This is a genomic window from Streptomyces zhaozhouensis (assembly GCF_900230195.1).
GTDB classification, from domain to species: domain Bacteria; phylum Actinomycetota; class Actinomycetes; order Streptomycetales; family Streptomycetaceae; genus Streptomyces; species Streptomyces zhaozhouensis.
In genome coordinates this window covers 168314-210063 of record NZ_OCNE01000013.1, presented here as the reverse complement: position 1 = coordinate 210063, position 41750 = coordinate 168314, and the positions used below count along the sequence as shown (strand labels likewise).

General features: G+C 74.2%; 43 protein-coding genes (1 of these 43 cut by a window edge). 19 read left to right on the top strand and 24 right to left on the bottom strand.

Going from position 1 to position 41750, the window contains the following annotated elements; all coding sequences use genetic code 11:
* Window positions 1-749 (top strand): rhamnogalacturonan lyase family protein (locus CRP51_RS19055; protein ID WP_500691301.1); only part of this gene is annotated, 749 nt, incomplete at its 5' end.
* Window positions 750-758: 9 nt separating this feature from the next.
* On the opposite strand, the gene CRP51_RS19050 is transcribed toward CRP51_RS19055, so the two are convergent.
* The 4 genes from CRP51_RS19050 to CRP51_RS19035 form a co-directional block, all read right to left on the bottom strand.
* On the bottom strand, window positions 759-1028 hold the full coding sequence (locus tag CRP51_RS19050) for a hypothetical protein (protein ID WP_097232451.1): 270 nt from the start codon (window positions 1026-1028) through the stop codon (window positions 759-761).
* Window positions 1029-1178: 150 nt separating this feature from the next.
* Entirely contained in the window at window positions 1179-1394 is a 216-nt protein-coding gene (locus tag CRP51_RS19045) for a DUF397 domain-containing protein (protein ID WP_097232450.1), read from the bottom strand.
* 311 nt (window positions 1395-1705) lie between these two features.
* A complete protein-coding gene (locus CRP51_RS19040) occupies window positions 1706-3622 on the bottom strand; it encodes an AMP-dependent synthetase/ligase (RefSeq protein ID WP_097232449.1) in 1917 nt (638 codons plus the stop codon).
* A gap of 94 nt (window positions 3623-3716) precedes the next feature.
* Complete coding sequence (locus CRP51_RS19035; protein WP_097232448.1) at window positions 3717-5024, bottom strand: acetyl-CoA C-acetyltransferase; 1308 nt, start codon at window positions 5022-5024, stop codon at window positions 3717-3719.
* Window positions 5025-5177: 153 nt separating this feature from the next.
* Here CRP51_RS19035 and CRP51_RS19030 point away from each other — a divergent pair, with 153 nt between their 5' ends.
* Together CRP51_RS19030 and CRP51_RS19025 are read left to right on the top strand one after the other, a co-directional pair.
* The gene (locus CRP51_RS19030; protein WP_097232447.1) at window positions 5178-6512 is read left to right on the top strand and encodes a 3-oxoacyl-ACP reductase; all 1335 of its coding nucleotides are present in this window, start codon (window positions 5178-5180) and stop codon (window positions 6510-6512) included.
* Window positions 6513-6522: 10 nt separating this feature from the next.
* A complete protein-coding gene (locus CRP51_RS19025) occupies window positions 6523-7401 on the top strand; it encodes a MaoC family dehydratase (protein ID WP_097232446.1) in 879 nt (292 codons plus the stop codon).
* A gap of 18 nt (window positions 7402-7419) precedes the next feature.
* On the opposite strand, the gene CRP51_RS19020 is transcribed toward CRP51_RS19025, so the two are convergent.
* Window positions 7420-8067 (bottom strand): TetR/AcrR family transcriptional regulator, encoded by a 648-nt coding sequence (locus CRP51_RS19020; protein WP_097232445.1) that lies wholly within the window; start codon window positions 8065-8067, stop codon window positions 7420-7422.
* Window positions 8068-8198: 131 nt separating this feature from the next.
* Here CRP51_RS19020 and CRP51_RS19015 point away from each other — a divergent pair, with 131 nt between their 5' ends.
* The 4 genes from CRP51_RS19015 to CRP51_RS19000 all read left to right on the top strand — a co-directional run bounded on the left by CRP51_RS19015 (window position 8199) and on the right by CRP51_RS19000 (window position 11100).
* Entirely contained in the window at window positions 8199-8657 is a 459-nt protein-coding gene (locus CRP51_RS19015) for an SCP2 sterol-binding domain-containing protein (RefSeq protein ID WP_097232444.1), read from the top strand.
* A 6-nt stretch (window positions 8658-8663) separates the two neighbouring features.
* Window positions 8664-9878 carry an acyl-CoA dehydrogenase family protein gene (locus CRP51_RS19010; RefSeq protein ID WP_097232443.1) on the top strand — a complete coding sequence of 405 codons (1215 nt, stop codon included), beginning with the start codon at window positions 8664-8666 and terminating at the stop codon, window positions 9876-9878.
* A 222-nt stretch (window positions 9879-10100) separates the two neighbouring features.
* Entirely contained in the window at window positions 10101-10370 is a 270-nt protein-coding gene (locus CRP51_RS19005; protein ID WP_245880673.1) for a hypothetical protein, read from the top strand.
* A complete protein-coding gene (locus CRP51_RS19000) occupies window positions 10363-11100 on the top strand; it encodes a hypothetical protein (RefSeq protein WP_097232442.1) in 738 nt (245 codons plus the stop codon). The genes CRP51_RS19005 and CRP51_RS19000 overlap by 8 nt, the downstream gene beginning before the upstream one ends.
* Before the next feature lie 7 nt (window positions 11101-11107).
* Here the strand turns inward: CRP51_RS19000 and CRP51_RS18995 are convergent, their stop codons facing one another.
* Together CRP51_RS18995 and CRP51_RS18990 are read right to left on the bottom strand one after the other, a co-directional pair.
* Window positions 11108-11971 carry a glutathione S-transferase C-terminal domain-containing protein gene (locus CRP51_RS18995; protein ID WP_097232441.1) on the bottom strand — a complete coding sequence of 288 codons (864 nt, stop codon included), beginning with the start codon at window positions 11969-11971 and terminating at the stop codon, window positions 11108-11110.
* Window positions 11972-12318: 347 nt separating this feature from the next.
* On the bottom strand, window positions 12319-13467 hold the full coding sequence (locus CRP51_RS18990; RefSeq protein WP_097232440.1) for an LLM class flavin-dependent oxidoreductase: 1149 nt from the start codon (window positions 13465-13467) through the stop codon (window positions 12319-12321).
* A gap of 384 nt (window positions 13468-13851) precedes the next feature.
* Between CRP51_RS18990 and CRP51_RS18985 the strand changes: the two genes are divergently transcribed.
* The 7 genes from CRP51_RS18985 to CRP51_RS18955 all read left to right on the top strand — a co-directional run bounded on the left by CRP51_RS18985 (window position 13852) and on the right by CRP51_RS18955 (window position 20853).
* Window positions 13852-14565: a GntR family transcriptional regulator gene (locus CRP51_RS18985; RefSeq protein WP_097232439.1), complete on the top strand. Its 714-nt coding sequence runs from the start codon at window positions 13852-13854 to the stop codon at window positions 14563-14565.
* Between the two features lie 83 nt (window positions 14566-14648).
* Complete coding sequence (gene fdhD / locus CRP51_RS18980; RefSeq protein WP_097232476.1) at window positions 14649-15521, top strand: formate dehydrogenase accessory sulfurtransferase FdhD; 873 nt, start codon at window positions 14649-14651, stop codon at window positions 15519-15521.
* 142 nt (window positions 15522-15663) lie between these two features.
* Window positions 15664-16455 carry an aldo/keto reductase gene (locus CRP51_RS18975; protein ID WP_097232438.1) on the top strand — a complete coding sequence of 264 codons (792 nt, stop codon included), beginning with the start codon at window positions 15664-15666 and terminating at the stop codon, window positions 16453-16455.
* A 323-nt stretch (window positions 16456-16778) separates the two neighbouring features.
* Window positions 16779-17363, top strand: coding sequence for a sigma-70 family RNA polymerase sigma factor (locus CRP51_RS18970; RefSeq protein ID WP_097232437.1), 585 nt, complete (start codon window positions 16779-16781; stop codon window positions 17361-17363).
* Window positions 17360-18097: an anti-sigma factor gene (locus CRP51_RS18965; RefSeq protein ID WP_097232436.1), complete on the top strand. Its 738-nt coding sequence runs from the start codon at window positions 17360-17362 to the stop codon at window positions 18095-18097. Before CRP51_RS18970 ends, CRP51_RS18965 begins: the two co-directional genes overlap by 4 nt.
* A gap of 289 nt (window positions 18098-18386) precedes the next feature.
* A complete protein-coding gene (locus CRP51_RS18960) occupies window positions 18387-20048 on the top strand; it encodes a molybdopterin-dependent oxidoreductase (RefSeq protein ID WP_097232435.1) in 1662 nt (553 codons plus the stop codon).
* Between the two features lie 106 nt (window positions 20049-20154).
* Window positions 20155-20853 carry a fasciclin domain-containing protein gene (locus CRP51_RS18955; protein ID WP_097232434.1) on the top strand — a complete coding sequence of 233 codons (699 nt, stop codon included), beginning with the start codon at window positions 20155-20157 and terminating at the stop codon, window positions 20851-20853.
* Between the two features lie 108 nt (window positions 20854-20961).
* Here CRP51_RS18955 and CRP51_RS18950 read toward each other — a convergent pair whose 3' ends face one another.
* Both CRP51_RS18950 and CRP51_RS18945 read right to left on the bottom strand, forming a co-directional pair.
* Entirely contained in the window at window positions 20962-21267 is a 306-nt protein-coding gene (locus tag CRP51_RS18950; RefSeq protein ID WP_097232433.1) for a 4a-hydroxytetrahydrobiopterin dehydratase, read from the bottom strand.
* A 51-nt stretch (window positions 21268-21318) separates the two neighbouring features.
* On the bottom strand, window positions 21319-23436 hold the full coding sequence (locus CRP51_RS18945) for a phage holin family protein (RefSeq protein ID WP_245880671.1): 2118 nt from the start codon (window positions 23434-23436) through the stop codon (window positions 21319-21321).
* 172 nt (window positions 23437-23608) lie between these two features.
* Here CRP51_RS18945 and CRP51_RS18940 point away from each other — a divergent pair, with 172 nt between their 5' ends.
* Together CRP51_RS18940 and CRP51_RS18935 are read left to right on the top strand one after the other, a co-directional pair.
* Window positions 23609-24385: an MBL fold metallo-hydrolase gene (locus CRP51_RS18940; protein WP_097232475.1), complete on the top strand. Its 777-nt coding sequence runs from the start codon at window positions 23609-23611 to the stop codon at window positions 24383-24385.
* Entirely contained in the window at window positions 24382-24999 is a 618-nt protein-coding gene (locus CRP51_RS18935; RefSeq protein ID WP_439333192.1) for a DedA family protein, read from the top strand. Before CRP51_RS18940 ends, CRP51_RS18935 begins: the two co-directional genes overlap by 4 nt.
* Window positions 25000-25036: 37 nt before the next feature.
* Here the strand turns inward: CRP51_RS18935 and CRP51_RS18930 are convergent, their stop codons facing one another.
* Window positions 25037-26041, bottom strand: a complete 1005-nt coding sequence (locus CRP51_RS18930) for an MBL fold metallo-hydrolase (protein ID WP_097232431.1) — start codon at window positions 26039-26041, stop codon at window positions 25037-25039.
* Between the two features lie 218 nt (window positions 26042-26259).
* Here CRP51_RS18930 and CRP51_RS18925 point away from each other — a divergent pair, with 218 nt between their 5' ends.
* Window positions 26260-27099: a class I SAM-dependent methyltransferase gene (locus CRP51_RS18925; RefSeq protein WP_097232430.1), complete on the top strand. Its 840-nt coding sequence runs from the start codon at window positions 26260-26262 to the stop codon at window positions 27097-27099.
* Window positions 27100-27141: 42 nt separating this feature from the next.
* On the opposite strand, the gene CRP51_RS18920 is transcribed toward CRP51_RS18925, so the two are convergent.
* From CRP51_RS18920 to CRP51_RS18865, 12 genes are all read right to left on the bottom strand, one after another.
* A complete protein-coding gene (locus CRP51_RS18920) occupies window positions 27142-27633 on the bottom strand; it encodes an anthrone oxygenase family protein (protein ID WP_097232429.1) in 492 nt (163 codons plus the stop codon).
* Window positions 27634-27726: 93 nt separating this feature from the next.
* Window positions 27727-28716 carry a zinc-dependent alcohol dehydrogenase family protein gene (locus CRP51_RS18915; RefSeq protein ID WP_097232428.1) on the bottom strand — a complete coding sequence of 330 codons (990 nt, stop codon included), beginning with the start codon at window positions 28714-28716 and terminating at the stop codon, window positions 27727-27729.
* Entirely contained in the window at window positions 28713-29591 is an 879-nt protein-coding gene (locus tag CRP51_RS18910) for a carbohydrate ABC transporter permease (protein WP_097232427.1), read from the bottom strand. Before CRP51_RS18910 ends, CRP51_RS18915 begins: the two co-directional genes overlap by 4 nt.
* On the bottom strand, window positions 29588-30547 hold the full coding sequence (locus tag CRP51_RS18905; RefSeq protein WP_097232426.1) for a carbohydrate ABC transporter permease: 960 nt from the start codon (window positions 30545-30547) through the stop codon (window positions 29588-29590). Before CRP51_RS18905 ends, CRP51_RS18910 begins: the two co-directional genes overlap by 4 nt.
* A complete protein-coding gene (locus tag CRP51_RS18900) occupies window positions 30544-31902 on the bottom strand; it encodes an ABC transporter substrate-binding protein (protein WP_097232425.1) in 1359 nt (452 codons plus the stop codon). Before CRP51_RS18900 ends, CRP51_RS18905 begins: the two co-directional genes overlap by 4 nt.
* Before the next feature lie 82 nt (window positions 31903-31984).
* On the bottom strand, window positions 31985-32746 hold the full coding sequence (locus CRP51_RS18895; protein ID WP_097232424.1) for a DeoR/GlpR family DNA-binding transcription regulator: 762 nt from the start codon (window positions 32744-32746) through the stop codon (window positions 31985-31987).
* Window positions 32747-33067: 321 nt separating this feature from the next.
* On the bottom strand, window positions 33068-33295 hold the full coding sequence (locus tag CRP51_RS18890; protein ID WP_097232423.1) for a DUF1049 domain-containing protein: 228 nt from the start codon (window positions 33293-33295) through the stop codon (window positions 33068-33070).
* Between the two features lie 114 nt (window positions 33296-33409).
* Window positions 33410-33826, bottom strand: coding sequence for a CBS domain-containing protein (locus tag CRP51_RS18885; protein WP_097232422.1), 417 nt, complete (start codon window positions 33824-33826; stop codon window positions 33410-33412).
* Between the two features lie 169 nt (window positions 33827-33995).
* Complete coding sequence (locus CRP51_RS18880; RefSeq protein WP_097232421.1) at window positions 33996-35981, bottom strand: S9 family peptidase; 1986 nt, start codon at window positions 35979-35981, stop codon at window positions 33996-33998.
* A 63-nt stretch (window positions 35982-36044) separates the two neighbouring features.
* On the bottom strand, window positions 36045-37457 hold the full coding sequence (locus CRP51_RS18875) for a M20/M25/M40 family metallo-hydrolase (RefSeq protein WP_097232420.1): 1413 nt from the start codon (window positions 37455-37457) through the stop codon (window positions 36045-36047).
* Complete coding sequence (locus CRP51_RS18870) at window positions 37450-38286, bottom strand: M55 family metallopeptidase (RefSeq protein ID WP_097232419.1); 837 nt, start codon at window positions 38284-38286, stop codon at window positions 37450-37452. The genes CRP51_RS18875 and CRP51_RS18870 overlap by 8 nt, the downstream gene beginning before the upstream one ends.
* A gap of 11 nt (window positions 38287-38297) precedes the next feature.
* Window positions 38298-39215: a helix-turn-helix domain-containing protein gene (locus CRP51_RS18865; RefSeq protein ID WP_097232418.1), complete on the bottom strand. Its 918-nt coding sequence runs from the start codon at window positions 39213-39215 to the stop codon at window positions 38298-38300.
* Between the two features lie 121 nt (window positions 39216-39336).
* Here CRP51_RS18865 and CRP51_RS18860 point away from each other — a divergent pair, with 121 nt between their 5' ends.
* Window positions 39337-40137, top strand: a complete 801-nt coding sequence (locus CRP51_RS18860; protein WP_097232473.1) for an NAD(P)H-dependent oxidoreductase — start codon at window positions 39337-39339, stop codon at window positions 40135-40137.
* Between the two features lie 88 nt (window positions 40138-40225).
* Here the strand turns inward: CRP51_RS18860 and CRP51_RS18855 are convergent, their stop codons facing one another.
* The gene (locus tag CRP51_RS18855) at window positions 40226-40687 is read right to left on the bottom strand and encodes an SRPBCC family protein (RefSeq protein WP_097232472.1); all 462 of its coding nucleotides are present in this window, start codon (window positions 40685-40687) and stop codon (window positions 40226-40228) included.
* A 207-nt stretch (window positions 40688-40894) separates the two neighbouring features.
* On the opposite strand from CRP51_RS18855, the gene CRP51_RS18850 reads away from it, so the two are divergent.
* The gene (locus CRP51_RS18850) at window positions 40895-41647 is read left to right on the top strand and encodes a Clp protease N-terminal domain-containing protein (RefSeq protein WP_097232417.1); all 753 of its coding nucleotides are present in this window, start codon (window positions 40895-40897) and stop codon (window positions 41645-41647) included.
* Between the two features lie 9 nt (window positions 41648-41656).
* On the opposite strand, the gene CRP51_RS18845 is transcribed toward CRP51_RS18850, so the two are convergent.
* Window positions 41657-41750, bottom strand: partial view of an Rv2578c family radical SAM protein gene (locus CRP51_RS18845; protein ID WP_097232471.1) — the 3' end only. Its footprint extends 950 nt past the window's final position; the window shows 94 of its 1044 coding nt (coding positions 951-1044); its start codon lies beyond the right edge, outside the window; the stop codon is at window positions 41657-41659.

Sequence of the window (41750 nt, the reverse complement as noted above, 5' to 3'; positions counted from 1 at the left end):
GCGACACCCCCGACACCACCGCCCGCCTCGGCCACGGCGACGCCATGCACGTCACCGACATCGACCCCCACAACCCCGGCCTCGAAATCTTCACCTCGCACGAAGGGGGAACCAGCGCGCCCTACGGGTACGCCATGCGGGACGCGGAGACCGGCGAGGTGCTCTTCGGCGGCTACACGGGGGTCGACACCACGCGGGCGATGGTCGGGGACATCGACCCGGAGCTGCCGGGACTTGAGGTGTGGTCCAACTCGGCCGAGGACGCCACGGCCGACCCCGTCGGGCTGTGGACCGCGCGGGGCGAAAGGATCGACGCGCCGAACCCGGGCGCCAACCAGAGCGTGCGCTGGGCGGCCGACCTCACCACGCAGCAGATGCACGGGGCGCTGACCGAGGAGTATGTGACGCCGACCATCGAGGACTGGCGGCGCGGCACCCTGCTGACCGCCGAGGGGACGACCACCAACAACTGGTGGAAGGGCAACCCGTCGCTGGTCGCCGACGTCTGGGGCGACTGGCGCGAGGAGGTGCTGCTGCCGACGACCGACAGCTCGGCGATCCGGATCTACACCAGCACCGAGGTCACCGACCACAAGCTGTACACCCTGATGCACGACCCCCAGTACCGCGTCGAGGTCGCCCGCCAGCAGACCACCTACAACCAGCCCTCCCACCCGGGCTTCTACCTCGCTGCCGACATGGACTGGTCCGACGTGCCGCTGCCGGTCGGGGCCGGCGGCCGGCGGTAGCGGACCCGTTCAGTAGCAGATGAACAGCCGCGCCGGGGTGTCGCGCAGCAGCGGCCACGGATAGCCGTGGGGGCAGCGACGCCCGTGGTGCGGATGCCAGAACCTGCCCTCGGGCGTGCCGCAGAACGGGCAGGCCCAGACCGGCGGCCGGCCGGGCACGGTGACGTCGGGCCACAGCGCCCGACCGCACCGGCCACAGGCCGGCTGCCGGAGGGTCAGCGGGGGAACGGCCCGGTGGCGGGGGAAGAACGGGAAGGCGTTGAGCACGTCGTCTGGCACGACCGTATCCTTCTGGTCGCCGCCCTCCCGACTGCCCCGCTACGCCGCCCGTTCCACCGAACGAATGACAAACGCCGCCCTCTCACGGCATATTGTTGCCCCCCTTGACCACGCTCGCCGTCGGCGAGGGGTGGTCGACCGCCCCCGTGGTCAGCCGTGGTCGCACGGGCCGTCGTGGTCGACCGCGCCGACGAAGGCCCGCCAGGCCGTTATCGACACCGCGACGACCGGTCCGCCCGCCCGCTTGCTGTCCCGAAGCGGGACCAGCCCCCCTCGGACCCGGGCGACCTCCAGGCAGTCGCCGCCGGAGGCACCGCTGTAACTGCTCTTGCGCCAGGCCAGAGTGTCCGTGCCGTGCTCAGCCATGCCCAGTCCTTCGCACGCAATAGATCACCGTCAGGGGCACCTCCGGGACAGTGCGTGAGCCCCGGCCGAATGTTAGGCCATCACAGCGGGCGAGTCAGGGCGTCAACTGGACTGTTCATCAACCCACTTCAGACTCGACCAGGACTCGGCGCAAACGGAACGGGTGCCCCCGCGGTGGAGGCGAGGCGAAAGACCCTTGCCGAGTGGGGCGCGCTTCCGCACACAACGCGCACAGAGCGGCGCGCCTCCCGCGCGCCGCGCGCCGGCGCGCGGGGTCGTCCGGGTCGTCCGGGTCGTCCAGGTCGTCCAGGTCAGGAGTAGAGCGCCTCGATCTCCTCGGCGTAGGCGGCTGCCACCGCCCGCCTGCGGATCTTCAGCGACGGCGTCAGCATCCCGTTCTCCTCGGTGAACTCGCCGTCGACCACGACGAACCTGCGGATCGACTCGGCGCGGGAGACCGCCTCGTTGGCGTAGTCGACGGAACGTTGCAGGTCCGCCAACAGCTCGGGGTCCTCGCGGAGTTCGGCGACGGGGGTGTCGAGCGGGCGTTTGCGGACCGCGAGCCAGTGCTCCCTGGCCTCCGGTTCGAGGGTGATCAGCGCGGCGATGTAGGAGCGGCCGTCGCCGACCGCCATGCACTGGCCGACCAGGGGGCGGCCGCGCAGCCGGTCCTCCAGCACGCTGGGCGAGACGTTCTTGCCGCCGCTGGTGATCAGCAGGTCCTTCTTGCGGCCGGTGATGGTGAGATAGCCGTCCCGGTCCAGCCGGCCGAGGTCGCCGGTGTGGAACCAGCCGTCGCTCAGCGCCTCGTCGGTCGCCTCCTCGTTGCCCCAGTAGGAGCCGAAGACGATGCCGCCGGAGATCCTGACCTCGCCGTCGTCGTCGATGCGGACGGCGGTGCCGGGCACGGGTTGGCCGACGGTGCCGAAGCGGGGCGTCAGCGGCGGGTTGAGGGTGGCGGCCGAGGTGGTCTCGGTGAGGCCGTAGCCCTCGTAGATCAGCACGCCGCAGCCGAAGAAGAAGAGGCTCATCCGCTCGTCGAGCGGCGAGCCGCCGCTGATCGCGTACCGCAGCCGGCCGCCGAGCGCGGTCCTGACACGGCGGTAGACCAGCACGTCGTAGAGGGCCTTGGCGGCGCGCAGCCCGAGCCCGGGTCCGGGACCGCGGCCGTAGTAGGCGTCCAGCTCGGCCCGCGCCCAGGCCACCGCGACGCGGTCGGCGCGTTCGAACGAGGCGCCCCGGCCCATCCGTTCGGCGGTGGCCCGGCCCGTCTCGTGGATCTTCTCGAAGAGATACGGCACGCCCACGACGAACGTCGGCCGGAACGAGGCGAGTTCGGGGCGCAGCTCGTCCGGTTTCACGCTGGGGCAGTGGCCGATGACCACCCGGCCCCGGACGCAGGCGATCTGGATGGTGCGGCCGAGGATGTGCGCCAGCGGCAGGAAGATCAGGGTGGTCGGCTGCTCGCCCGTGACCTCTTCGAAGACGGGGATCAGCAGCTCGGTGAGGTTGGCGGTCTCGGCGTCCAGGTTGGCGTGGGTGAGCACGCAGCCTTTGGGGCGACCGGTGGTCCCGGAGGTGTAGGTGAGGGTGGCCGGGGTGTCGGGAGTGAGCGCGGCGCGGCGTGCGGTGATCTCCGACTCGGGCGTGGCGCGGCCGAGTTCGGTCAGCTCCTCCAGCGCCCCCTCGTCCAGCCGCCAGAGGCGCGGGCGCGCGGACAGCTCGGCGACGGCGCGTTCGGCGATCCCGGCGTGCTCTGCGGTCTCCACCACCAGCTGGGTGGCGCCCGAGTCGGCGAGCTGCCAGGCGAGTTGGTCGGGTGAGGCGGTCGGGTAGACCGGGACGCTCTGGCCGCCGGCCGCCCAGACGGCGAAGTCGAGGACGGCCCACTCGTAGCGGGTGCGGGACATCAGCGCGACGCGGCCGCCGACCGGCAGGCCGGCCGCCACCAGCCCCCTGGCCACGGCGCCGACCTCGGCGGCGAACGCGGCGGCGGTGACCGGCACCCACCGCCCGTCGACCTTGCGGCGCATCACCTCCGCGTCGGGGTCCTGGGCCGCGTTGGTGAACGGTATGTCCGCTATCGAGCCCTCGGTCGGCGGCTCCACCAGCGGTGGGGTCCTGGCCGTGCGCACCTCGCCCTCGCTGTCGGTGACCAGCTCCGGCACCGCGCGCTCGGCCCAACGGCCGCGCGCCCGCGCGCGTTTCATATCCCGCCTGACGCTCATGTGTGCTCCCGCTTCCCACTTCGCCTCGTCACTGCCCGGTACCGCCCGGCTCCCGCTCCGGTCTCTTCTCGCTCGGCCGCGCCCGGCCGGTCGTTCAGCTCTCCAGCAACGCGGTCACCCCCAGGCCGCCGGCCGCGCAGACGGAGACCAGCCCGCGCACGGGCTCGCCGCCCTCGGGGCGTTCGGCCGCCGCGCGGTGCAGGATCTTGGCCAGGGTGGGCACGATCCTCGCGCCGGTGGCGGCGAACGGATGGCCGGTGGCGAGCGAGGAGCCGTGGACGTTCAGTCGTGCCCGGTCCACCGTGCCCAGCGGGCCCCCGCGGTCCAGCCGGCGCTTGCCGAACTCGGCGTCCTCCCAGGCGGCGAGCGTCGCCAGCACCTGGGAGGCGAACGCCTCGTGCATCTCGACGAAGTCGACGTCCGCGAGGTCCAGCGCGGCGGCCTCCAGCAGCCGGGGCACCACCCGCGCGGGCGCGGAGAGCAGCCCGTCGGGCCCGTCGACGAAGTCGACCGCGCCGGTGCGGGCGTGCGTGAGGTAGGCCAGCACGGGGAGGTCGCGCTCCCTGGCCCACTCCTCGCTGGCCAGCAGCACGGTGGCCGCGCCGTCGGTGAGCGGGGTGGAGTTGCCCGCGGTCATGGTGGGCTCGGGCCCGTCGAGGCCGAAGACCGGGCGGAGCCTGGCGAGCCGCTCGGGCGTGCTGTCCGGGCGCAGGTTCTGGTCGCGGGCCAGCCCCTGGAACGGGGTCACCAGGTCGCCGAAGAACCCGTCGTCCCAGGCGGCGGCGAGCCGCTGGTGGCTGGTGGCGGCGAGCAGGTCCTGCGCCTCGCGGGTGATGTTCCACTCCGCGGCGGTGCGGGCCGCGTGCTCGCCCATGGACAGCCCGGTGCGCGGCTCGGCGTTGCGCGGGATCTCCGGCACCAACTGCCCGGGGCGCAGCCCGGCGAGCGCGCGGGCCCTGCCCCCCACACCCTTGGCCCTGCGGGTGCGCAGCAGCACGCGCCGCAGCCGGTCGTTGAGCGCCAGCGGCACGTCGCTCGCGGTGTCCACGCCGCCGGCGACGCCGACGTCGATCTGGCCCAGGGCGATCTTGTTGGCGACGAGGATGACCGCCTCCAGGCCGGTGCCGCACGCCTGTTGCACGTCGAAGGCGGGGGTGCGCCGGTCCAGCGCGCTGCCGAGCACCGTCTCCCTGGCGAGGTTGAAGTCCCTGCTGTGCTTGACCACCGCGCCCGCGACGAACTCGCCAAGCAGCGCGCCCCGCAGCCCGAACCGCTCGACGAGGCCGGCGAGCGCGGCGGAGAGCATCTCCTGGTTGGAGGCGGCGGCGTAGGGGCCGTCGGAACGGGCGAACGGGATGCGGTTTCCGCCGAGAACGGCCACCCTGCGCCCTGTCGGGGTCATGCTGGTAGCTCCTTAACGATGCTGTCCGGTGCCGGTCGACCGCGCGGGAAGGCACGGTCACGCGACGATGATGCCCTCGGCGCCTCCCTTGTGGTGGGCACGTCCGGCCGTTTAACGTGCCAGTAGACTTACCCGGGAGTAGGGAGGAAATCAATGGCCGATCGCTATCTCGCCTTCGCCACCGGTCGGGTGGGCGCCCGGGTGGTCCGCCGCCTGGGACTGCCGCGCCCCGTCGCACTGCCCCGTCACCGGCCCGGCGCCCCCGTGGCCGCGGGGCCCGTGGTGCTGGGCCGGGCCGAGGGCGGCCACGCGGAGAAGGCGCTGCGCGCCGTGCTGGAGTCCTGCGACGCCCGGGTGGAGGAGGATTCGGACCGGCCGGCCGCACTGGTCTACGACGCCACCGGTATCGCCTCGGCCGCCCAACTCGACCAACTGCGCGCCTTCTTCCAGCCCCGCGTCCGCGCGCTGGCCACCGGCGGCCGCGTCGTGGTCGTCGGCGCGGCGCCCGAGGACGCGGCCACGGTCGGGGAGGCGGCGGCGCGGCGCGCGTTGGACGGCTTCGTGCGCTCCCTCGGCAAGGAGCTGCGGGGCGGGGCCACCGCGCAACTGGTGCTGCTGGCGCCGGGCGCCGAGCGCGCCGAGTCGCTGGAGTCCACGCTGCGCTTCCTGCTCTCGGCCAGGTCCGCCTATGTCTCCGGGCAGACGGTCCGGCTGGCCGCGCACGACCCCGGCGCGCACCCGGCCGACTGGGAACGCCCGTTGGCCGGCCGCACCGCGCTGGTCACCGGCGCGGCCCGGGGTATCGGGGCCGCCATCGCCGAGACCCTGGCCAGGGACGGCGCCCGCGTCCTGGCGCTGGACACCCCGGGGCAGCTCGAACCGCTGCGCGCGCTGGCGGCCCGACTGGGGGGCGCGGCCGTCCCGTTGGACATCACCGCCTCCGACGCCGGCGCACGGCTGCGCGAGCGGTGCGCGGAGCAGACCGGCGGCGCCCCCGACATCGTGGTGCACAACGCGGGCATCACCAGGGACCGCACCCTGGGCCGGATGGACGCCGACCGCTGGCGGAGCGTCCTGGACGTCAACCTGATCGCCGTCGAGCGGCTGACCGACGCCCTGCTGCCGGACCTCGGCGCGGGCGCCCGGATCGTCTGCACCTCCTCCATCAGCGGGCTGGCGGGGAACGTGGGGCAGACCAACTACGCGGCCAGCAAGGCGGGCCTGGTCGGCCTGGTCGGCGCGCTGGCGCCCCGGGTCGCCGAGCGCGGCATCACCGTCAACGCGGTGGCCCCCGGCTTCATCGAGACCCGGATGACGGCGGCGGTGCCGGCCTTCGTGCGGCAGGCCGGCCGCCGGATGAACAGCCTGTCCCAGGGCGGGCTGCCGGTCGACGTCGCCGAGGCCGTCTCCTATCTGTCGGCGCCGGCCAGCGGCGCGGTCAACGGCCAGGTGCTGCGGGTCTGCGGCCAGGCCCTGCTGGGGGCGTGAGCGCGCCGCGATGCCGACCACCGACCTCACCCACCTCCACCCGCCCGGCCTGCTCCCCTCGTATGCCAGGGCGCTGCTCCCCCGCCGACGGAACCCGGAACGGCCGCTTCCGGCGCGGACGTTGCGGCTGACCCCGGTGCCGCGCGAGCCGGGGCGGCTGCGCGAGTACGCGCGGGTCTGCGGCTTCCCGGCCCCCGCCACGGCGGGGCGACTGCCCGCCACCTACCCGCATCTGTCGGCGTTCCCGCTGGCCATGCGGCTGCTGACGGCGAGCGACTTCCCGCATCCGCCGCTCGGGCTGGTCCATCTGGCCAACGAGATCACCCAGCTCCGCCCGCTCACCGCCGAGGAGCGGCTGAGCGTGGCGGTGCGCGCCGCGCCGGGCGCGCCGCACCCGAGGGGCACGGCGTTCGCCGTCACCGCAACCGTCAGCGACGAGGACGGCGCCGAGGTCTGGCGCTCTGCCAGCACCTACCTGCACCGGCACGGCGGCGCCGGCGGGCCCGGGCGCGGCGCCCGTCCGGGGCCGGCCGAGCGGGAGTTGAACGCGCCGACGCGCGAGGAGAGTTGGCCGCTGGCGGCGGACCTGGGCCGGCGCTACGCGCGGGTCTCGGGCGACCGGAACCCGATCCACCTGTACCCGTTGACGGCCCGCCCGTTCGGCTTCCGCCGGCCCATCGCGCACGGGATGTGGTCCACGGCCCGCGCGCTGGCCGCGCTGGACGAGGCGCTGCCCGAGGCGTTCACCGCGCGGGTCCGCTTCCGCGCCCCGGCACCGCTCCCGTCGCGGCCGACGTTCCGGGCCGCCGAGCTCCCCGAGGGGCAGGCGTTCCACCTGGTCGGGGAGGGCGGAAGGCTGCTGCTGGCCGGCGAGGTCACGCCGCCGTAGCGTGGCCTCGCCGTCGGCTCACTCCGGCGGGGACCACATCTCGCCGCCGAGCACGTCCCGCATCCCGATCCAGATCATGTTCATCAGCCGCAGCGCGACCCGGTCGGGGGCCTCCCGCGGGTGCTGCTCCATCCAGTCGGTGAGCGAGTCGGCGGCGCCGACCAGCGCCTGGGCGACGAAGTCCACGTCCACCTCGCCCAGTCGGTCGTCGGCGCCGCCCTCGTCGATGCCGCGCCGCACCAGGTCGGCGACCTCCCGCATCACCGACTCGCGCGCCTGCGCCAGCTCGGCGGTGATCGCCTCGCTCTGCTCGGGCGCCTGGCGGTGCAGCATCACCCAGCTGTCCCGGTCCTCGGCGACGAAGGCGAAGAACGCGGAAAGACCGCGCCAGAGCCGGAGTTCGGGCGCGTCGCCGCTGTCGGCCGCCTCCCGGAAGGCCCGCACCAGCGCCTGGGACGAGCGCCTTACACAGGCCACGAAGAGGTTCTCCTTGGACCCCAGGTAGAGATAGACCATCGGCTTGGAGATCCCCGCGAGATCCGCGATCTCGTCCACCACGGCCGCGTGGTAGCCGCGTTGCGCGAACACCCGCAGCGCGGCGTCGACGATCTCACGCTCGCGCACGCTTCTCGGGAGTCTTCGTCGCCCGGTCTTCTCAGTGGTCACTCTTGTCAGCCTACCCACGCCGATATTAATCTTACTTCCGAGTAAGTCTACTTCAGAGTAGATACAGGGTTGTCACAGCAAGTGAGGTCGCGCCAGCGGCGCCTGGCGACTTCGGTAAGGACGGACGAACCATGGCCGACAGCGGTTCCGAACTCGGCGAGCTCGACTTCGAGCAGGTCACTCCCGAAAAGTTTGCGCAGCTGGTGAAGCGGACGCCGGCCAAGGAGATCACCGCGCTGATGCGCGGGGAGCTGCGCGCACGGGTGCTGAGCGAGGTGTTCAGCAGGATGGAACGGCAGTTCCGCCCGGAGAACGCGGGCTCGCTCAACGCCGTGATCCGCTGGGAGGTCACCGGCGAGTCGACGGCCACCTGGGAGACCAGCATCGCCGACGGCACCTGCACGGCGCGCGAGGGCGCCCACGCCGCCAACCCCCGGGTCACCCTGACGATGGGCGACGCCGACTTCCTCAAACTGGTCTCCGGCAACGGCAGTCCGGTCACGATGTTCATGACCCGCAAGGTGCGGATCGCCGGTGACATCGGCGTCGCCTCCGGGCTCACCCGCCTCTTCGACATCCCGAAGGGCTGAGCGCGCGTGACCGGGTTCTCCCTCGATCTGACCGAGGAACAGCGCGACCTGAAGGAATGGGTCCACGGTTTCGCCTCCGGCGTGGTCCGCCCGGCCGCCGCCGAGTGGGACGAACGCGAGGACACCCCCTGGCCGGTGATCCAGGAGGCCGCCAAGATCGGCCTGTACGGGTTCGAGTCCCTGGCCGAGATGTTCGGGGACCCCTCGGGGCTCTCCCTCCAGATCGCCAACGAGGAGCTGTTCTGGGGCGACGCCGGCATCGGCATGGCCCTCTTCGGCACCTCCCTCGCGGTCGCCGGCATCTTCGCGGCCGGCACCTCGGAACAGTTGGTGGAGTGGGTGCCGCAGTGCTTCGGCGACGCCGACGACCCGAAGGTGGCGGCCTTCTGCGTCTCCGAGCCCGAGGCGGGCTCCGACGTGGCGTCCATGCGCACCAGGGCCCGCTACGACGAGGCGAAGGACGAGTGGGTGATCAGCGGCCAGAAGGCGTGGATCACCAACGGCGGCATCGCCAACGTCCACGTCGTGGTGGCCTCCGTCGACCCCGCGCTCGGCTCCAGGGGACAGGCGGCGTTCGTCGTCCCGCCGGGCACCGGGGGGCTGGAGGGCAACCGCAAGATCAAGAAGCTGGGCCTGCGCGCCTCGCACACCGCGGACGTCTTCCTGGACGACGTGCGGGTGCCGGGCTCCTGCCTGCTGGGCGGGAAGGAACGGCTGGACCGTCGGCTGGCCAAGGCCCGCGAGGGCGGCCGGGGCAAGGGCCAGGCGGCGATGGCCACCTTCGAGGTCTCGCGCCCGACCGTGGGCGCCCAGGCCCTGGGCATCGCGCGGGCCGCCTACGAGTACGCCCTCGACTACGCGGGCGAACGCGTCGCGTTCGGCCGCCCGATCGTGGAGAACCAGTCCATCGCCTTCGCGCTGGCCGACCTGCGCACGGAGATCGACGCGGTGCGCCTGCTGATCTGGCGCGCGGCCTGGATGGGCCGCAACGAGAAGCCGTTCACGGCGGGCGAGGGCTCGATGTCCAAGCTCCGCGCCGGCGAACTGGCCGTCTCCGCCACCGAGAAGGCCGTCCAGATCCTCGGCGGCGCCGGCTACAGCCGCGAACACCCGGTGGAGCGGATGTACCGCGACGCGAAGATCTACACCATCTTCGAGGGCACGAGCGAGATCCAGCGCCTGGTGATCGCCCGCGCGATCACGGGGCGGCACATCCCCTGAGGTCGGCGGGAACGCCGGCCCCCGCCGGGCTCGTCTCCCCCGGCGGGGGCCGCGCGTTGGCGGGGGCCTCCCGGAGCCCAGTGGGAGATTCTTGGAAGACGAACTTCCGGGCGCCCGCCAGCGAGCGGATCGTCAACACAGCGCCTCGAATGTCGCCCTTCTTACGGGTGACGGGGCCTCGGCGCCGGTACCTGCCCGCAGCCCGGGGTAGAGGGAACGCGGATGACCCTTTCGAGTGACGGTACGGACGGCGGCGCCGGGCGCTGTCAGCGCGCCCTGCTTCACTGGGAGAAACAAAGGGGGTTGGCGATGCCCACGGTGATCCACATGACCCGGACCGAGGCGCTGCGACAGCGCGAGGAACTGCTCGAACGAGCCGGCCTCTCGTACGAGCAGCTTCGCGAGCGCGCGGATGCCTACGCGTTGACCATGGAGCAACTGCTGATTTGGCACACAATCGAAGGACTCGACTACCTTTTGTCGGATGAGTGAGGTTTCCACCCTCGACAAGCTGGCGCGCGAGTTCGCCGACCGATTGTCCGCCCTGACGCGGGGTGTCCTCGGCGAGGACACCCCGCTCTTTCACGCCGTCACCCTGGAGCCCGGACGGAAGATCCGGCTCCAGCCACTGGGGGACGACAGGCTTCTACGCTCCATTCCCGTGCGCATCGGAGCGGAGGTGCGGATCAATCTGCTGGTGATGTACGACTGCTGCTGGGATGGGACGAGCACCTTCCTGGCAGCGGACCGGTCCGAGATCAAGGTGCTCTACGACGGTGTGCCGGATCCGCTCTTCCGGTTCGAGTACGAACGGGCGGGCGACGATCCACCCGGCGCGCACATCCACGTCCACGCCCACCGCGACGAGGTGGCCTACCTGCTTCGCCTCGCCGACAGCGGACGTCCCCGGAAGGCCCTGCGGAAGAACCGGATGCCTCGCTCGGCCGAACTTCACCTCCCGGTGGGCGGACACCGGCTTCGCCCCTCGCTTGAGGATGTTCTGCTTTTCCTGAAGCGCGAGTTCGAGATCGCCACCACGCCACACTGGCGAACCGTCCTGGACGACCACCTCCGGGACTGGCGCCTGACGCAGCTGAAGTCCGCCGTGCGCGATGCCCCGGAAGCGGCGGCGGAGGCCCTGCGCACCCTCCAGTACCAGGTGCTCGCACCCGCGCTCCCCGCGCAACGCGCGGATTCCCGCGTCCGGCTCTTCCGCCCGTGAGCCGCGTTCAGCGGGTCAGCGCGTCGCGGGCGGCCGTCCAGTCGATGATGGGGACGGCGGCGCCTGCGGCTTCGAGGCCGCGGCAGTGGTGGGCGTGGTGGCGGGTCAGGTCCGTGAGGCGGAGCTTGCCGCCGAAGGCCGGGTGCGTGAGGAGGCGGCGGGCGTAGGCCCACAGGGCCGGATGGTCGGCGATCCGGTGGACCGCGTCGGCGCCCAGGTGACAGCGGTGGACGGTGTCCAACCGCACTAGGGCGACCCAGAGTTCGACGTCGGCGGCGGTCAGCTCGTCGCCCAGGACGAACGGCGCGCCGGCCACCCGCCGGTCGAAGGCGGTGAGCGTCGCCAGCAACGTCTCCAGGGCCCGTTCCCCCGCCTCTCCCGCGCCCGCCTCGCCCGCGAGTTGGGCGGCCTCGCCGATGCCGCGTTCGCAACGCAGCGTCAACGCGTCGATGCCACCGGCCAGCGCGGAGGGGCGCAGCGCGGGACGGTCGGGGGCGCGGAAGCGGAGGCTGAGGTCGGCGAGGATGTCCGGCACGTGGTTGCTGACCAGTCGCCCGGTCCAACTGTCGGTCAGCGCCGGGCTGGCGCCGGGCCCGGTGTGGCCGTGGAGGGTGGCCGCGTAGGCGGCGTCGAGCGCGGTCCGACCGTTGCCCGCCTCGTGCGGAGCGGGCAGCAGGGTCACCGGGAGCACGTCGTCCAGACCGAGCAGCGCGTGGGTGATCGCCACGCGCAGGCCGTCGGGGCTGGCGAGCGTGAGGTGCAGCCGGTAGCGGTGGGGCGCGGGGTAGTGGCCGCTCTTGGCGTCGGTGCCGATGCGTTCGCGGACCCGACAGGGGGTGTTCGTCGGCGAGTTCGGCAGCGGTGCGGGCATGGCTCTCCCTAGGACGTTTCTGCACGGGGGACGCGAGGGCAGGCGGGCAGGAGAGTGGGCGGTCGCGGGGCGCGTGCCCCGCGACCGCTCCGTGCGGCGGTGTTCAGACCGCGCTGGAGACGCGCAGCAGATCGATGTGGCGCCGGCAGGTCAGCAGCCTGGGCGCGGGAAGCGCGGAGCACGCGGGGTCCGCGGCGGGTCGGGAACGGTGCGGAGGAGCGGAGGGCGCGTCAGGCGCGCACCGCGCCCGCGTCGTCCCGTCCGCCATCGAGCGCTCCGTCCGTTCGGCGAGGGCCGCCCCCGGGGCGGTCCTTCCGTCGGATTGTCCGGCTCGGGAACGAGGAGCGTCAAGGGGTGGCCGCCGGTGCCCCCGGTGGGAAGGCGCCGTCCGCGTGCCCCTCGGGCGCCGTCCGGGCGGCGTCCCTGCGCGCCACCTCGGCGCGGACGAGCGGGATCACGTGCCGGCCGAAGTCGATGGCGTCGCCCAGCAGGTCGTAGCCGCGCGCGGAGATGATGTCGACGCCCAGGTCGTGGTAGTCGAGCAGCGCCTCGGCGACGGTCTCGGGGGTGCCGACGAGGGCGTTGGAGTTGCCGGCGCCTCCGGTGGCGGCGGCCGGCGCGGTCCACAGGGCGCGGTCGTAGCGTTCGCCCTGTTCTGCGATGGCGATCAGCCGTTGGGAGCCGGTGTTCTCCGGACGGCTGTCGGGGCCGGGGCGCCGGCGTCCCGCCGGGCCGCCGGCCTGGATGGCGGCGAGCGTGCGGCGGGCCTTCTCCCAGGCGAGTTCCTCGGTGGGCGCGATGATCGGCCGGAAGGCGACCTGGATGCGCGGCGGGGTGGCGCGGCCGGCCGCCGCGGCGGCGGCGCGGACGGCGGCGATCTGCTCGGCGGTGCGCTCCAGCGGCTCGCCCCACAGGCAGTAGATGTCCGCCTCGGCCGCGCCCGCCGCCAGCGCGGCCTGCGAGGAGCCGCCGAACGACACGTCGGGGCGGGGCAGTCGGGCGGGGAAGACGTCGCTGACGTAGTCGTGGAAGCGGTAGTGCGCGCCCTCGTGGTCGAAGGGTTCCGTGCGGGTCCACACCTTCTTGACGATCTCGATGTACTCGCGGGTGCGGGCGTAGCGCTCGTCCTTCGGCAGGGTGTCGCCCTCGCGCCGCTGCTCGTGGTCGCTGCCGCCGGTGATGAAGTGGACGGTCAGCCGGCCGCCGCTGATCCGGTCGAGGGTGGCGAAGACCCGGGCGGCGTAGGTCGGGTGGGAGAGGTTGGGCCGGTGGGCCAGCAGGATCTGGAGGCGGTCGAGGCGGGAGGCGAGCAGGGCCGCCGCCGTGGCGGGGTCGGGGGTGCCGGAACCGTATGCGAAGAGGACCCGGTCCCAGCCGTGGTCCTCGTGGGCGCGGGCGAGCCGCAGGGTGTAGTCGGGGTCGAAGGCGGGCCCGGAGCGGGGTGCGGTCTCCGAGCCGTCGTGGGTGGCGGCGATGCCGAGGAACTCGACGGGCATGGGGGATCACGCCTTTCGGCCGCGGCGCGGGGGCGACGCGCGGCGAGAGCTGGGGCGGGGCGGGCGCGGCGGCGCGCGCGGAATGCGGGGGGCCGGGGCGTTTCAACGCCCCGGCGTGGCCTGCTCGTTGACCGGAGTGGTCAGGCGGCGACGCGGCGACACGCCGCGGACCACACCCGACCGAAGTCGATGTGGTCGCGGGTGACCAGTGGCCGCGTGGGCTTCACGCGTTCCAGTGCAGCAGCGCCGGGACCCGCCGTCAACGGGTGTCCGTGGGCCGGGCCCCCGCGCCGGCCCACGCGCGGTGACGCGTGGGGCGCGCTTAACGTGCCGGTGATCCGCGCTCAAAGCGCGGGTAACACACGCTTCCTAGGGTCGCCCCCCATGGACGGCTCCCCTTCGGCTTCGCCGGGGCCCCCGGCCGCGGTCTCCGGGGCCAGGGCCGGCCGGGACCGCCGGGCCGAGACCTATCTCCACCTGCGTGACCTGCTGTGGTCGGGCACGCTCGCGCCGGACGACCGGCTGGTCGAGGTGCGGCTCGCGGCGCGGCTCGGGGTCTCCCGCACGCCGGTGCGGGAGGCGCTGGTGCGGCTGGCGGCCGACGGACTGGTCGAGCGGCGCGGCGAGGGGTACTACCCGGCCCGGCTGAGCGGGGACGAGCTGGCGGATCTGGTGGAGCTGCGGGCCACCGTCGAACTGCGCGGTGTGGCGCGCGCCTCCGGCCCGCGCGCCGGGGCGCACGATCGGGCGGCCCTGCTCGCGCTGCGGGACCGGTGGCGGGCGCTGCGCGCCGCACCGCCCGGACCCGGGCCCGCGTTCGTGCGGTACGACGAGGACTTCCACCGGACGCTGCTGGCCGCTTCCGGCAACCCCCGGCTGACCGAGACGCTGGAGTCCACGCTGGTCCGGCTGCGCCCGGCGCGGGCGCGGGACCCCCTGACGGCGGAACGGGTGGCACGTGCCGCCGCCGAGCATCTGGCGATCGTGGAGGCGCTGCTGGCGGGCGAACCGGACGCGGCGCTGGTCGCGTTGGGCCACCATCTGAACGCCGGGCGGACGGTGCCGCACGGGAACGACGCGACGCCCGGCGGGGGCTGAGCCGGCACCCGGGCCGGCGTGTCCCGCCGGCGCGGCGCCGGGGCGCTGCCGCCGGGGCGGGTGGCGGTGCCATCATGGCGGGCATGGGACGGGTCACCGAACGTCGCCGGGTCATCCGCGTCAGGGACGGCGCGGTCTCCGCGCGCGCCGACACCCTGGTCGGCGAGGAACCGCTGGAGATCAGGGTCAACGGGCGCCGGCTGGCGGTGACGATGCGCACCCCGGGGGACGACTTCGCGTTGGCCTCCGGCTTCCTGGTCAGCGAGGGGGTGCTGGCCGACCCGGCCGAGCTGGCGCGGATCGCCTACTGCGCCGGGGCCGAGGGCCCGGACGGCGCCAACACCTACAACGTGGTCGACGTGCGGCTGGCCGACGGGGTTCCGGGGCCGGATGTGTCACTGGACCGCCGGGTGTTCACCAACTCGTCCTGCGGGCTGTGCGGCCGGGTCTCGCTGGACACGGTGCGCACCACCGCGCGCTGGCCTCTGCCGCTGCCGCGGGGCCCGCGCCTGGACCCGGCGGTCCTGGCCGAGCTGCCCGACCGGCTGCGTGCCGCGCAGCGCGTCTTCGCCCGCACCGGCGGACTGCACGCGGCGGCGCTGTGCACGGCGGACGGCTCGTTGCTGGACGTGCGGGAGGACGTGGGCCGCCACAACGCGGTGGACAAGATCGTCGGCCACGCCCTCACCTCGGGGGCGCTCCCGCTGAGCGGCACCGTGCTGCTGGTCTCCGGCCGGGCCTCGTTCGAGCTGGTCCAGAAGGCGGTGCTGGCCGGGATCCCGACGCTGGCGGCGGTCTCCGCGCCCTCGGCGCTCGCGGTCGACCTGGCGGCGGAGACGGGGATGACCCTGGTGGGCTTTCTGCGCGGCGCGTCGATGAACGTGTACAGCGGCGCCGAACGTCTGGGCCTCGTGGACGACGAGTCGCCCGACACGGCCTCCGAGGGAACAAGGTAGCTCCTGTCCTGGTTCGGGTAGGCAGGGTCGTGATAGCCAGGAGAGGCACCCCAAACGATCGCTCTTGATCAGAGAAGGACAAAAACGCAACGTGAGTAGCAGCGTCCCCGTCCCCGAAGTCACTCTCAACAACGGCGTCCGGATGCCCCAGCTGGGCTTCGGCGTCTGGCAGGTCCCCGACGACCAGGCCGAGGTCGCGGTGAGCCAGGCGCTGGCCGCCGGGTACCGCAGCATCGACACCGCCGCCGTCTACGGCAACGAGGAGGGCACCGGCCGCGCGCTGGCCACCTCGGGGCTGCCGCGCGAGGAGCTGTTCGTCACCACCAAGCTGTGGAACACCGACCAGGGCTACGACACGGCGCTGGCCGCGTTCGACACCTCGCTCGCCAAGCTGGGCCTGGAGTATGTCGACCTCTATCTGATCCACTGGCCGGCGCCCGCGCACGACCTGTACGTCGAGAGCTGGAAGGCCCTGGAGAAGATCCTGGCCGACGGCCGGGCGCGCGCGATCGGCGTCTCCAACTTCAAGCCGCCGCACCTGCGCCGGCTGCTGGACGAGACGGAGATCGTTCCCGCGCTCAACCAGATCGAGCTGCACCCGAACTTCCAGCAGGACGAGTCCCGCGCGCTCCACCGCGAGCTGGGCATCCTCACCGAGGCGTACTCCCCGCTGGGCTCGGGCAAGGGCCTGCTCGACGACCCCGAGCTGCGGCGGATCGCCGACAAGCACGGCCGCACCCCGGCGCAGGTGGTGCTGCGCTGGCACCTCCAGCTGGACAACGTGGTGATCCCGAAGTCGGTGACGCCCTCCAGGATCACGGAGAACTTCGACGTCTTCGGCTTCTCGCTGGACGACGAGGACCTCGCGGCCGTCGCGGCCCTCGACACCCCGCACCGGGTCGGCACCGACCCGGACGAGGCCAACTGGCGCTGAGCCCCTCCGGGGCGGGCCGAGGACGACAACCCGCCTTGCCGGTGCGGCACCGTAGTCGTCTGCCACCCGCCACGGACGCACCGCGCGGTTCCCCGCGCCCCCAAGCCGCCCACCGGCAGCACAGGGGCGCGGGGAACCGCGCGAGCGACCACACACCGGGGCGCACCCGACAACCCACGTGGGCGGACCGACCCATCCGGGAGGGCCCCGGCGACGAATGAGGGGAGCGAACGCCTGCCGCCCGACCCCGGAGGACCCATGACGTCCGAGCCACCCAACCCGCCCCGCCCTGCCCGGCGCGTGCGCCGCGGAGGTGCGGCGCGGTGAGACGACCGGCCAGGATCGGGCAGGAGCAGCCCCGGACGCCCGAGCTCGCCACGCTGCTCGGCGAGGTCGCCAAGGGCGACCATGAGGCGTTCGCCGCCGTCTACGACGCCGTCGCCGGCCCCGTGCTGGGGCTGGTGCGCGGCGTGCTGCGCGACCCCGCGCAGTCGGAGGAGGTCGCCCAGGACGTGCTGGTCGAGGTCTGGCGGCAGGCGCCGCGCTACCGCCGGGAGCGCGGCTCGGCGATGGCGTGGGTGATGACCATCGCGCACCGCAGGGCGGTGGACCGGGTGCGTTCCGCGCAGGCCGCCACCGACCGCGAGCACAGGGCCGCGCTGCTGGATCGGACCCCGCCGTTCGACGAGGTGACGGAGCAGGTCGAGACGCGGCTGGAACGGGAACAGGTGCGGCGCTGCGTCGACGGACTCACGCCGCGCCAGCGGGAGTCGGTGACCCTGGCCTACTACCGGGGGCTGACCTACCGCGAGGTCGCCGAGCTGCTGTCGTTGCCGCTCGGCACGGTCAAGACACGGCTGCGCGACGGACTGATCCGGCTGCGGGACTGCCTGGGGGTGACGGCGTGAACACCGCGCACGATGTCGAACCGCACACGCTCAGCGGCGCCTACGCCGTGAACGCCGTGCCCGAGGACGAGCGGCGCGGCTTCGAGCGGCATCTGGAACGGTGCGCGTCCTGCGCCCGCGAGGTCGCCGAACTCACCGAGACGGCCGCCCGGTTGGGCGCCGCGATGAGCACCGCGCCGCCGCCGGCGATGCGGCGTGCGGTGCTGGAGCGAATCGGCACGGTCCGCCAGGAGCCGCCGCGCGGCGCGGTGCGGCGCGCCGTCCGCGGGCTGCCGCCGCTGGCGCTGGCCGCGAGCCTCGCGGCGCTGCTGCTGGGCGGCACCACGGCGTGGCAGTGGCACAGCGCCGAGCAGGCGCGCGAACGGGAGGCCAGGGCCGAACGCCTGGCGGAGGAGCTGACGGCCGTGCTCTCCGCGCCGGACGCGCGGATGACGACGGGCGCGGTGCCGGGCGGAGGCTCGGCGACGGTGGTGGTCTCCCCAGGCCACGACCGGGTGGCGTTCCTCGCCTCTGGGCTGCCCGCGCCGCCGGAGGGGCGGGTCTACCAGCTGTGGTTCGACGACCACGGCGCGATGCGGCCGGCCGGCCTGCTGGAGGCGGGCGCCGACGAGCAGGCGATGCTGATGGACGGTCGGCTCGACGAGGCCACCGGCATGGGCATCACCGTCGAACCGGCCGGCGGCTCCCCGCAGCCGACGTCCGAGCCGCTGGCGGTGATGGAGTTCGCCGGCTGAACAGGGCGTCGCCGGCTGAACAGGGCGTCGCCGGCCGATAGGTGTGGTGCGCCGTGGCGACCACGCCGGCGAGAACGGCGTCGGCGCGGTGGCACCGGCAGACGGTCAGCGGGGTGAGGACGGGGCCGGGGACCCGGGCGCGGGCGAGCTCCCGCGCCCGCCCCCGGGGACGGGTCCGCCGCGTTCGGCGAGGAGGGCGACCGGGCCGCGCCGGATCTCGGCCGGCAGGCACCGGCGCGGGCCGTCGCCCCGCCACGCCCCCTCCCGCCCACGGCGGGGCGCTCCCCGGATGTTCGGTGCCGGAGGCGCGGCGGATGGGTCCGCGAGGAGAGTTCTTTTTCTTTCCCTCCGACCCCATCCGCACCGCCCCCGCCCACGAAGCAGGGGTGTGAGAGACCGAGGGAGACAGGGCGCGCTCGCCGCGCTGACCGGGCTGCTGGCCGTGGTCGCCGCGCTGGCCGCCGCCGAGGCGCTGGCCGTGCTGGCGGTGCGGCGGGAGGCCGGTCCGGTCACCGCGGTGGGCGGCGCGGCGATCGACCGCACGCCGGCGCCCGTGAAGGACTGGGCGATCCGCGCCTTCGGCGACCAGGACAAACTGGTGCTGCGGCTCGGCATCCTGACGGTGCTGGCGCTGCTGGCCGCCGTGGCCGGGGTGCTGGCGCTGCGCTGGCGGCGGCTGGTCGCGGTGGGCGCGCTGGCGATGGGCGGGGTCGGCGCGCTGGCCGCCGCCGAGCGGCCGGACGCGGGCGGCGGGGACTTCCTGCCGGCGCTGCTGGCCGGCGCGGTGGCGGGCGCGGTGCTCTTCGTGCTCGTCGGTTGGCTGGAACGGCCTGGCGGCTCCGGGGTGTTCACCCCGGGGGGCGGCCGACGGCGGTTCCTGGCCACGGCCGGCGCGCTGGTGGCCGGTTCGCTGACGGCGGGGCTGGTCGCCCGGTGGCGGAACGCGGCGGACGCCGCCGAGGTCGCCGCCGAGCGGGCGGCGTTGCGCCTTCCCGAGCCGGTCTCGCCCGCGCCGCCGCTGCCGGACGGCGCCGCGCTCGACGTGCCGGGCGTGGCACCGTTCCAGACTCCCAACGGCGACTTCTACCGGGTCGACACCGCGTTGCGGGTACCCCGCGTGGACGTGTCGTCCTGGCGGCTGCGGCTGCACGGCCTCGGCGTGGCGCGTCCGCTGGAGCTGGACTTCGAGCAGTTGCTGGCGCGCGGCCTGGTGGAGCGGCGGATCACGCTGACCTGCGTCTCCAACGAGGTCGGCGGCCCGTACGTGGGCAACGCGACCTGGCTGGGCGTCCCGTTGGCCGAGCTGCTCGCGGAGGCCGGTGTGCGCTCTCCGGAACAGGGCGGCGAGGCCGACCAGTTGGTGGCCCGCTCGGTGGACGGCATGACGCTGGGCACCCCGTTGGCCGCCGTGCTCGACGGCAGGGACGCGCTGCTGGCGGTCGGCATGAACGGCGAGCCGCTGCCGCTCGACCGCGGCTACCCGGTGCGGATGGTGGTGCCGGGGCTCTACGGCTACGTCTCGGCCTGCAAGTGGCTGGAGGAGCTGGAGCTGACCACCTTCGAGGCGTTCGACCCGTACTGGGTCAGGCGCGACTGGGCGAGGGAGGCGCCGATCAAGACCCAGTCCCGGATCGACACCCCGCGCGCCGTCGACCGCCCGCGCGCCGGCGAGCCGGTAGCCGTGGCCGGTGTCGCGTGGGCACAGCACACCGGGATCGACCGGGTCGAGGTGCGGGTCGACGACGGGCCGTGGGAGGAGGCCGAGTTGGCCGAGGAGGACTCGGTCGACACCTGGCGCCAGTGGCACTGGCGCTGGACGCCGGCGCCCGGCACCCACCGGGTCGAGGTGCGCGCCACCGACCGGGGCGGCGAGACCCAGACCGCCGACCGCGTCGGCACGGTGCCCGACGGCGCCACGGGACGGCACTCGGTGGTGGTCCGGGTGGACTGACCGCTCCGCGCGGCGACAACCGCCGACAACCGCTGACAGCAATCGATAACTCGACAACAACCCGAGACAACTACCGACAGCTTTGTCGACAAGGGAGTTAACCCCCATGCGTATCACCCGAGTGAACCGCGTCCGCCGCACCGCCGTCGCCCTGGTGGCCGTCGCCGCGCTGCCGATGGGGCTCGCCGCCTGTTCCTCCGACGACGACTCGGACCAGAACGAGAGCAGCGAGGAGAGCGCGCCCGAGGAGGAGTCCGAAGGCGGCGCCGAGGACGGCGTGGACGACGGCACGGACGAGGACGGCGGAATGGAGGACGGCTCCGGCGACATGGCCGCCGAGCCGTTCGGTCCCGCCTGCTCCGCCGTGCCGGAGGACGGCGCCGGCAGCTTCGACGGGATGGCCCAGGACCCGGTCGCCACCGCCGCCGGCAACAACCCCGAACTGTCCACGCTGGTCAGCGCCGTCGAGGCGGCCGGCCTCGGTGACACGCTCAACACCACGGAGGACCTGACGGTGTTCGCACCGGTCAACGACGCGTTCGCCGGCATCGCCCAGGAGGACCTGGACGCGCTGCTGGCCGACGAGGCGGCGCTGACCGACGTGCTCACCTACCACGTGGTGCCCCAGCGGCTGGCGCCCGAGGACCTGACTGAGGGCGACGTCGAGACGCTCCAGGGCGGGACCGTGGCCGTCAGCGACGAGGGTGAGTCCTGGCAGGTCAACGACGCCTCGGTGGTCTGCGGCAACGTCCAGACCGCCAACGCCACCGTCTACCTGATCGACGGCGTGCTGATGCCCCAGTGAACCGTCCCGCACGGTGAACGGCTGAACGGCTGGACGACTGAGCGGCCGGGCAGAACGCGCGGCGGGCCGCCCCTCTCACACCGGGGGCGGCCCGCCGCGTCCCCGCGTTCAGCGCGCGCCGTGCCCGGCGGCGATCTCCTCGATGCGGGTGGCCAGTTGGGTGTCCAGCTCGGTGACCTTGCCGCCGACGCTGTGCGTGTTGACCGAGACGCCGAGGCTGTCGTACGTCACGGTGAGGTCGGCGTGGTGGTCCAGCCGCTCCTGGAGGGTGGCGATGTGCACCAGCAGCGCCACCGCCTCCAGGTGCCCGTCCAGCCGGTACTGGCGCACCAGCCGGTCCTCGCCGAACGACCAGCCCGGCAACCCGCCGAGCACCTCACCGATCTGTGTCTCGTTCAACGGCCGTGGCGCCATGGGCGGGCCCTCCTCTGACTGCGCTGACTCCCGGGGTGGTGCGCCCCCAGGTTAGAGCCGGTCGGCCCGACGCGCCTCGTGGGCGGCCGGCTCGGGGTGCGCGGCCGCCTCCGCCAGCCAGCGGCGCAGCACCCGGTGGACCGCCTCGGCGCCGACCAGCTCGCCCTCTGCCGTCGGCGGCGAGAGCGCCGGGGGCGCGAGCAGGAACGCCAGGCTCTGTTCGCCGCCCAGCCCGCCGTGGCACCCCAGCTGCTCCTCGAAGGCGTGCACCGTCCCTGTCGCCGGGTCGCAGGCCGAATTGATCACCAGGTCGGGGCAGTTGGCGAAGCCGGCGGTGCGTCGCACCGCGTCCGCCGCGCCGGGACCGAACGGCAGCAGCGGGTCGGCCCCCAGCACCTTGCCGCTCGCCAGATGGTGCTCGGCGCCGCCGGCGCCCAGCACGACCGGGCCGTGCCGCTCGTCGTCGACCAGCACGAACCCGATGCCCGGGTGCTCGGCCAGGGTCTCCAGCAGCGCCGGGTAGCGGCGCTCGACGGCCTCCCGACCCGCGCGGCCGGGGATGTCGGGGAAGGCGACCACGCCGAGGTTGCCGGAGGCCAGCACGACGGGGGCGGTCGCGCCGCCCGGCTCGGCGCGGCGCTCCGTCGGCGGCTCGGCCGGCTCCTCGGGCCGGTGCAGCGCGGCCCTGGCCACCCCCCTGGCCTCGGCGCCGCTCTCCTCCCGACGCGGCGTCCCGACGACGGGGCGACCGCAGCCGATCCGCACCAGCTCCTCCAGCGAGCGGCCGAACGCGGCGGCGAACGTGGGGCCCTGGCTCTGCCCGTGGTCGGAGAGCAGCACCAGGTGGTAGGGGCGGGGGGCGTGCGCGACGGCCTGGAGGATCAACGCCACGCAGCGGTCGAGGCGCGCCAGCACCTGCCGGGTGTCCCGGCCGCGCGGCCCCGAGTGGTGGGCCACCTCGTCGTAGGCGACCAGGTCGGCGTAGACGGCGCCGCGTCCGTTGAGGATGTCGCCCACCACGGCGGCCGTCACCACGTCCCGCTGCACCACGGTGGCGAACGCCCTGATCAGCGGGTACAGCCCGGCCCTGCGCACCCGTGGGCGCACCCCCGCCAGGCGCGCGCGGGTGGACTGGCAGACCTCGCGCACCAGTTCCGCCAGGAACGCGCCGGCGGTGCGCGCCGCGTGCGCCGGGTCGGAGAAGTAAGCGAAGTACCCGGCGCGCGAGCGCTGGCCCGCACGCCGGCGGGCGGCTACCGAGAGCACCAGCGCGGCCTGCCCCGCTCCCCCGGTGAAGAGGTTGCCCCGGCTCGCGCCGTCCTCCGCCAGCAGGCCGGGCGAGCCGGTGCGCGACTGCGCCCGGCGTTGCAGGGTCGCGGCGCTGGACGGCCGGTTGCTGACCAGCACCTCGCCGGTCTCCTTCTCGTACCAGCGGAACGCGGGCACGTCGGCGTTGCTGCCGTGCAGGATGCCGAGCTGTGAGGATCCGGTCTGGCTGGACCAGTCGGTGCGCCACGGGGCCAGCCGGTGGCCGCGCGCGAGGAGCCCGGCCACGGTCGGCATCAACGGGCGCTCCCCCGCCGTCGCCTCGCGCAGCACGTGGTAGCCGATGCCGTCGAGTTGGAGGAAGACCAACCCGGCGGTGCGGCGCGCGGGCGCGGGCGCCGGCCGGCCGAACCGCAGCCCCGCCATCCGCCGCAGCCGCCGCCGCGTCGCGCCCTGGTCCCGCAGCGCCAGGAACGCACCCGTCGCCGACGAGGCGACCGAGGTCGCGGCGGCCACCACCACGGCGGTCCCGGCCCCCGCCTGCCCCCGGCCTGGCACGGCGCTGAGCGCCAGCAGCATCAGCCCGCCGTTGAGCAGGAACACCAACGAGCCCAGCGCCAGCGCCGGAACGAGCAGCAGCGCGCGGACCAGCCAGGGCCACACGAGGGCGTTCAGCAGTCCGAAGAAGCCGGCGCAGAGCGCGGCGGTGAGCCCGACGCGGGTGAGGCTGTCGCCGTCGGCGGACTGGAGCCGGAAGGCGGGCAGCACGAGTGAGAGCACGACCAGCGTGGCGGTGGCCACCGCCCACACCGCCGACACCCGCAGCAACGCGGCCCCCGCGCTCCGCCACCGGCCCATCCGCCGCACCACCGTCCGTCGTTCCGTCGCCGCTCTCCGCTCCATCCTCACCGATGCGCCGACCGCGCGGCCCGCGCCGGCCACCCACCTGGCCGGTCCGGCACCGCTGTCGGCACACGCCCCGCCCTCCCCACGCACCACGCGCCCGGACCGCGCGCGTGGGTGGTCGCCCGCGATGGCACCCTTGAGCGCAGAGGCGTCGGCGAAGGAGAGTTCCGTGTCCGTGGAGATCACCTGGTGGGGCCATGCCACGGCCACCGTGCGGGACTCGGGCACCACGCTGCTGACCGACCCGCTGCTGACCCGGCGCTGCGCCCATCTGTGGCGCCGCCGTGGCGCGCTGCCGCCCAGGGCGGCCCTGGTCGCGGACGCGGTGCTGGTCTCGCATCTGCACAGCGACCACCTCCATCTGCGTTCGCTGGCCCGGCTGCCGGCCGGCACCCCGCTGCTGCTGCCCACGGGCGCGCTCGGGGCCGTCCCGTTGCTGCGGCGCCTCGCCGCACGGCTCGACCCGCGCGAGCTGTCGCCGGGCGACAGCCTCGCCGTGGGCCGGGTCGCGGTGCGCGCCGTGCCGGCGGCGCACGACGGGCGCCGGCTGCCGTTCGCCCGGCGGCGGGTCGCGCCTCTGGGGTTCGTCGTGGAGGGCGAGAGCCGCACCTACTTCGCCGGCGACACCGACCTGTTCCGCGGGATGGCCGGCGAGGTCGGCCCGGTCGACACGGCGCTGCTGCCGGTCGGCGGCTGGGGCCCGGGGCTCGGGCACGGGCATCTCAACGCGGAGCGCGCCGCCGAGGCGCTGGCCCGGCTGCGTCCGCGCAGCGCCGTCCCGGTGCACTACGGCACGTACTGGCCGTGGGGGATGGCGGCGGTGCGACCGCACGAGTTCCACGCGCCGGGCGACGAGTTCGTCCGGCACGCGGCGCGACTGGCGCCCGGGGTGGCGGTGCACCGGCTGCGGCACGGCGAGAGCGTGCGGCTGGCGGCCGCCGGGTGAGCGCGACGCCCGCGGTCCTGGCGGGCCTGACGTGGGCGGCCGAGGAGACCGTGGACACCGAGGCGGCGCAGCAGGCCATCGGCTATCCGTCGCTGTTCGCGCTGGTGCTGCTCGGCTCGCTGGTGCCGGTGGTGCCGACGGGCGCGCTGGTCAGCTCCGCCGCCGTGGTCGCCGTCCACCACAGCGATCCGGTGCCGACCTCGCTGCTGGTCTGGGCGGTGGCGGCGTGCGCGGCCTTCCTCGGCGACGCGGCGCTCTACGGTCTCGGCGCGCGCGGCACGCGCTGGCTGGAGCGGATCAGGGGGCAGGTGGCGCCGGCCACGCTGGCCGGCGCGCAGCGGCGGCTGGAGCGCGGCGGGGCGACGGTGCTGCTGGTCTCCCGGCTGGTGCCGGCCGGCCGGCTGCCGGTGATGCTGGCCTGCCTGCTGTCGGGGATGCCGGCACGCCGCTATCTGCGCGGCAACCTGCCGGCCACGGTGGCATGGGCGGGCGTCTACGGCCTGCTGGGGGTGGTCGGCGGGGCGCTCTTCCCGCACCCGTGGCAGGGGGTGCTGGCCGCCGTCGCCCTGACGCTGCTGATCGCCGCCCTGCCCCGGTTGCGCCGCGCGCGCTGAGCGGCACCGCGCCGGGCCGGTCCGCTCCCCCGCCCCGTCACTCCAGCACCCGCGCGCCGCCCACCGGCAGGTCCCACAGGTCCTCGGGCAGCCGCCCGGCGGCGCGCCAGGCGGCGCGGACGCGGGCCAGCGGCTCCAGCGGCGGCTCGGCGGAGAGCGAGAACGTGCCCCAGTGCATCGGGGCCATCCGCTCCGCGCCCAGGTCGTCGCAGGCGCGAACCGCCTCCTCCGGGTCCGTGTGGACCGCGCGCAGCAGCCAGGGCGGGGAGTAGGCGCCGATCGGCAGCAGCGCGAGGTCGATGCCGGGGTAGCGGTCGCCGATCTCGCCGAACCAGTGTCCGTAGCCGGTGTCCCCGGCGAAGTAGACGCGCTGCCCCCGCCCGTCGGAGAGCACCCAGCCGCCCCACAGGGTGCGGCAGGTGTCGCGCAGTCCGCGCCGCGACCAGTGGTGGGCGGGAACGAGGTCGAAGCTGACCGGGCCGCCGGGCGCGGGGAGTTCGGCGGACTCCCACCAGTCCAGCTCGGTGACGTGGTGGAAGCCGCGACGGCGGAACCAGTCGCCGAGCGCGGCCGGGACGAAGACGGGGGTGAGGCGGGGCAGCCGCTTGACGGTGGGGGCGTCGAGGTGGTCGTAGTGGTTGTGGGAGATCACCACGGCGTCGACGGGCGGCAGCTGGGACCACTCCACGCCGACCGGGGTGAGCCGGGGCGGGGTCCCGAGGATCTTCTTCGACCAGACGGGGTCGGTGAGCACCGTCAGCCCGCCGATCCGCAGCACCCAGCTGGCGTGGCCGACCCAGCTGACGGCGACCGTTCCCGGCTCCGTCCGCGGCACCGGCTCCGGCGCGAAGGGCAGGCCGGCCGCCGCGTACCGCGCCGAGGCGCCGGGGCGCAGCGCCCCCTGGCGCGCGGCGCGCAGCATCGCGCCGAGGCCGGGCAGCGGCTCCGTGAGCCGGTCGGTGAAGTCACGCGGCCACGGGCGTCGCCGGTAGAGCGGGCGGGGGTCGTCCCGGTGGGTGGGCTCCTCGGTCCGGTCGGTCATCTGGCCTCCGCTTTCCAGGTCTCCGCGCTGTCCGGGGCTCCGGGCCTCAGGCCGCGCCCGCTCCCCGCCTCGTCCGGGTTGCCGCCTCCTCCCCAGGGCACCACCGCCCCCGGCGCGGGCCCATCCGGGCGGCCCGGACGTTGGGCCGATCCAGCGATGGCGCCCGCTATTCGAAACGCTGTTGCTCACGATGCGAGACATCCGGCAGGCTGGGCGCCATGCCCCGACACCCGCTTCCCTCCCCCGGCGAGGAGCCGCCCGAGGCCCGCTATGTGCACGGCCACCACGACTCCGTGCTCCGTTCCCACCGCTGGCGCACGGCGGAGAACTCGGCCGCCTACCTGCTCCCCCGGCTGCGCCCCGGCCTCGACCTGCTGGACGTCGGCTGCGGTCCTGGGACGCTCACCGCCGACCTCGCGGAACGGGTGGCGCCCGGCCGGGTCGTCGCCGTGGACCGTGCGGAGGGCGTGCTGGCCGAGGCGCGGGCGGAGGCGGGCAGGCGCGGCCTGGACGGGGTGCGGTTCCGGACGGCCGACGCCCTGGCGTTGGACTTCGCCGACGACTCCTTCGACGTGGTCCACGCCCACCAGGTGCTCCAGCACCTGGCCGACCCGGTCGGCGCGCTCCGCGAGATGCGCCGGGTCTGCCGGCCGGACGGGGTGGTCGCGGTCCGCGACGCCGACTACGGCGCGATGAGCTGGTTCCCCGAGGTGCCGGGCCTCGCCGCCTGGCGGGAGCGCTACCGGCGGGTGGCCTCGGCCAGCGGCGGCGAGCCGGACGCCGGGCGCCGACTGCTCTCCTGGGCGCGGAAGGCCGGTTTCTCCGAGGTCACGCCCTCCGCCTCGGCCTGGTGCTTCGCCACCGAGGGCGACCGTTCGTGGTGGAGCGGGCTGTGGGCGGAGCGCACGGTCGCCTCGACGTTCGCGGAACGGGCGCGGGCGCTGGGGCTCGCGCGGGAGCGGGAGCTGCGCGAGTCTGCCACGGCGTGGCACGCCTGGGGCGCCGACCCGGACGGCTGGTTCCTGGTCCCCCACGGGGAGTTGCTCTGCCGGCCGTGACGCCGGCCTGAGGCGAGAGGTCGTCCGCACGACCGGCGGGGGTCACCGGCGCCACCACAGCAGTCCCGCACCGACGAGCAGCGCGACCGCCGTCGAGGCCGCCGCGCGCAGCGCGTTGAAGCGGGCCCAGCGGGGCGCGAACGCGGCCCACAGCGCGGCCGCGCGCTCGGCCGTGTCGGCCGGCCCGGCCGCCAGCGCCTCGTTCAGCGGGACGTTGACCGCCGCCGTCGGGGCGATGACGCCCAGGACATGGACCAGCGCGGCGGCGGCGAACGCCGGCGCCGCCGCGCGGTGCCCGGACGTCCACAGCGCGACGGCGGTGAGCGCCGCCGCCAGGGGCAGGGCCACGAAGGGGACGAGGAAGAGCGGGTTGAGGATCTTCTCGTTCATGCCCCGCATCGCCGCCACCGCCCGCGCGGGCCCCAGGGTGCCAAGGCCCGGCAGGACGGCGACGGAGAAGGCGAGGAACGTGCCCGCGAGCACGGCCGCCATGGTCAGGGTCGCGAGGGCGGCGCCCGCGGCGAGAACGGTCATGCCGACCAGTCAAGCCACCTCGCCGCCCCGACGACCATCGCCGACGCGCTCACCCACGTGTGCGAGCGTCCACGGCGCGCGGTCGGCCGAGCGTTACGGCCGGACCACGATCTTGCGCCCCTTGCCCGCCGCGAAGCGGTCCAGGGCGGCCGGGTAGTCGTCCAGCGGGAGCCGGTCGCTGATGAACACCGCAGGGTCGAGCACCCCGGCGGCGAACAGGTCGGCGGCCCGCTCGTAGCTGTGCAGCACGGCCATCGAGCCGGTGATGGTGATCTCCTGGTTGTAGATCTTGTACGGCTCGATCACGGCGGTCGTCGCGTAGTCGGCGACGCCGAACTGGAGGAACGTGCCCGCCTTGGCGACGCGCCCGATGCCGTCCTGGATGGCGGCGGCGTTGCCGGTGGCGTCCACCACGATGTCCCAGCCGTCGGGCCGGTCCAGCTCGTCGGCGTTGCCGGCCGTCTCCGAGCAGCCCAACGCGGCGGCGGTCGCCAGCCGGTCGGGGTTGATGTCGACGACGTCGACGCCGCTGGCACCGGTCCGCTTGGCCAGCTCCAGCATCATCAGACCCATGGTGCCCGAGCCGTAGATCAGCACCCGGGCGCCCAGCGCGGAGCGCAGCACGTCGTAGCCGCGCACCGCGCAGGACAGCGGCTCGATCAGCGCGGCGTCCTCGGTGGCGACGTGGTCGGGCAGCGGCACGCAGTTGGCCACCGGCGCCACCGCGAACTCCGCCGCGCCGCCGGGCACGGTCACGCCGATCGCGGCCCAGCGGTCACACAGGTTGTTGTGGCCGGTGCGGCAGTAACGGCACTCGTGGCAGTAGAGCGAGGGGTCGACCGCCACCCGCTCGCCCACCGCGCGCTCGGTGACCTCGGTCCCGACGGCCACCACCTCGCCGGCGAACTCGTGGCCCGGGACCACCGGCAGCGTGGGCGCGAACTCGCCCTGGCGGATGTGCAGATCGGTGCCGCACAGGCCGCAGGCAGCGACCTTCACCACGACCTGGCGCGGCCCCGGGGTGGGGTCGGGCACGGTGGTGACGTTGACCTTGCCTACGGATTCGATGAGTGCGGCTTTCACTTGACTGCTCCTAGCGACAGGCCCTGGACCAGCTTGTCCTGGGCGGCGAAGCCGGCGGCGAGCACCGGCAGGGAGATGGCGACGGCCGCGGCCGAGAGCTGCGCCAGGAAGAGTCCCTGGCTGGTGATGAACCGGGTGAGGAAGACCGGCGCGGTCTCCGCCACCACCCCGGTCAGCACCCGGGCGAAGAGCAGCTCGTTCCAGCTGAAGATGAAGCAGATCAGCGCGGTGGCCGCGATGCCGGGCAGCACGATGGGGGCGATGACCCGCCCGAGCACCACCGGCAGCCGGGCGCCGTCGAGTTGGGCCGCCTCGATGACCGAGACGGGGACCTCGGCCAGGAAGGACTGGAGCATCCACACCGCGATGGGCAGGTTCATCGACGTGTAGAGGAGTACCAGCAGCCAGACGTTGTCCAGCATTCCGACGTTCCTGGCGAAGAGATAGATGGGCAGCAGGCCGGCGACGATCGGCAGCATCTTGGTGGACAGGAAGAAGAACAGCGCGTCGCGCCACGCCTTCACCGGCCGGATCGCCAGCGCGTAGGCGGCCGGCAGCGCCAGCAGCAGCACCAGCAGTGTGGAGGCCAGCGAGGCGGTCATCGAGTTGATCAGCGGCGGCCAGGGCTCGCTGTCGAAGAACTCGCGGTAGCCGTCCAGCGTCAGCGGCGCGGTGATCGCCGGCGGGTTGCTGGCGGCGTCCGGCTCACTGTGGAACGAGGTCAGCACCATCCAGGCGACCGGCAGGAAGAGCACCAGGCCCCCCAGCCAGGCCACCAGGGCCAGCGCGGCGTTCTTCAGCGACCTGGGCTTCGCGGCCTTCGCGAGCGCCGGACGGGACGTCGACTTAGCGGTAGGAGCGGTGAGTTGAGTCATCCCCTGCTCCCCTCCTCCCGGAAGAGCGAGGACACCACGCGCAGGGCGAAGACGGCGATCAGCAGGGAGCCGAGGACGACCAGCACCCCGGCCGCGGAGGCGACGCCGTAGTCCTGCGCCTTGTAGAACTCGCGGTAGATGACGAACGGCAGGTTGGCGGTGTCCAGGGCACCACCGGTGAGCGTGTACACGGCCTCGAAGTTCTGCACGACGTAGATCGAGCCGAGCAGCGCGCCGAGTTCGAGGTAGCGCCGCAGGTGGGGCAGGGTCAGATAGCGGAAGACCTGCCAGTTGCCGGCGCCGTCGATCTTGGCGGCCTCGGAGAGTTCCGGCGAGCGGCTCTGGAGGCCGGCCAGCAGGATCAGCATCATGAACGGGGTCCACTGCCAGATCAGCGAGATCTCGACGGCCAGCAGCGGCATGTCGGATATCCAGTCGGGCTGCGGCGCCTCGAAGCCGAAGAGGTCACCGAACTTCCCCAGCATCCCGTTGAGCAGCCCGTACTCGGGGTTGAACAGCAGGTGCTTCCACATCAGCGCGGCGGCGATGGGAACCACCAGGAACGGGGTGATCGCCATGGTGCGCACCAGGCCCCGGCCCTTGAACTTGCGGTCGAGCAGCAGCGCGAGGCCGAGGCCAAGCAGCAGGCTGACGATCACCACGGTGGCGGTCAGCAGCGCGGTGGTGAAGACCGCGTTGCGCAGGCTGGACTCGCCGAGCACGGACTCGTAGTTGTCGAGTCCGCTGAACGCCCGGTCCTCGGGGTAGAGGGCGTTCCACTCGAACAGGGAGATCACCAGTGTGGCCGCGAACGGAAGCTGGGTGACCAGGATCAGGAAGACCAGGGCGGGCAGCAGCGGTGCCCTGGTCGCCCACGCCTTGGCCCGGCCGGGGCCCGGACGGGGGGCGCGGGGTCGGCGGGGGCCGACGGCGGTCTTTTCTTCGGTGGTGGTCATCGTTCGCGGTACCTCTCGGTGGCGGACTCGGCCATGTCCTGGGAGGCGTCCAGGGCGTCCTGGACGCTCTGTTGGCCCGCGATGGCGGCGCTGATCTCCTGGGAGACCAGCGTGCCGAGGTCGGAGAACTCGGGGATGCCGACGAACTGCACGCCGGGCGCGGGGCGTTCCTGAACCCCGGGGCTGACGGGGTCGGCCTCGCTGATGGCGTCCCTGGTCACCTCGTAGAAGGCGGAGGCGGCCTCCTGGTACTCCGGGTTCTCGAAGGTGGAGGCCCGCTTGCCGGCGGGCGCGTTCTCCCAGCCGAGGGTCTCGCCGACCAGCTCCTCGAACTCGGCGCTGGAGGCCCAGGAGATGAACTCCCATGCCTTGTCCGGCTTGTCGGAGGCCTGCTGGATGCCCCACGCCCAGGTGTAGAGCCAGCCGGAGCTCTCGGTCTCCTCGACCGGGGCGGCGACATAGCCGATGTCGCCGCGCACCGGCGAGTTGTCGGCCTCCAGCGAGCCGGCGCCGGCGGTCGCGTCGTACCACATGGCGGTGTTGCCCTGGACCATGTTGTTCAGGCACTCGGCGTAGCCCGACTGGGCCGCGCCGGACTCGCCGTGTTCGCGGACCAGGTCGACGTAGAACTCGGTCGCCTCGACGAACTCCGGTGCGTTCAGGCGGGGTTCCCAGTCGGCGTCGAACCAGGTGCCGCCGTGCGTGTTGACCACGGTGGTCAGCGGGGCGATCACCTCGCCCCAACCGGGCAGCCCGCGCAGGCAGATGCCCTTCATGTCGGCCTCGGCGCCGTCGACCGCGGCGGCCAGCTCCGCGACCTCGCTCCAGGTCGGTCGCTCGGGCATGGTCAGCCCGTGCTCCTCGAAGACGTCGGTCCTGTACATCAGGAACGAGGACTCGCCGTAGTAGGGCTGCGCGTACACCTGACCGTCGTCGCCGGTGAGCGAGGTCTGGATCGGCTCCAGGATGTCGTCCGCGGCGTAGTCGGTGTCCTCGGCCAGATACGGGTCCAGCGGCTCCAGCCAGTTGTTCCTGGCGTAGATCGGCGTCTCGTAGTTGGAGATCGTCGCCACGTCGTACTGGCCCGACTGGTTGGCGAAGTCCTGCCCGATCTTGTCCCTGACCTCGTTCTCCGGCAGCACGGTGAAGTGCACGTCGATGCCGGTCTCGGCGGTGAAGTGTTCGGCCGTCAGCTCCTGGAGCGTGATCATCTGGGGGTTGTTGACCATCAGCACGTTGATGCTGTTCTTGCCGCCGGAGCCGGGGCCGCCGGCTCCGGCGCAGGAGGTCAGCAGCGCGCCGGCGGCCGCCGATGCCAGCAGGACGCGTCGTTTGCGTCGTTTTCCTGGGGACATGAGGGGGGCTCCTGGGGTCATGTCGGCCGTGCGGGATCGCCCCACCCGCCGGCCGGGTCGGTTGTGTCGGGCGGGGCGCGGGTCAGACGCGGATGACCTGCGGCCCCTTCAGGACGTAGCGCTGCGCCTCGGCTGCGGGGAGGCGCAGGCTGGTCACGACGGTGTCCAGGTCGGACACGTCGGCGAAGCGGCAGAAGCTCGCCGCTCCGAACTTGGTGTGGATACCGGCGAAGACGCGGCGTCGGGAGACCGCCACGGCCCGTCGTTTGACCTCGGCCACCGCAGGATCGGGGGTGGTCAGGCCGTGCTCGCGGGAGATGCCGTTGGCGCCGATGAAGCCGAGGTCGATCACGAAGCCGCCGAGCATGTCGGTGACCCAGTGGTCGACGGTGGCCAGGGTGGCGTCGCGCACCCGGCCGCCCAGGAGCAGCACGCTGAACTGGTCGACGGTCGCCAGGGTGCTGGCCACCGCCAACGACGCGGTGACCACCGTGAGTCGGCGGTCGCGCGGCAGCGACTCGGCGATGAGCTGGGGGGTGAAGCCCTCGTCGACGAAGATGGTCTCGGCGTCGCCGACCAGTTCGGCCGCCGCCGCCGCGATCCGGCGCTTCTCGGGCACGTGCCGGGTGGAGCGGGCGGCGAGCGTGGTCTCGAAGCCGGCGCTCTCCACGGGGTAGGCGCCCCCGTGGGTGCGGCGCAGCAGGCCGTGCGCCTCCAGTACCCGCAGGTCGCGGCGGATGGTCTCCCTGGCCACCCGCAGCTCGTCGGCCAGCGCGGTCACCTCGACCGAGCCCGCCCTGCGGGCGGCCCGTACGATGGCGCGTTGCCGCTCCACGGCCGCCATGCCCGCCTCCCGCCTCGTCCACTCCTCGTCGCCCGGTGCCCGAGTGGGCCCGTACGGAGATTTGTACCGGGGTCGGGCGGCGAGGCACAGGGGGAGTTCCTCGATGATCGCGCCCGTTTCTGCCCGTTTCTCCCCTCGCGGGCAACCGTACGCCCCCTGGTCAACGGGGCCGGGACCGGGCCCGTCCGACCCGCCGAACGCCCGTTTCGCGACCCGGGCACGCCCGGACCGCGCCCGTAACGGTGCGCGGCGCCCCGGGCGCCCCCGCCTGTCCGGTCGGGCAACGGGCGCGTATCGGGCGCGCCGGGGGAAAGGGGGGCGTCAGCGGCGACGCGCCGCGTAGAGGCCGCCGAGCGCCCCGATGAGCAGCGTGAAGAGCAGCGCCAGCCACAGCGGCATGGTCACCTCGGGCACCAGCAGCCTGATCTTCGTCTGCCGGGTGTTGCCGAAGATGAAGATCAACGTGAGCGCGGCGACCACCAGCATGATGATCCGGCCGGGCGTGAGAAACGCGTGGGCGCGCGGGTCGCGCGGGGGCTGGGTCGTCATGTCCCCAGGATGCGAGTGAAACGAAGCGCCCGCCCGCCGGGAGCGGCGGACGGGCGCCGCGTGCGCCGGACCCGCGGGGGTACGCGGGCGCCCGGCGCGGGGCTCGGGGCGCGTTCAGGCGTACACGCGCTCCACGAACTCGGCGACCTGGTCGTCGGCGAGCGTCCTGGCGAGGTCGGCCTCGCTGATCATGCCGACGAGCCGCTTGTTCTCGTCGATCACGGGCAGCCGGCGGATCTGGTGCGCGACCATCTCGGCCAGCACCTCGTCCTCCTCGGCCAGGGTGGACACCCAGCGCGGGGTGCCGCGCACCAGGTCGCCCGCCGTGGTGTGGGCGGGGTCGAGCCCGGCCGCGACGCAGCGCACGACGATGTCGCGGTCGGTCACGATGCCGCAGAGGCGCTCGTTGGCGTCGCTCACGGGGAGCGCGCCGACGTCCAGCTCGCGCATCAGCTGCGCGGCGCGGTCCAGGCTCTCCGTGGCGGGAATCCACTGCGCGCCGGGGTTCATGATGTCGGCGGCGATGGCCATGGGTTCGTTCCTCTCCTCGTCGCGGGGGCGATCAGGGATCGTCTCGTTCTCATGCCTCACGCCCCACTGTGCCGCCCCCACGCCCACTCCGCCATTCGGGTGCCCCGCGCCCACCGGCGGCGAGGGGGCGCGGGGCACCGCGCGCGCAACCACCCGCCCGGGGCCGGGGTCAGACCGACAGGTGCAACGGCTCCACCCCGGGAGGGACAAAGCCGAACGCCCGCGCGTAGAGCGCCAGCTCCGCCTCCAGCACCCGTTCCACCGTCTCCGCCCTGCGGAACCCGTGCCCCTCGCCCGCGAAGCTCAGATAGGCGTGCGGCACCCCGCGCCCGGCGACGGCCGCCAGCAGCGCCTCGGCCTGGTCCGGCGGGCAGATCACGTCGTCCAGCCCCTGGAGCAGTACGAACGGCGCGACGATCCGCTCCGCCCGGTACACGGGGGACCGCTCGCGGTAGCGCTCGGGCACCTCGGCCAGCGGGCCGACCAGCGACTCCAGGTAGCGCGACTCGAAGTCGTGCGTGCCGCCGCCGGCCCAGGAGGCCAGGTCGAGCAGCGGATAGCTGATCGCGCCCGCCGCGTACAGTTCCGCCGTGTCCGGGTCGCTCAGCGAGGCGGCCGTCGTGTAGCCGCCGGCGCTGCCGCCCCGGATCGCCAGCCCGCCCGCGCGCCCCTCCGCGACCAGCGCGCGGGCGACCGTCGCGCAGTCCTCGACGTCGACGACGCCCCAACGGCCGCGCAGTCGCTCGCGGTAGGCGCGGCCATAGCCGGTGGAACCGCCGTAGTTCACCTCGGCGACGCCGATGCCGCGCGAGGTGAAGTAGGCGATCTCCAGGTCCAGCACCAGCGGCACGGCCCCGGTGGGTCCGCCGTGCGCCCAGATCACGTACGGCGGCGCCTCGCCTGCCGGCCCCGTGTGGTCGGGATGGCGCGGCGGATAGACCTGCGCGTGCACCTCGCGTCCGTCGGGCCCGGTGAAGACCCGTGCCTCGGGCTCGGGCAGATAGCCGGGGTCGACCGGGTCGCGGTGGCGCTCGGCGAGCACCCGGCAGTGGCCGGTCGCCGTGTCCAGCGCGACCACCTCGGGATGGCGCGACGGGCCGGCGGCGATGCCGACGACCGACTCCCCCGAGACGGCCAGCGACGGTGCCCACTCCGTCCAGGGCCCGACCGCGTCGGCCAGCTCCCCCGTGGTCGGGTCGAGTACGGCCAGCCGCGCGGTGCCGACCCCGTGCAGCACGGCGAGCGTGCCGTGCGGCAGCGGGGCCATCCACCGGGCGCCGATCTTCCACAGCGGACCGGCGAACTCCTCGGCGCGCCCGCAGAGCCGGACGGCCGAGCCGGTGGCGGGGTCCAGGCGGTAGGGCTGCCACCAGCCGTCGCGGTCGCTCAGCGCCAGCAGCGTTCCGTCGCCGTCCCACTCGACCTGGGCCACCGACTCACCCGGCCCGCCCAGCGCCACGCGCGGGCGGCCCGGGCGGCCCTCCCCGTCCACGTCGGCGACCAGCAACTCGGTGCCGTCCCACGGCATCCGGGGGTGGTCCCAGGCCAGCCACGCCAGCCGCGCGCCGTCGGGCGACAGCTTGGGGCCGGTGACGAAGCGGTGCGCGTCGTCCGTCAACTCCCGCACGGCGGAACGGTCCTCGGCCGCCGAGCCGTCCAGCGGCACCGCGACGAGCAGCCGCCGCAGGTCGCTCGGCCCCTCCCCGGTGAACTCCTCCAGCACGCACCACACCTCGCCGCGCTCCGGCAGCACCAGCGGGTCGCACCAGCGCAGCCCGCCGCCGATGGCCGAGAGGGGGGTCAGCGGCCGGGGCGGGGTGGCCCGGTCGGGTTCGACGGCGTGCAGGCGCTGGTCGGCGAAGTCGGTGAAGACCACCAGCGGACCGCCCTCGGCGCGCACCGCCCCGGCCCAGGGCCGACCGCCGTACTCGTGGACCCGGTTGCGCACGTTCCACGGCGCGGGCAGCACGTCGACCGGCTCCCGCTCTCCGGGGCGCAGTCTCAGCAGGGCGCGGCGCCCGCCCTCCGCCGGCCGCGGCGCGGTCCACCAGATCTCGTCGCCGACCACGCCCAGCGCGTCGGGGCTTCCGTCACGCGCGGCGACCAGCGCGGCGTCGACGGGTGAGGGCCAACTTCCGTACGGTGCTTGCGGCATGGGAGACATCCTCATCCATGTGCGGAGGAACCGGCCAGAGGGCGAACGCGTCCTGACGCCCCGTCAGAGCGCGCGGATCGCCCGGTCCAGCACCCGGACCCCGAAGCGCAGCGCGGAGACCGGCACCCGTTCGTCGACGCCGTGGAACATCGCCTGGTAGTCGAAGCCCTCGGGGAGCCTCAGCGGCATGAAGCCGTAGTTCTCGACGCCGAGTCGGGAGAACTGCTTGGCGTCCGTGCCGCCCGACATGCAGTAGGGCACCACGTGCGCGCCGGGGTCGAAGTGCAGCAGCGCCTCCCGCAGTGCCCGGTAGGTGGGCGCCGCGACCGGGGCCTGGAGCGGGATCTCGTGGTGCAGGAAGTCCCACTCGACGTCCTCGCCGGTGAGTTGGTCCAGCGTGGCGGCGAACTCCCGTTCGGTGCCCGGCAGTACGCGGCCGTCCACATGGGCCGAGGCGCTGCCCGGGATCACGTTGACCTTGTAACCGGCGTCCAGCATCGTCGGGTTGGCGCTGTTGCGCACGGTGTTGGCGACCAGCGCGGCGGCCGGGCCGATCCGCTCCAGCAGCTCGTCGACGGAGCGGGCCAGCCGGTCCGGGTCGGCGTCGGAGAGGTCGGGCAGCGGCACGTCGTGCAGGGCGGCCAGCTCGGTCAGCCCGGCGCGCACGGTCTCGGTCAGCCGCACCGGCCAGCGGTGCTCGCCGATCCGGGTGACGGCGGAGGTGAGCCGGGTGACGGCGTTCTCCGCGTTGATCTTGGAGCCGTGTCCCGCGCGCCCCTTGGCGGTCAGCGTCATCCAGGCGGTGCCGCGCTCGCCGGCGGCCAGCGGGTAGATCCGGCGGCCGTCCCCCGGGTGGAAGGTGAACGCGCCGGATTCGCCGATCGACTCGGTGCAGCCGGCGAAGAGGTCGGCGTGCTGGTCGGCCAGGAACCCGGAACCGTAGGCGGCGGTGTCCTCCTCGTCGGCGGTGAACGCGAGCACCACCGAGCGCCTCGGCCGGATGCCGGCGCGCGCCCAGGCGCGCACCAGCGCGAGCACCATGGCGTCGGCGTCCTTCATGTCGACCGCGCCCCGGCCCCAGACCACCCCGTCGCTGACCTCGCCGGAGAACGGGTGGACCCGCCACTCGTCGGGGTCGGCGGGCACCACGTCGAGATGCCCGTGGACCAGCAGCGCGTCCGCCTCCGGATCGGTGCCCTCGATCCTGGCCACCACGTTGGTGCGGCCCCGGCTCTTCTCCAGCAGCACCGGGTCGAGCCCGGCCTCGGCGAGCCGCTCGGCGACATACTCGGCGGCCGGCCGCTCGTGCCCCTCGCCGCCGCCCCGGTTGGTGGTGTCCATCCGGATCAGGTCGGAGGTGAAGCGGACCACCTCCTCCAGCGCGGTCGCGTCCACCGCGCCCGCGTCTCCCGGTTCCTCGTCCGCCGCGGGCGCGGCCGGGTCGGGGCGGTCAGCCCTGTCGGGGTGGTCAGCCATACCATTCCTCCACGGCGGCGGACACCATGGTGGTGACCGTCTTGAAGCACCGGATTCCCTCGTACATGGTCGACGCGGTGTAGGCGACGCGTCGTTCGCCGGTCTGTTCGACGCCGGGCACCAGGGCGGCGGCGCCCGCGAGTTGGGCGGCGTCGAAGTCGATCTCGATGCGGCGCGGCGCGGGCCCCGCCGGCTCGTGCCGCACGGCCAGGGCGGCGGCCCTGGTCGCGCCCTCGGTGATGTCGGCCGCGGTCCTGGCCGGGGTGCGGCAGACGGCCGCGTACCGGGAGACGTGGTCCTTGACCGCGACGCCCACCGCCTCCGGCGCGTAGCCCCGGGCGTCCGCGCAGGTCAGGTCGTCGCCGGTGACCAGCACCACGGGGGTGCCGTACTCGGCGGCGACCAGCGAGTTGAGCAGGCCCTCGCTGGCGCGCACCCCGTCGACGAAGACGCCGGTCAGCGAGTTCCCCAGGTAGGTGTGGGCGAGCACCCCGTCGTCGCCGGCGCCGGTGTGGTACCCGACGAACGCGATGCCGTCCACGTCGCCGTGCTGGACGCCCTCGACCATGCTGAGGTCCTTGTGGCGGCCGGTCAGCAGCTGCGCGCGGTCGTCCAGCCGCTCCAGCAGCAGGTTCCGCATGGTCATGTGCGCCTCGTTGACGAGGACCTCGTCCGCGCCCCCGGCGAAGAACCCGGCGATCGCCGCGTTCACGTCCGAGGTCAGCAGCGGCCGGCAGCGCTGCCACTCGGGCGTGCCCGGCAGACAGTCGGCCGGCCAGGTGACCCCGGTCGCGCCCTCCATGTCGGCCGAGATGAGGATCTTGGTCATGGGGGGAGACGTTACCTCCGGGCCGGGTCGCCAGCCAGGCCCCGGACGCCGTCCGGTGCGCCGTTCACCTCCTCGGCGAGGCGGCGCAGCGCCGCGCCGGCGGGGGTGGCCTCGTCGGCGCTGAAGACGTGGAGCTGCTGGCCGAGCCGGCCGTCCAACGGCGGCACGTGGAGCGTGGCGTAGTCGAGATCGAGGACGCCGACCAGCGGGTGCCCGAACCGCTTGGCCCCCGCCCCGCACATCCGCACCTCGCCATCCGCCCAGAGCCGGCGGAACTCCGCACTCCCGTCGCTCAACTCCCCTATGAGCGCGGCCAGTCGGGAGTCGCCGGGGTAGCGGCCCACCGCGTGGCGCAGCAGGGCGACGGACTCCCGCCGGCGCTCGTCGAGGTCGAGGAAGGCCGTGCCGGCGCGCCGGTCCAGGAAGAGGTGGCGCGCCTGGTTGCGGTCCCGGCCGTCCGGGTCGTCCAGGCCGCCGAAGAGGACGCCGCCCAGTCGGTTCCAGGCCAGCAGGTCCAGCCGTTCGTCCAGCACGACGGCCGGCAGGCCCGGCATCCCGTCCAGCACCCGACGCAGCTCGGCGCTGACGCCTGCCGGCGGCGAGGGCGCCGGTGACGGCTCGGCCGTCACCGGGCGCGGGGGGCGGGCCAGAAGGTCCAGATGCGCGCGCTCGACCGCGTTCAGCCGCAGCGCGCGGGCCAGCGCGGTCAGCACCTCGGCGGACGGCTGGTTGGCCCTGCCCTGCTCCAGCCGCACGTAGTAGTCGACGCTGATCCCGGCGAGCCGCGCCAGCTCCTCGCGGCGCAGCCCGCGCACCCGGCGGCGGGGGCCTGGGTCCACCCCGACGCTCTCCGGCGCCAACCGCCCGCGACGGGCGCGCAGGAACGCCCCGAGCTCCCGTCCGCTGTCCCGCACCGTCTCGGTCGCCATCCTCCCAGTATGCGACGCGCGACGAGGGTGGTCCCCGCGGTACCGGGAACGCGGGTCCTCCGGTCCGGCCGGGTACTGGCTACCCCCGTCGCGAGCTGCGAGAACTGTGGTCATGAACGGCATGACCGAATCGAGAGAACCGACCGCACGCGCCGCCGAGGGGGGCCGGCGGGTGCTGATCGTCAGCGCGCACCCCGACCCGCGCTCGCTGACCGCCTCGCTGACCGGCTTCGCCGCCGACGAACTGCGCGCCGCCGGGCACGAGGTGGAGATATCCGACCTGTACGCGATGAAGTGGAGGGCGGTCACGGACGCCGACGACTACCCGGAACACCCGGCCGGTGCCCGGCTCGACGTGGGAGCCGCGTCCCAACACGCCTACGAGAACGGTTCGTTGACCGCCGACGTGCGGGCGGAGCAGGAGCGGCTGCTCCGGGCGGACGCGGTGATCCTCCAGTTCCCGCTCTGGTGGTTCTCGGTGCCGGCCATCCTCAAGGGCTGGCTGGACCGCGTCTTCAGTGGCGGCTTCGCGTACGGGAAGGACGTTCCGCAGTACCGGAACGGGTCGCTGTCCGGGCGCCGGGTGCTGCTGTCGGTCACCTACGGGGCGACCGAGTCGGCGTTGAGTGAGCGCGGCATCCACGGGCCGTTGGCGGACGCGCTCTTCCCGCTCCAGCACGGGGTCTTCTTCTTCACCGGGATGTCGGTGCTGGAACCGTTCACGATCGCCAGCGCGGTGAACCTGGACGAGGCCGGCTACCGGGCGGCCACCGCCGCCTACCGGGAGCGGCTGGCCGGGCTCTTCACCGAGGAGCCGCTGCCGTACCGACGGCTGTCGGACGAGGACTACACCAGGACCATGGAGCTGAGGCCCGGACGCGAGCGGCCCGGCACGACCGGCTTCGCCCTCCATCTGGCCTGAGCCCTCCGCCCGGCCCGGGTTCTCCGGCCCGGGTTCTCCGGCACGGGCGAGGGGGGCGGGCCCGCGCGGGCCCGCCCCCCTCGGTGCGTCAGGAGGACTTGGCCTCCTGCTCGACCTCGGCGGCCAGGTTCTCCAGCAGCCGCTCGTAGACGCCCTTGAGCACACGCGGCGCGAAGAGCCGCTCGAAGAACCCGCCGATGCCGCCGGAGCCCTCCCAGACCGTGCGGACCGTCGCCCGGCAGCGGTCGTCGCCGCCCTCGGGGGTGATGGTCCAGGTGGTGACCAGGGTGGACTGACGGTCCGTCTCGACCAGGGTGCGCTCCTCCGGTTCGCTGACGTCGACCACGCACGCGCGCACGCGCTTCTTCGTGGCGTGCAGCTTCATGGCGACGACGGTGCCGGCGCCGCTGCCGCCCTCCCTGACCTCGTAGTCGGTGAACTCCTCGGGCAGCAGCCTCGGATGGGTCTCGCGGTAGTCGGCGAGCGCCGCGTACACCTCCTCCGGCCTGGCCGCGATATCCCGCGCCGCCTCGACCTCGATCTGCGCCATGGTCCACACTCCCCTGCCTCGTCGCGGCCCCGTGGGTGGGACCTACCCACTGGGAGCCTTCCACCTCGCTCAGCGTCACTCGAACCGGGGTGGTTCCCGCCCGCGTTCGACGGCGGCGTTCGACGGGGGCGTTCGACGGGCGGGCACGGGAACGCGGTGTCAACCCGAAGTTGACGGCGGCGGGACTGTCAACCTAGGGTTGACGACATGACGGAAGCCAAGCGCCCGGCGCAGCCGGTACGCCTCGACGACCTGATCGAGGCGATCAAGAAGGTCCACACCGACGCCCTCGACCAGCTGTCCGACGCGGTCATCGCCGCCGACCACCTCGGCGAGCTGGCCGACCATCTGATCGGCCACTTCGTCGACCAGGCGCGGCGCTCCGGCGCCTCCTGGACCGAGATCGGCCAGAGCATGGGCGTGACCCGACAGGCCGCCCAGAAGCGCTTCGTCCCCAAGGCGCCGACCGCGGCGGACGCCGAGGCGGGCGGGGCGGACGCGGGCGAGGGCTTCGCCCGCTACACCGCTCGCGCCAAGCGCGTGGTGATGGCCGCGCACGAGGCGGCCAGGGAGTCCTCGCACGCCGAGGTCACCCCGGCGCACCTGGCGCTGGGGCTGATCTCGGAGCCGCAGGGGATCGGCGCCGCCGTGCTCACCGACCAGGGCATGACGCTGGAGACGGTGCGGGAGGCCGCGCGCGCGGCGCTGCCGGCGCCGGCCGAGGACCCGCCCTCCCTCGTGCCCTACGACGTGGCCGCCCGCAAGGTGCTGGAGCTGACCTTCCGACAGGCGCTGCGCCTGGGCCACAACTACGTCGGCACCGAGCATCTGCTGCTGGCCCAGCTGGAGTTCGAGGACGGCTCGGGGCTGCTCAGCGATCTCGGCGTCGACAAGTCGGCCAGCGAGGAACGGATCCGGCGCGCGCTCGAACCCTTCACGGGCGAGACGCCGCAGCCCTGAGCGCCCCGCTCACAGCAGCGTCAGCTGGGTGACCCCCGGGTCGGGCTCCACGGCCGGCTCGGGGGCCTCGGCGCGCGCGGCGCGCGGCGAACGGTGCGCCCCG

Excerpts from the sequence above, each read along its gene's own strand:
- CRP51_RS19045 (WP_097232450.1), bottom strand. The coding sequence starts at position 1,394 with ATGGCTGAGCACGGCACGGACACTCTGGCCTGGCGCAAGAGCAGTTAC.
- CRP51_RS19040 (WP_097232449.1), bottom strand. The coding sequence starts at position 3,622 with ATGAGCGTCAGGCGGGATATGAAACGCGCGCGGGCGCGCGGCCGTTGG.
- CRP51_RS19035 (WP_097232448.1), bottom strand. The coding sequence starts at position 5,024 with ATGACCCCGACAGGGCGCAGGGTGGCCGTTCTCGGCGGAAACCGCATC.
- CRP51_RS19030 (WP_097232447.1), top strand. The coding sequence starts at position 5,178 with ATGGCCGATCGCTATCTCGCCTTCGCCACCGGTCGGGTGGGCGCCCGG.
- CRP51_RS19025 (WP_097232446.1), top strand. The coding sequence starts at position 6,523 with ATGCCGACCACCGACCTCACCCACCTCCACCCGCCCGGCCTGCTCCCC.
- CRP51_RS19015 (WP_097232444.1), top strand. The coding sequence starts at position 8,199 with ATGGCCGACAGCGGTTCCGAACTCGGCGAGCTCGACTTCGAGCAGGTC.
- CRP51_RS19005 (WP_245880673.1), top strand. The coding sequence starts at position 10,101 with ATGACCCTTTCGAGTGACGGTACGGACGGCGGCGCCGGGCGCTGTCAG.
- CRP51_RS19000 (WP_097232442.1), top strand. The coding sequence starts at position 10,363 with ATGAGTGAGGTTTCCACCCTCGACAAGCTGGCGCGCGAGTTCGCCGAC.
- CRP51_RS18995 (WP_097232441.1), bottom strand. The coding sequence starts at position 11,971 with ATGCCCGCACCGCTGCCGAACTCGCCGACGAACACCCCCTGTCGGGTC.
- CRP51_RS18990 (WP_097232440.1), bottom strand. The coding sequence starts at position 13,467 with ATGCCCGTCGAGTTCCTCGGCATCGCCGCCACCCACGACGGCTCGGAG.
- CRP51_RS18985 (WP_097232439.1), top strand. The coding sequence starts at position 13,852 with ATGGACGGCTCCCCTTCGGCTTCGCCGGGGCCCCCGGCCGCGGTCTCC.
- fdhD (WP_097232476.1), top strand. The coding sequence starts at position 14,649 with ATGGGACGGGTCACCGAACGTCGCCGGGTCATCCGCGTCAGGGACGGC.
- CRP51_RS18975 (WP_097232438.1), top strand. The coding sequence starts at position 15,664 with ATGCCCCAGCTGGGCTTCGGCGTCTGGCAGGTCCCCGACGACCAGGCC.
- CRP51_RS18960 (WP_097232435.1), top strand. The coding sequence starts at position 18,387 with ATGTTCGGTGCCGGAGGCGCGGCGGATGGGTCCGCGAGGAGAGTTCTT.
- CRP51_RS18955 (WP_097232434.1), top strand. The coding sequence starts at position 20,155 with ATGCGTATCACCCGAGTGAACCGCGTCCGCCGCACCGCCGTCGCCCTG.
- CRP51_RS18950 (WP_097232433.1), bottom strand. The coding sequence starts at position 21,267 with ATGGCGCCACGGCCGTTGAACGAGACACAGATCGGTGAGGTGCTCGGC.
- CRP51_RS18945 (WP_245880671.1), bottom strand. The coding sequence starts at position 23,436 with ATGGAGCGGAGAGCGGCGACGGAACGACGGACGGTGGTGCGGCGGATG.
- CRP51_RS18930 (WP_097232431.1), bottom strand. The coding sequence starts at position 26,041 with ATGACCGACCGGACCGAGGAGCCCACCCACCGGGACGACCCCCGCCCG.
- CRP51_RS18925 (WP_097232430.1), top strand. The coding sequence starts at position 26,260 with ATGCCCCGACACCCGCTTCCCTCCCCCGGCGAGGAGCCGCCCGAGGCC.
- CRP51_RS18920 (WP_097232429.1), bottom strand. The coding sequence starts at position 27,633 with ATGACCGTTCTCGCCGCGGGCGCCGCCCTCGCGACCCTGACCATGGCG.
- CRP51_RS18910 (WP_097232427.1), bottom strand. The coding sequence starts at position 29,591 with ATGACTCAACTCACCGCTCCTACCGCTAAGTCGACGTCCCGTCCGGCG.
- CRP51_RS18905 (WP_097232426.1), bottom strand. The coding sequence starts at position 30,547 with ATGACCACCACCGAAGAAAAGACCGCCGTCGGCCCCCGCCGACCCCGC.
- CRP51_RS18900 (WP_097232425.1), bottom strand. The coding sequence starts at position 31,902 with ATGTCCCCAGGAAAACGACGCAAACGACGCGTCCTGCTGGCATCGGCG.
- CRP51_RS18895 (WP_097232424.1), bottom strand. The coding sequence starts at position 32,746 with ATGGCGGCCGTGGAGCGGCAACGCGCCATCGTACGGGCCGCCCGCAGG.
- CRP51_RS18890 (WP_097232423.1), bottom strand. The coding sequence starts at position 33,295 with ATGACGACCCAGCCCCCGCGCGACCCGCGCGCCCACGCGTTTCTCACG.
- CRP51_RS18885 (WP_097232422.1), bottom strand. The coding sequence starts at position 33,826 with ATGGCCATCGCCGCCGACATCATGAACCCCGGCGCGCAGTGGATTCCC.
- CRP51_RS18880 (WP_097232421.1), bottom strand. The coding sequence starts at position 35,981 with ATGCCGCAAGCACCGTACGGAAGTTGGCCCTCACCCGTCGACGCCGCG.
- CRP51_RS18875 (WP_097232420.1), bottom strand. The coding sequence starts at position 37,457 with ATGGCTGACCACCCCGACAGGGCTGACCGCCCCGACCCGGCCGCGCCC.
- CRP51_RS18870 (WP_097232419.1), bottom strand. The coding sequence starts at position 38,286 with ATGACCAAGATCCTCATCTCGGCCGACATGGAGGGCGCGACCGGGGTC.
- CRP51_RS18865 (WP_097232418.1), bottom strand. The coding sequence starts at position 39,215 with ATGGCGACCGAGACGGTGCGGGACAGCGGACGGGAGCTCGGGGCGTTC.
- CRP51_RS18860 (WP_097232473.1), top strand. The coding sequence starts at position 39,337 with ATGACCGAATCGAGAGAACCGACCGCACGCGCCGCCGAGGGGGGCCGG.
- CRP51_RS18855 (WP_097232472.1), bottom strand. The coding sequence starts at position 40,687 with ATGGCGCAGATCGAGGTCGAGGCGGCGCGGGATATCGCGGCCAGGCCG.
- CRP51_RS18850 (WP_097232417.1), top strand. The coding sequence starts at position 40,895 with ATGACGGAAGCCAAGCGCCCGGCGCAGCCGGTACGCCTCGACGACCTG.